The sequence below is a fragment of the Paenibacillus sp. FSL R5-0928 genome, assembly GCF_037970385.1.
GTDB lineage: Bacteria > Bacillota > Bacilli > Paenibacillales > Paenibacillaceae > Paenibacillus_AQ > Paenibacillus_AQ odorifer.
In genome coordinates, this window is the sequence record NZ_CP150225.1 from 7,082,635 (window position 1) to 7,140,305 (window position 57,671).

At 43.0% G+C, this 57,671-nt stretch carries 44 protein-coding genes and 1 pseudogene (1 of these 45 running past the window's edge); 5 read left to right on the top strand and 40 right to left on the bottom strand.

Features of this window, described 5'->3' with window-relative positions; translation table 11 throughout:
* Together MKZ16_RS32085 and MKZ16_RS32090 are read left to right on the top strand one after the other, a co-directional pair.
* Window positions 1-627 carry the 3' portion of an ABC transporter ATP-binding protein gene (locus MKZ16_RS32085; RefSeq protein WP_036682398.1) on the top strand. The gene continues 87 nt to the left of window position 1, outside the view, so only the last 627 of its 714 coding nucleotides appear in the window; the start codon falls outside the window, past its left edge; it ends in the stop codon at window positions 625-627.
* Window positions 628-634: 7 nt separating this feature from the next.
* A complete protein-coding gene (locus MKZ16_RS32090; RefSeq protein ID WP_081393399.1) occupies window positions 635-3,190 on the top strand; it encodes an FtsX-like permease family protein in 2,556 nt (851 codons plus the stop codon).
* A gap of 126 nt (window positions 3,191-3,316) precedes the next feature.
* On the opposite strand, the gene MKZ16_RS32095 is transcribed toward MKZ16_RS32090, so the two are convergent.
* The 4 genes from MKZ16_RS32095 to MKZ16_RS32110 form a co-directional block, all read right to left on the bottom strand.
* Window positions 3,317-3,850: a YceI family protein gene (locus MKZ16_RS32095; RefSeq protein WP_076105142.1), complete on the bottom strand. Its 534-nt coding sequence runs from the start codon at window positions 3,848-3,850 to the stop codon at window positions 3,317-3,319.
* 251 nt (window positions 3,851-4,101) lie between these two features.
* Complete coding sequence (locus tag MKZ16_RS32100; RefSeq protein ID WP_036682401.1) at window positions 4,102-4,536, bottom strand: MarR family winged helix-turn-helix transcriptional regulator; 435 nt, start codon at window positions 4,534-4,536, stop codon at window positions 4,102-4,104.
* Window position 4,537: 1 nt separating this feature from the next.
* Window positions 4,538-5,494 (bottom strand): zinc-binding alcohol dehydrogenase family protein, encoded by a 957-nt coding sequence (locus tag MKZ16_RS32105; protein ID WP_036682403.1) that lies wholly within the window; start codon window positions 5,492-5,494, stop codon window positions 4,538-4,540.
* 170 nt (window positions 5,495-5,664) lie between these two features.
* Window positions 5,665-8,556, bottom strand: coding sequence for an S-layer homology domain-containing protein (locus tag MKZ16_RS32110; protein ID WP_076105143.1), 2,892 nt, complete (start codon window positions 8,554-8,556; stop codon window positions 5,665-5,667).
* Window positions 8,557-8,873: 317 nt separating this feature from the next.
* Here MKZ16_RS32110 and MKZ16_RS32115 point away from each other — a divergent pair, with 317 nt between their 5' ends.
* Window positions 8,874-9,344: a pyridoxamine 5'-phosphate oxidase family protein gene (locus tag MKZ16_RS32115; RefSeq protein ID WP_076099768.1), complete on the top strand. Its 471-nt coding sequence runs from the start codon at window positions 8,874-8,876 to the stop codon at window positions 9,342-9,344.
* A 98-nt stretch (window positions 9,345-9,442) separates the two neighbouring features.
* Here MKZ16_RS32115 and MKZ16_RS32120 read toward each other — a convergent pair whose 3' ends face one another.
* The 15 genes and pseudogenes from MKZ16_RS32120 to MKZ16_RS32190 form a co-directional block, all read right to left on the bottom strand.
* On the bottom strand, window positions 9,443-9,769 hold the full coding sequence (locus MKZ16_RS32120) for a hypothetical protein (RefSeq protein WP_076105144.1): 327 nt from the start codon (window positions 9,767-9,769) through the stop codon (window positions 9,443-9,445).
* A gap of 327 nt (window positions 9,770-10,096) precedes the next feature.
* Window positions 10,097-10,765, bottom strand: coding sequence for a cyanophycinase (locus MKZ16_RS32125; RefSeq protein ID WP_076105145.1), 669 nt, complete (start codon window positions 10,763-10,765; stop codon window positions 10,097-10,099).
* Window positions 10,766-10,786: 21 nt separating this feature from the next.
* Window positions 10,787-11,680 (bottom strand): DUF2785 domain-containing protein, encoded by an 894-nt coding sequence (locus MKZ16_RS32130; RefSeq protein WP_076099770.1) that lies wholly within the window; start codon window positions 11,678-11,680, stop codon window positions 10,787-10,789.
* A gap of 94 nt (window positions 11,681-11,774) precedes the next feature.
* Entirely contained in the window at window positions 11,775-12,695 is a 921-nt protein-coding gene (locus MKZ16_RS32135; RefSeq protein ID WP_036682411.1) for a YafY family protein, read from the bottom strand.
* Window positions 12,696-12,746: 51 nt separating this feature from the next.
* Complete coding sequence (locus tag MKZ16_RS32140; protein ID WP_076105146.1) at window positions 12,747-15,338, bottom strand: FtsX-like permease family protein; 2,592 nt, start codon at window positions 15,336-15,338, stop codon at window positions 12,747-12,749.
* Window positions 15,335-16,018, bottom strand: a complete 684-nt coding sequence (locus MKZ16_RS32145; RefSeq protein ID WP_038573931.1) for an ABC transporter ATP-binding protein — start codon at window positions 16,016-16,018, stop codon at window positions 15,335-15,337. The genes MKZ16_RS32140 and MKZ16_RS32145 overlap by 4 nt, the downstream gene beginning before the upstream one ends.
* Window positions 16,019-16,042: 24 nt before the next feature.
* On the bottom strand, window positions 16,043-16,981 hold the full coding sequence (locus tag MKZ16_RS32150; RefSeq protein WP_038573933.1) for a VanZ family protein: 939 nt from the start codon (window positions 16,979-16,981) through the stop codon (window positions 16,043-16,045).
* A gap of 101 nt (window positions 16,982-17,082) precedes the next feature.
* Window positions 17,083-18,084 (bottom strand): HAMP domain-containing sensor histidine kinase, encoded by a 1,002-nt coding sequence (locus MKZ16_RS32155; protein WP_076105147.1) that lies wholly within the window; start codon window positions 18,082-18,084, stop codon window positions 17,083-17,085.
* Window positions 18,085-18,572: pseudogene (locus MKZ16_RS32160) on the bottom strand (response regulator transcription factor); the annotation flags it as partial.
* 35 nt (window positions 18,573-18,607) lie between these two features.
* Window positions 18,608-20,851 (bottom strand): U32 family peptidase, encoded by a 2,244-nt coding sequence (locus MKZ16_RS32165; protein WP_076105148.1) that lies wholly within the window; start codon window positions 20,849-20,851, stop codon window positions 18,608-18,610.
* Between the two features lie 797 nt (window positions 20,852-21,648).
* The gene (locus MKZ16_RS32170; protein WP_143759054.1) at window positions 21,649-26,007 is read right to left on the bottom strand and encodes an AAA family ATPase; all 4,359 of its coding nucleotides are present in this window, start codon (window positions 26,005-26,007) and stop codon (window positions 21,649-21,651) included.
* 330 nt (window positions 26,008-26,337) lie between these two features.
* The gene (locus MKZ16_RS32175; RefSeq protein ID WP_339815212.1) at window positions 26,338-29,829 is read right to left on the bottom strand and encodes a stalk domain-containing protein; all 3,492 of its coding nucleotides are present in this window, start codon (window positions 29,827-29,829) and stop codon (window positions 26,338-26,340) included.
* Between the two features lie 152 nt (window positions 29,830-29,981).
* The gene (locus MKZ16_RS32180; RefSeq protein ID WP_076105150.1) at window positions 29,982-30,530 is read right to left on the bottom strand and encodes a cupin domain-containing protein; all 549 of its coding nucleotides are present in this window, start codon (window positions 30,528-30,530) and stop codon (window positions 29,982-29,984) included.
* A gap of 541 nt (window positions 30,531-31,071) precedes the next feature.
* A complete protein-coding gene (locus MKZ16_RS32185; protein ID WP_076105151.1) occupies window positions 31,072-32,313 on the bottom strand; it encodes a PD-(D/E)XK nuclease family protein in 1,242 nt (413 codons plus the stop codon).
* A gap of 94 nt (window positions 32,314-32,407) precedes the next feature.
* Window positions 32,408-33,430 (bottom strand): ATP-binding protein, encoded by a 1,023-nt coding sequence (locus tag MKZ16_RS32190; protein ID WP_076105152.1) that lies wholly within the window; start codon window positions 33,428-33,430, stop codon window positions 32,408-32,410.
* Between the two features lie 264 nt (window positions 33,431-33,694).
* On the opposite strand from MKZ16_RS32190, the gene MKZ16_RS32195 reads away from it, so the two are divergent.
* Window positions 33,695-34,504: a hypothetical protein gene (locus tag MKZ16_RS32195; protein WP_076105153.1), complete on the top strand. Its 810-nt coding sequence runs from the start codon at window positions 33,695-33,697 to the stop codon at window positions 34,502-34,504.
* A gap of 92 nt (window positions 34,505-34,596) precedes the next feature.
* On the opposite strand, the gene MKZ16_RS32200 is transcribed toward MKZ16_RS32195, so the two are convergent.
* From MKZ16_RS32200 to MKZ16_RS32275, 16 genes are all read right to left on the bottom strand, one after another.
* Complete coding sequence (locus tag MKZ16_RS32200) at window positions 34,597-35,625, bottom strand: hypothetical protein (RefSeq protein WP_076105154.1); 1,029 nt, start codon at window positions 35,623-35,625, stop codon at window positions 34,597-34,599.
* Between the two features lie 235 nt (window positions 35,626-35,860).
* Window positions 35,861-37,528 carry a recombinase family protein gene (locus MKZ16_RS32205; RefSeq protein ID WP_076105155.1) on the bottom strand — a complete coding sequence of 556 codons (1,668 nt, stop codon included), beginning with the start codon at window positions 37,526-37,528 and terminating at the stop codon, window positions 35,861-35,863.
* Window positions 37,522-37,998, bottom strand: coding sequence for a recombinase family protein (locus MKZ16_RS32210; protein ID WP_076105156.1), 477 nt, complete (start codon window positions 37,996-37,998; stop codon window positions 37,522-37,524). Before MKZ16_RS32210 ends, MKZ16_RS32205 begins: the two co-directional genes overlap by 7 nt.
* Window positions 37,995-39,545, bottom strand: coding sequence for a recombinase family protein (locus tag MKZ16_RS32215; protein WP_339815216.1), 1,551 nt, complete (start codon window positions 39,543-39,545; stop codon window positions 37,995-37,997). Before MKZ16_RS32215 ends, MKZ16_RS32210 begins: the two co-directional genes overlap by 4 nt.
* An 18-nt stretch (window positions 39,546-39,563) precedes the next feature.
* Window positions 39,564-39,785 carry a hypothetical protein gene (locus MKZ16_RS32220; protein ID WP_076105158.1) on the bottom strand — a complete coding sequence of 74 codons (222 nt, stop codon included), beginning with the start codon at window positions 39,783-39,785 and terminating at the stop codon, window positions 39,564-39,566.
* Window positions 39,786-39,951: 166 nt separating this feature from the next.
* Window positions 39,952-40,272, bottom strand: a complete 321-nt coding sequence (locus MKZ16_RS32225) for a DUF960 family protein (RefSeq protein ID WP_081393402.1) — start codon at window positions 40,270-40,272, stop codon at window positions 39,952-39,954.
* Entirely contained in the window at window positions 40,273-40,740 is a 468-nt protein-coding gene (locus MKZ16_RS32230) for a JAB domain-containing protein (RefSeq protein WP_081393403.1), read from the bottom strand.
* Window positions 40,737-41,150 (bottom strand): hypothetical protein, encoded by a 414-nt coding sequence (locus tag MKZ16_RS32235; protein ID WP_076105159.1) that lies wholly within the window; start codon window positions 41,148-41,150, stop codon window positions 40,737-40,739. The genes MKZ16_RS32230 and MKZ16_RS32235 overlap by 4 nt, the downstream gene beginning before the upstream one ends.
* 196 nt (window positions 41,151-41,346) lie before the next feature.
* Window positions 41,347-43,908 carry a hypothetical protein gene (locus MKZ16_RS32240; RefSeq protein ID WP_076105160.1) on the bottom strand — a complete coding sequence of 854 codons (2,562 nt, stop codon included), beginning with the start codon at window positions 43,906-43,908 and terminating at the stop codon, window positions 41,347-41,349.
* A gap of 67 nt (window positions 43,909-43,975) precedes the next feature.
* Window positions 43,976-44,473, bottom strand: coding sequence for a hypothetical protein (locus MKZ16_RS32245; protein WP_076105161.1), 498 nt, complete (start codon window positions 44,471-44,473; stop codon window positions 43,976-43,978).
* Window positions 44,470-45,033, bottom strand: coding sequence for a hypothetical protein (locus tag MKZ16_RS32250; protein WP_076105162.1), 564 nt, complete (start codon window positions 45,031-45,033; stop codon window positions 44,470-44,472). Before MKZ16_RS32250 ends, MKZ16_RS32245 begins: the two co-directional genes overlap by 4 nt.
* Before the next feature lie 140 nt (window positions 45,034-45,173).
* The gene (locus tag MKZ16_RS32255) at window positions 45,174-45,632 is read right to left on the bottom strand and encodes a hypothetical protein (RefSeq protein ID WP_076105163.1); all 459 of its coding nucleotides are present in this window, start codon (window positions 45,630-45,632) and stop codon (window positions 45,174-45,176) included.
* An 88-nt stretch (window positions 45,633-45,720) separates the two neighbouring features.
* Window positions 45,721-46,509, bottom strand: coding sequence for a hypothetical protein (locus MKZ16_RS32260; protein WP_076105164.1), 789 nt, complete (start codon window positions 46,507-46,509; stop codon window positions 45,721-45,723).
* Between the two features lie 263 nt (window positions 46,510-46,772).
* The gene (locus tag MKZ16_RS32265; RefSeq protein WP_076105165.1) at window positions 46,773-47,303 is read right to left on the bottom strand and encodes a hypothetical protein; all 531 of its coding nucleotides are present in this window, start codon (window positions 47,301-47,303) and stop codon (window positions 46,773-46,775) included.
* A 223-nt stretch (window positions 47,304-47,526) separates the two neighbouring features.
* Window positions 47,527-47,946 carry a hypothetical protein gene (locus tag MKZ16_RS32270; RefSeq protein ID WP_143759055.1) on the bottom strand — a complete coding sequence of 140 codons (420 nt, stop codon included), beginning with the start codon at window positions 47,944-47,946 and terminating at the stop codon, window positions 47,527-47,529.
* A 111-nt stretch (window positions 47,947-48,057) separates the two neighbouring features.
* The gene (locus tag MKZ16_RS32275) at window positions 48,058-49,455 is read right to left on the bottom strand and encodes a stalk domain-containing protein (protein ID WP_076105167.1); all 1,398 of its coding nucleotides are present in this window, start codon (window positions 49,453-49,455) and stop codon (window positions 48,058-48,060) included.
* 217 nt (window positions 49,456-49,672) lie between these two features.
* Between MKZ16_RS32275 and MKZ16_RS32280 the strand changes: the two genes are divergently transcribed.
* Window positions 49,673-50,017 (top strand): helix-turn-helix transcriptional regulator, encoded by a 345-nt coding sequence (locus tag MKZ16_RS32280; protein ID WP_076105168.1) that lies wholly within the window; start codon window positions 49,673-49,675, stop codon window positions 50,015-50,017.
* A 265-nt stretch (window positions 50,018-50,282) separates the two neighbouring features.
* Here MKZ16_RS32280 and MKZ16_RS32285 read toward each other — a convergent pair whose 3' ends face one another.
* The 5 genes from MKZ16_RS32285 to rlmH form a co-directional block, all read right to left on the bottom strand.
* Window positions 50,283-50,666: a hypothetical protein gene (locus MKZ16_RS32285; protein ID WP_076105170.1), complete on the bottom strand. Its 384-nt coding sequence runs from the start codon at window positions 50,664-50,666 to the stop codon at window positions 50,283-50,285.
* A gap of 347 nt (window positions 50,667-51,013) precedes the next feature.
* Window positions 51,014-52,219 carry a GIY-YIG nuclease family protein gene (locus MKZ16_RS32290; RefSeq protein WP_076105171.1) on the bottom strand — a complete coding sequence of 402 codons (1,206 nt, stop codon included), beginning with the start codon at window positions 52,217-52,219 and terminating at the stop codon, window positions 51,014-51,016.
* Complete coding sequence (locus MKZ16_RS32295; RefSeq protein WP_076105172.1) at window positions 52,212-54,137, bottom strand: DEAD/DEAH box helicase; 1,926 nt, start codon at window positions 54,135-54,137, stop codon at window positions 52,212-52,214. The genes MKZ16_RS32290 and MKZ16_RS32295 overlap by 8 nt, the downstream gene beginning before the upstream one ends.
* 1 nt (window position 54,138) lies before the next feature.
* A complete protein-coding gene (locus MKZ16_RS32300) occupies window positions 54,139-56,796 on the bottom strand; it encodes a DNA methyltransferase (RefSeq protein WP_076105173.1) in 2,658 nt (885 codons plus the stop codon).
* Window positions 56,797-57,031: 235 nt separating this feature from the next.
* Window positions 57,032-57,511 (bottom strand): 23S rRNA (pseudouridine(1915)-N(3))-methyltransferase RlmH, encoded by a 480-nt coding sequence (gene rlmH, locus MKZ16_RS32305; RefSeq protein ID WP_036677839.1) that lies wholly within the window; start codon window positions 57,509-57,511, stop codon window positions 57,032-57,034.
* Window positions 57,512-57,671: the final 160 nt, after the last annotated feature.

Here is a 57,671-nt window from a genome sequence, read left to right on the forward strand (position 1 = left end):
ATAAATCTGAAGTTTTACAAAAGTGAGATTGTAAGCATTATGGGACCCAGCGGCAGCGGAAAATCAACCCTGCTTGGGATTATGGGATCCCTAGATAAGCCTAGTACAGGGAAAATCGCACTTGAGGGTAAGTCAATCGAATCTTTATCTGAAGAAAAACTTTCTGATTATCGCGCACAAAAAATTGGGTTTGTTTTTCAATCCTTCAATCTAATCTCTACAATGACCGCTCTTGAAAATGTAATGCTTCCCATGTTCTGCATCAAAGGCACCCGACATAGTGAAATACGTAAAAAAGCAGAAGAAATGTTGAAGCTTGTGGGGATGGGCGATCGGATGAAGCACCTGCCTAATCAACTATCCGGCGGACAACAGCAACGTGTCGCTATTGCAAGAGCTCTGATTAATAAGCCCTCTCTAGTCATTGCTGACGAGCCAACCGGCAATTTAGATCGTGATTCCGGACAGAAAGTTCTTGACCTTATCTTCCGCTTAAAACAGCAAATGAGAATGACCTTCATTATTGCTACCCATGATCCAGAGGTTGCTTCAAAATCCGACCGAGTGATTTACATTAGAGATGGAAGGGTTGAAACTGAGGATCCTTGTCTGAGTAAAGGAAGGTGAATATCTGATGATATGGCTGAGCTCTGCCGGGAGAAGTTTATTACGTAACAAATTAAGAACAATTTTCACTATATTGTCTCTCATTATTGGAAGTGCAAGTTTCTTTAGTATGTTCCTATTATCTGAATTGGCGCCACGTTCTATTGAGAATTCTGCCAAACTGCTATTAGGTGGGGATGTATTAGTCCAGTCCTACCTTAAGCCACTACAGAGCAATATAGTGAATGATATATTCCAAGACATGGGAGAAATCGACAGCCATTCATCTTCATATGTCGGACAGAGCATGGTGCAATCCAAAAATAAAACAACAAGCGTGATCTTGAAGGGAATTGATACGAAGACTTACCCTTATTATGGGGAAAATCAATATCCTGGCATCCGTTCACTTCAAGCAAATGAGGTCCTTCTTGCTGATAATGCAGCAGATCGCCTACAGGTAAAGGTTGGAGAAAAAATTTGGTTGCCGAGCGCGTCTGATGGAAGTCTGCATGAGTACAAGGTAAAAGGATTAGTACTTAATGTTCAAGAGTCTTACGGAGATGCGGATATTTTTGGAGCTGCTTATCTTCCGTTGAATGAAGCAGCTAATCTGCTAAACGCTCCAGCCGGAAGCACAAATGAAATTCTTATCCATTGGAAAGCGGGCACACCAAAGACTTCTTGGCAAGCAGAACTTGAGAAGCATCTGCCAAGTGCTACACTAACGGACACGAAAGAGCGGACAGACGAAAGCTTGGCTCAAGCCAAGACCCTTCTTTTACTTTTACAATTGTTCAGTCTGCTTGCACTGGGAATCAGCGCTTTGACAGTTTCAAATACAATGAAGCAGGCAATGAGCACTAGAATGCGCGATATTGCAGTTATGAAGGCAATAGGTGTACGCTCTCGCTCAGTTGCCGGTACCTTTTTAACAGAAGGTATTCTTATCGGGACGATAGGAACTATTACTGGAATAGTAACAGGTCTTCTAGTGAGTACTTGGTTAACTTCTTACGTAGGCAAAATGTTAGCTATACCGTTGTCTTGGGAGTTTTCATGGAAAGTCACAATTGTTACCTTCGCAGTAGGAATGCTAATGGCACTGATATCAACATGGATTCCTCTAAAAGGAATTCTCATCGTCTCTCCTATGCAGCTATTGCTTGAAGGAAACCATCAGATCCCTTCTTATCGGGTACGCTTTTGGAAAAGAGGACTCTTATTATTACTGATTTCGCTAGTTGTAGCATTCTACTTACAAAAAACACTTTTTCTGGGTTCAACCGAATCCATTAGTTCTAGAGTCGTTCTATCTTTTTTAGGGATTCTACTGATTATTATATTGGTAAGTATATTTGTGAAGGTATGTTCTTCTGCTTTCTCTTTCATTTTCAGAGTGGTTGGAAGCATGAGGAAACTCATCTCTCCTCGTTGGTTTATCCCTTTTCATAATTTATCATCTGGAAGAAAACGATACGGACTATTGGCTCTTATCTTGAGTGTTGGTGTTGCATCAGCAGTATCAAGCGAACTTTTCGCTGATAACTTAACTCAGTCTGTCAGTCAACAGTTAGAGACCGAGGCCAAAGGAAATCTACTCATCACAAGCTCCTTAGTAGAGTCTGAAGCAGTCAAGGAAGCTTTTCAATCTCTCGATATTAAAAAGTGGACAGAGGGTGTCCAGATGAACGGTCTTTTAAGTTCAATTAACGGAAGTGAAGCAACTTCTCTTTTTCAGCAAAAGTCAGACGGGAATAAGTTCTTCGCTTCCAATAAATTGAGCATTGAAGGTGTTGACCCTTCACTTGCATCAAGGTCCTATTCCATTATTGGTGGACGTGACCTTATAGAAGATGATTCATCGCACAAGACCGCATTATTATTGGAAGATTATCAACAGTTGGGAATTAAGACAGGCGATACAGTTGAAGTTACAATGGGAGAAAAGAAGATTCCTTTCAAAATTGTTGGCTTTTTTGAATCAGGGTTCGTAAAAACAGTAGGTATGAGAACAACTAAAGATATATTGTCTAAATATGGGGCGCCTAACCGGGTAATGTTTTCTATTGACGGAGGGACCCTGACTACGGGTTTACTCTCTGAATTAAACGGTGTACTTCCAGCATCCGCTATGGCGTATTCAGTATCAAGTACAGCCTCCGAAAGCTTAAATTCAATGATACGTATGATAAGTGTATTCTTCTCTATAGTGACTTTATTTGCCTTCATTACAGCGATACTTACCATCGGGAATCAAATTGTGATAAGCCTTTTAAGAAAACGCAGAGAAATTGCAATCATCAAAGCAGTGGGAGTATCCAATGGTAAGACATTACGGTCAATCTTGTTAGAGAACTTTGTTTTATCTTTAGTCTCAGGAACTGCTGGTACAGGGATAGCTTTGTTGTTAACGACTGTAGCTCTAAAACTTATGTTCAAGTTACCTGTCCTGGTTGATGTTAAATGGGTGATTTATGGGATTGGCCTATGTGTTATAACCACACTCTCAGTGGCTTGGATAGCGGCGAGGCCTGCTCTGCTTACTAAACCTACGCAGCTCTTACAGACCAACCAGTTATGATCTAATAAGGCTCTAATGAATTGGTACTTAAATAGTTACTGTCCCTCTCTATTACGCAGAGAGGGATTTTTTTATACCTTGTCATAACTACGTTTGGTGTAAAAATACATTAATTTGTGATACGGTTCACAGTATTTTAATTGCCTCAATACAAAGCTCGATCCTCACTTCATTTCCGACTATAATTCCACCCGTTTCCAGAGGCGAGTTGAATTTCAAACCAAATTCATTACGATCAATACTGGCTGTTGAATGAAATCCTACACGTTCCCGTCCGCGTGGGTCCTTGTTTAGTCCTTCAAATACAGTATGAAAAGTAACAGATTGGGTTACTCCATGCAGAGTTAGATTGCCTGTAAGTTCATATTGCCGCTCACCAGCAAAGACGCAGTTGGTGCTTTGAAACGCAATGGTTGGATACTTGGCAGCATGAAGGAAGTCGTCGCCCCTCAAATGTTCATCTCGCTGCGCTTGGCGAGTTGTGATACTATTTGCGTCTATGGAAGCCTGAATACCCATAGTTGTTAACTCGTTGGGATCAAAACTTAAGATAGCCTGGAAACGCTCAAATACTCCTTTGATTTTATTAATCATTAAATGCGTCACCGAAAACTCGACGGAGCTGTGGTCCGGATCCACTTCCCATTTGATATTACTCATGAATAAATTCCACCTCTATAATAAGATTATGAGCAAGGTCACCCTATCTCCAAAACACTGCGCTACTCGCTATACCCCTAATATACAAAAACGCTACTGACAACGTTGTGTCAGTAGCGTTTTAGCATTTTTGCGGCTTCCTCGTAAATCCGATTTCAGAATGGTTCCCCATTGAATCCGTAATTCCTTTTACCCGAATATCCACCATCGCAATAAACATTGAGCTGTGTGTGAACAGTCATAATCTGCAACTAGTCGAATCTTTGCAACGATTCAAATAAACGCCTTAAGTTATTCAATAAGCTGTTCTTTTCCTCTAGAGTCCAGTCATCCAAAGCTTCATGCAAAATGCGTTCACGGGTGAGGCTAATCATTGCATTGATTTCCTCCCCGCTTTTCGTCAATTCAGACACACGAATGCGGGAATCTGCACTTGATGGATACGTATGAACCAACCCCGCGTTTTCTAACTTATCAATTTGCCGGCTAACACTCGAATAGTTTTTTCCCATCATGGCGGCCAAATCACCAACACTAGTCGGTTGGAGATGCACGATGCCCACAAAGACACGAAAGGTTGCTGCTTCCAAATTTACGCCAGCATTAGCAATCATCTTCTTATCACGGTCTGGCCTATTGATAATGGAAACTAAATCGATCAGTGCTTTAAAAATATCGTTTTCCATTTTATTTCACCCTTACAACAGGACGAGGCATTAGCGGGGCATTCCAAGCCTCTTCAATATCTTCTAGAGCGAACTCTTTTGTGGTAATTTTTATCTTCCCCTCGGCAGCCATTTCAAAGACACCTCTAACAGCAGATAGCATATCAGCTTTAGAAACACTCTTATCTCCGCTACCTACGAGTTCGATTGTTGATGAGCGTAAAAGAGATGAAGGTAAATGAATGCTTTCTTGGCCAGATGAAGTTCCAATGCTTACAAAACGAGTTGAACGATCCGTTTTCGCCTTAACAAGAGCTGACATGATAGCGAGTGCGCTGTCGCCCCAAAGATAATCCAATATAACATCAACACCTTCAGCAATAACTGGCATTAGGGCGTTTTCAAACATTTTTTGACCGTTGTCGGCTGTCATATCAAATGCAATAGCCTCATCAGCTTCAAGTGCTTGCAACTTCGATTCGTTGCGTCCTGTTACAATGACCTTCTTGGCCCCCAGACCCTTAGCAATCTGAACTGCTAAACTACCGGATGCACCAGTAGCGCCATTAATCAATACAGTTTGACCGGATTTAAAACCAGCTCGAAATACCAATGCAGCCCATGACGACATAGCAGGGTTGGCGATAGCGGCAGCAGTGAGATCATCAATACCATCTGGTAAACGGACAGTCAGCTTTTCGTTGACGATTGTTTGCTCAGCCAAACTGCCATATGGTGCAGTAGGCAGCGCAAAGTAAACACGAGACCCATCTTTCAAAGTTCCTACACCGTCGATACCGGCTACAATTGGAAAGTTAACTTCAGAAGAGTAGTGCATACCCATTGAACGGAACTTGCTAACTCGACTCAAGGCTGTGGCCGTAACGTTAATTATAACTAGCCCCTCTGTCCCAACGGGGGAATCACAATGACCCATTACGGGAATCGTCCCCTTATCCTTTACGATTGCTGCCTTCATATTTACACCCTTCTTCCACCCCATATTATGTGCATATTGCACATAATAAAGTATAACACAAATTATGTGCAATATGCACATTTTATTTGGAATCCATATCCGAACGCAAGTCCATTCTTATTTCCAAAAGAAACGGCTGGTCAGGTTCCCCTGATCCAGCCGTTTTTTGATTACTTTAATATTACATTATCGATTAGTACTGCCGTATCGTAGATACTATCTCCTTGATCCCAAACATGGAACCGAAGGACAATGGAGCCCTTGCCGGCAAATTGGCTTACATCAAATTGTACATGCTTCCAATTCGTCATGTATGTTGTATGATCCCCGCCGTAGAAATCAATCGCTACTTTGTTCTCTTCAATCCAATAGGCCGTGGATTCATTAATCGATTCAGCCCCGATAATAACAGAATCATTGCCATAGACACTGGACGTCACTGTATTGCCGCCATTCATGTGAGAAGTAATGAGGGAAGCCGTATTAATGTATACACTGGAAGTTACCGTTGCTCTGAAGGTGTCATTGAATTTGCTTCCAACGAATTCCTTAGGCTCCTCAGAAATGAAATTGTAATCAAACGATAGGGTTGTTGCACCCGCTGGAACAATGAAACTTTGCTCGATATAACTATCTGAATTGTAGTCATATCCTCCTTGATCATTGTTTTCATACCCAAGGCCAGTGCTGATAATAGCCATGTAGTTCCCCTCTGTCGGTTTAAGCGGTCCCAGCTTGGAGATCACCCGAACATCGCCGTTTCCATTCCAGCCGGTCCAAGTTCCGTTTTCAAAGGTTCCGTTGATGACCCCTTCGGTCTTAGTGCCAATGCTGCTTCCTTTCATGAAGAATGCCGCCAACCCATCGTTTGCTCCATGGGCAGCCACTGCTGCTTGAAAGGCTTTTTCGGTTGTCATGTTCTCATCGTTTAAAGCGGTAAATACGGATTTAGCAATAGCTTGATCATATGCAAGCTTTACATAATCGGTATATCCATAATAAGTGCCAGCACCATTGTTGATGAAGGCATCTGCCATGGAATCGTTGTACGCGCTGCGGCAGCTGCCATTATATACGATGGTATCAGGAAGCATATCGTTGTACCGTGTAATAAAAGACGGTGTAATAGCATAATAACCGGATATAATAGCCAATCTTCCCTTTTTCAAGTCCAACTCATAGGTCTTTTTGCTCTCTGTCGTTGCCTTTTCTCCTGTCAGGAACATGACTTGCGGTCCAGCGTATTTGAAATCAATGCCGTATTTATTATGGAGCTTCTGTAGCACTATTTCATCATAATAAGTATCTCCGTGGGTATCCAAGACCACGACGCCATACTGATTCAGTCCTTTAAAGAAATTCACGCCCGCTGCGGTGTCCTTTACTCTTTCCACAAGGAAAGGGTAACTCGACTGGTCAAAGCTGTGATATACAGCGTCATAAACAGTCGAAGATGGAAGTGTGCCGGAGAACGGAGAAATTACAGCAACCCGCTGGCTTCCTATGGTGGCTACAGTTTGTTCCACATTTTGCGTTAGCGCCTCAGCCGCCAATGCAGTACTGGACGCAGCCTCTTCTACGGTGCTGCTTAACCCTTTTGTATTCTCAGGAGCTGCGGATATCCCCCCTAGAATCCCGTTGTCCAGCAAATACCAGATGCTTCCTCCTTCACCCGAAATTCCAGCATGCTCTACTTCTGCTTGGGTTTGGAGCCAAGCCACAGTTTCTTCCTTTGCTTTTTGCAAATTACCATATGAAGTAGCCAGTTGATCAAGCTTACTCTGTGTATTATTTTCAATGATTTCCGTTTGTGCAAGCTGTTCATCCGTAAGATGCTTCATTACAGATAATTTAAAAACTGTGCTGCTTGGCACATCTCCCACAAACGCCTGCAGATTTATGTAACCCTCCGTACTTTCAGTCAATACTGCTTTGCCACTGTACAGCCCGTCTGCCTCAAGACTGTCTCCATGGGCTTCCAAACCGTCATCGTACAACGAAATGATTTGGGAAATCACTTTGCCGCTGTCATCTACTTGATAGACACTAGCGATTACCGTTCCTGCCGCATTAATCGATGAGCGGAATATAACTTCTGTTGGCTCTTCCACATAAATGGCATCTGAACTCTCCCCCTTCACCACAACCTGGAGAGCATTTGCCGGTGCCGGGGTTGCCGGTGTCGGTGTCGATGTCGGTGTTGGTGTCACTGGTGTTGGTGTCACTGGTGCTGGGGTTGCCGGTGCTGGGGTTGCCGATGCTGGCGTTCCCGGACCTGAAGCTCCCGGCGCTGGTGCTGTCACAGATGTCCCGCGGTCAGTTGTTGCCGGGGTGGCAGTCGGTGTTACCTCAGGACTCTTGCCCTTATTAACCTCTTCAGCCAGAAGCTGTTTGGATTTCTCGACATATACTGACTTATTGGTTTTGAACTCATAAGCCAGACGAGCCAGAGCTTGGCGCTCCGCATGCTCTTTGGGTTTGAATTTCAGGGTGCCGTCACTGCCTTGGACCCCGTTGATGAAACCATTTTTAAAGGCAAGGGATACTTGCGCTTTTGCCCATTCGGACACCTCTGAGATATCTGACAGCTTGCTATCAACCGGAAGCTTCTTCGCTGTTTCATCCAATTCGAAAGCTCGGATGAAAAATACGACCAGCTCTTCACGGGTGACATTTGCATTAGGACTGAAGGTGGTCGCCGATGTCCCCTCCGTAATGCCTGCCTTTACCAATGCACCTACATAACCGCGATACCAACTGTTCGCGGCAACGTCTTTAAACGGTGCGGCTTGATCAGCATTTGCTTCTAGACCCAACGACAGGACTATGATTTTCGCCAGTTCGGCACGTGACATAGCCTTTTTCGGTTTAAAAGAGTTATCTTCATACCCTGAGATTATTCCTGCTTCAGTTAATGAATGAATCTCCTTTTGCGCATAAGAGCCTGTGATGTCTTTGAACTGTGCGGCCTCACCAAACACCATATGTGGCGTAAGAGTGCTTACTAATAGGGCAAACACAATCATCAGACTGAGTTTACGGCGTGCTGCTTGGAATAACATTGTTTCTTCCCCCTTCTTACTCTAAAAATATCAATGAGTCTGTCGTCCTAGTGAGTTCCAAGGATGGCATTTTACACCATTATTCGACAACTTCTTGATTCTACAATAGGACCAGGGTAATTGACAATGTCTATTACATAAAAAAAATAGATATATTTGTAGACTGGAGATTAAATGGCATAAAAAAAAAGACCATCGAGTATAAGCTTGGATTGATGGCGATTTAATCTTTTATCGTATTATTCTTCACATGCACCAATATTTTACAATGATAAGCTTAACAATGTATACCTTATGACATTTTAGGAGGTAGTATAATGAGCAAGTACGACGAAGCCATGAAGCTGCTGGAAGAACAAGTGGGTAACAAGGACGGCCTGATTACTCTGTCTACCATCGCGCTGGAACCCGGGGCCAATGGTATAAGCCGTCCCGCCGCCCGCATAGTGGACGCCTATTATGAGGACGGCGCGTTCTACACCGTCACTTATGCGACCTCAGGCAAAATGCGGCAGATCGCCCAGAACCCCGAAGTCGCCGTTTGTATCATCGTCGAAAACTTTACGGCCGATGGTATCGGTGAGAACCTGGGCTGGGTATGTGACGAGAATAACGCCGAGATGATGACTAAGTTGCGCACTATATTCGCCGATTGGTATAACGAAGCCAATAACGACGAAGACCCTAACACATGTCTGCTGCGCATTCGCCTGACAAAGGGCCTGTGGAATGACGCCCATAAAGGGATCAGAAATGAGATTGATTTTATCAATAAGACGGCAAATTAAGTGATCTATGTGATAGAACAGTCAGCAAAAAAGGTTCATCGCAGCAGTCCGCCGCGATGAACCTTTTCATAAGAACCAACTAAATGATAACAACTACATTAGAACTTTATAAAACCCGTAAGGCCTGGGAATTGACTTCCCGGAAATCCCGGAAAACCTGGAAATCCCGGATTTTCACCCTCTCCGCCTTCTCCGCTTCCTTCGTCAGGCAAGATAAGCTCATAAGTCACATTTTGTGCCGGTACTAAGTTCATAGCATACTCATCAATTTCCGGTGCCCCGTCTAACGCCTTCCATCCAATTCCAGTCACTCCTAATCCCCAGACAGATTTACTTGGAATCGTGAATTGTACGCCGAAATGATAGGTTTCCTCATTGATTAGCTTTTCTTCTTGTGTAAATGGATCAATGTAGATAAATTTCATTTTATACACATTTCTATAATAAATGAATTACATGAAAAAAAACGACTGACACCCTATTACAGTGTCCAGCCTCTTGTGCATCCAATTGTTATCTTCATTTATGTTAGCATAGCAACTTAACCCTCATCTGAAACTTAAAGAAAACTTTAACTTTAGCTTAAATAATGGGAAATAGAAATAGAGCGAAAATGATGTTCATATAAAAAAAATAGCGGCGGAAGAGAGTTTATCTCTTCGCCGCTTACCGGAATACTCTGGATACAGGTCCATATTGAGAGGTGACTAATTATTATTTGAGCGTTTCATTTTGGTAGCCCCTCTCCCTAGTTAGAGCGTCTCAACCAATTTTTGAATCTTTGAGCGGGAAATTAAATATAAAGGACCCATTGTTTCGATTTTGCCGTCCTTTACACGTATAGCGCTCTCCTGTTCTGCCGCATAAACATCGATCTCTTCAGACAAGGGGAACAGATAGCCTTGAACAAACGTGGCGTAGCCACGCTTAGAATGGGATTCATAGGCAAAATGATCAAAGCCAATCCCCTCATAAATCGTACTTGTTTCAACTTCATGACCAGTGTCATTCAAGCTTAACCATTGAGCAGACATGTTTAGCGCACCGGCGCTGGCACCCAGTATAACGGCATCGCTATTTTTAATAACATCCGATAATTCATAATCCGCCAAAAAATCCTTCTGCAAAACAGGATACCCGCCGCATAAAAAAATGACAGAAGCGTTCTGAATGAACCTCTGGGCATCCTCCTTCTGCATGCGGTAATCAATGAAATGATATTCATCAAAAATAATGTTAGCCTGATTCAGCCATGTCCATTCAGAGATATCATCAAAGTTAATTGGCTCTTCTGTGTAACCAGACGGGTCAGCGCTAATCATAACAAGCGATTTTCTGTCTTGTATATCCTCATGCAAACAATGGACCAGCTTCTCTGGAAAAAAATGATTAAACCAACTGAAATAGTAGTGAGTACTCAAACTTAATTACCTCCATATGTATTAATTAGCCTCTTTAAAGTGGTTCAATTTAGCTTCAGCCGTCAGCATGGCGCCGTTAAGAATAAGATTATTCCCGTCATTGTGGGCCCTCGTTCTAAAATATAGGCTGCGCACAAAATTTTTCCCGTTTACTCTGGCAATTCTCGGCGCGCGCGTATCCGGCCATTCCGTACACAGCGACAAGCTATGAATCCAGTCGGCAATCTCCTGCTGCGGAAGCAGTGCTTCGCTAATCATCGTCTCCACAATGCTGGCCATGCGCTCGTCTTCCTCCTCGTCAAATATCCGGACACCGTTATGCAGCATCCCTTTAATCGCCCCCAGCACCTCGCGCTGCACTGCATTATCGCTTTCCGGACAGCGGATCAGCTCCTCGAGGGCATCTGCCCCGTGAGCCGCGGCATGCGCCCAGCCTTCAACTGCCAGATAACCGCGCAGGTCCTTCTCCTCCTGGTAGTAGCGAAGCAGCGAATGCTTTAGATGCTGGAACTCATCCGGAGTCAAGAATGAATTATTCCTGTGCCGCTGTACAATAAGAACGATAGGCAGAACCGCAAACGCCCTGGTGAGTACGCTATGGTCATCTTCGCTTCCAATCTGATAGAACAGATGCCGGTCATCCATCAGGACAGCCAAAAGATGCTGCATTTCCGCACATGAGAACTTATTATCGCGCTTCAGCCATATGTGAAAAGTGGAATAGATCTGCTCACGGAGCTCCGATTCCGGATCGCCAATATGCCGCAGCATCAGATTGGTAAAGTCTTGTAACCTTTCTCCCTCACGCAGGATATAGCGTTCCTCCTCCAATCTTTGCAGCTTCCGTATCAGTTCTGTTCGTGTGTCCTCCGTACCCCATTCATTGAAATCATCGTCCAAAATACTGGCTTTCATTTAGTCGGTTCACTCCTAGCCTAGTTATAGCGGGCGTTATGGATTTCTCCCGCCGATATCCCTACTATAGAACACAATGACTGACACCAGGGCGTCAGTCATTGTAGGATAGAAGCATATTTTGCATATATTGCTGCAGCTCCGCCCGTAATTCACGAGGCTCCAGCAGCTCGCACTCCTTGCCGAAGCTTAGAATGAATTTCAGCAGGCCCTCCTCATAAGGAAATGTATCCGAAACGAGATAGAAACCATCTTCACCCCGGCTAATCTTCTCTTTCTGAAAATACTCGGGAAGCTGCGCACCAATTCGTGAAGTGAATCTGAGCACAACCTGTATGTCCCGCTGCGAATAGCTGTGCTCAATGACCTCGGCGATTCGGTCATCGGGCAGCTCTCTTTTTACAAAAGGCGGTCCCTGCTTCAGTTGCTTGATCCGCACGAGCTTGAATCTGCGGTAGTCCCCTCTGACCCGGCAAAAGCCTATCACATACCAATCTCCATGGCGAAAGTCAATCCAGCTTGGCTCTACCGTTCGCTCCAGGTATTCCATATCCCTGTTGATATAGTCGAACACCAGCAGCCTGTTATCCGTGATGGCCTTGCTTATGATCCCAATGTATTCTTTAATTTCCTGCTCCATGCTGAAATGGGACATATCCAGAGTCAGTTTGTGCTTCTCGGGCTCCCGCTTATAGGTATGCTCAACCTTTAGCATAATGTCATTAAAAGCTTCGTTCCTGCCAAACAAGCCGTGTAAATTCTTCATTACAGCTACAAACGTATGAGCTTCATCCCGGTTTAAAAAGAGGCCGCTTATATTATAGCTGTCCATAATATAGTATCCTCCGCCCTTGCCGCTGGACGAGGCAACCGGTATGCCGGCTTCTCCTAATTTTTCGATATCCCGGTAGATCGTCCGCAAGGATACCTCGAAATGCTCGGCAAGCTCCTTGCCCGTTACCGTACCTTTACCGGAGATGATCAGCAGCATGGAGAGCAATCGGTCAACTCGCATGATTGTGTGTGACGTCGGGTAACGTCTCCTCCTCTGGGTGAAGTAAGTGAATCATATATTCTCTTGCTTTAATGCATCAATAATATTCTCCTTTTTTACTTTAGCTCCGGAATAAACAACCGCAGAGCTGACAATGACAAATACACACACTATGACAGACAGAATGCTCATCCAGGGCAGGGTGAACCCATAGCTGAATTTGTTCGCAAATGCTTTATAGATCAGAACCATCACGGCGAAACTGACAGGAAGCCCATACAAGAGCGACTTGACCCCATAAAAAACACTCTCATAGTTCAGCATTTTTGCAAACCCCTTTGGCGTCGCGCCTACGGATTTCAGCATCGCGAATTCCCGTTTGCGAAGAGCCAGCCCTGTTGAGATCGTATTAAAGATGTTCGCAACAGAAATCGCAGAGATTAATACGATAAAACCGTAAGAAAAGACCTTCATCAGCAGAATCTGTTGTTCTTCTCTTATTCTGAATTGATATACATTGTAGACATTCAGATTGGTCTCATTCATCGCTTCAATTTCCTGCTGCGTTTTCACCGGTTCCGTGCTTTTCAAATGGAGGTACATCGAAGCGTTAGCCAGCTCCTCGCCGTCTGCCAGCCGATTCATGACGCGTTCCGACACGATCATATTTAACCCGCCTACGCCTACCGGGCTCATCCCCATCGGTGCCTTATCCGTCAATGCGGCAAATATCACTTTATTTGCCTTCGTTTCTTCCCCACTCGCTTTAATAAAACTCGTTAGCTCGATATGTTGTCCGATATTCGCATATATGGACTTCGTCTGAATATATTTCCCCGTATCTATATCTTTGTAATGAATCGTATCCATCACGATTGCGGCGGGATGATCCAGATCCGTAAGCTGTTCGTAATCTGCGCCAACCGCTCTGGCATAGGCTTGCAGGCTCGAATCATTCATTGCATATAGCTTAATTTCGTAAGGGTATTTCCCGTCTTGCAGCATACTCTTATCCTGCTTAACCTTCTCTTGCAACTCGTCGGCGATGCTTGCTGCATCGACCCAAGCGTTCCCGACTAACTCATGACTCACGTTGTATTCCGTGACGCCAACAAGAGATACAAGCGATTGCATCAACCGGTCATCTAGTCTTTCGCCATTACTGGACGACACTTCAATATCGTAATTGATGCCTTCCAGCGACAATGCCAGAGATTGTGTCAGGCCAGTCGTGAAAAACGATATCGTCAAAAACAAAACGATGCTGATGACAAGCGAAAAAAGAATAACATGATGTCTTCGTTTGTTCCTTTTTAAGTTTTTCAGCCCGATTTCTGCTTCGATTCCGAAGAGCTTACGAATGATCTTCGACGTCTTCACTGCTTTGGCCGTAAGCTTTACGTCAGTGGTTTGGCGAATCGCGTCCACGGGAGATACCCTGGATGCTTTAACCGCCGGGAGATACGCCGAAACGAAAATCGTCAGCATCGAAACAAGACAAGTAATCAAGAGCAATAACGGCGTGACGATAAGCCTCAGCTTTTCACTAGTCCATAATGCCCCTTCAATCATTGTGTTCATGAACGAAAAGGCGATTCCGATTCCGGCAAGACCGCATAAGATGCCAATGGGAATGCTGATCAAACCAATGACGATACCTTCAAAAAATACGGAATTTCGCTTCTGCCTTTTCGTCGCCCCCACGCTCGCGAGCATCCCTAAATGGCGGGAACGTTCCGAGACGGATATCGCAAAAGCGTTATAGATGAGTCCAACCGAGCCAATTATAATAATCCCTATAATGATTGCCGATAATGAGAACATCATGCTGGATGAGGCCCCGCTGCTGGACAAGCCATAATAACGAAGCAAATCGTCATTATATTGGACAGTGTCAATTTGGTTTTTCTCAGCCAGCTTCTCCGCATGTGCGAACAAGAACGGATTGACCCGCTGCAAGACCACCGACGCATCGACCCGATCGTCCCCCCCGATGATATGATCATCGACATAGCTAATGATCGTATAAGCCGGGGCCCAAGCCGTTTCCGACACCGGATGTTTAATGAAGCCTACCACCGTATAATCCCTAATTATGCTATGCTGTAATGTCTCGGTTAATGTGCCGTCTTTCCTGCGCAGCGGTTCCGTCTGATCCAGGGGATGATCGCCCCCTTGTTCGAATCGGTCGCCGACGCGAAGCGTTAGACGGTCGCCGATTTCGTACTTCACTTTGCCATTTGTTGCAACAGACTCGGAGATCACAACCTCCTTGTCCGTGTGCGGAAGGCGTCCCTTGCTTATTTCAATCTGAAATTGTGTGAACCCTTGCACATCATATTCCTTAATGAACAAGTACGGCTTATTGGAATTTTGTCCCCCTTCTAATGGGGCATACCCAAGGTCTCTTGTGATTGCAACCGTTTTGGTTGCATCATCGCCCTGTATCGCCGCAAGCTGTTTCTTGGTTATATCTTGATACTGAATATGCCACTCCCCTGTATCTGTGATAGTTTGTCTGATCATTAAATCCGCAAAGGAAAAAATAAGCGTAATGACAGCGGTCATCATGGATACCGAAATAATTACGCCAAAAATAGTCACAAGTGTTCGTCTCTTGTTCTGCTTCAGATGCCGGATGGTTAATGTATTGACAATATTCATCGCCTTATCACCTCGTTTTTGGCAATCCTCCCATCTTCAATCGAAATGATTCTGTCGGCTTGCAGGGCGATCCGTTCGTCATGCGTGATTACGATCAGTGTCTGATGATAGGTCTTATTCAGCATTTTCAATAAAACGACGATCTCAATGCTATTCCTGCTGTCCAGATTCCCGGTGGGTTCGTCGGCCAGCATGATCGCAGGATTGCCGATGATCGCCCTGCCAATCGAGACACGCTGCTGCTGTCCACCGGATAGCTGATTCGGCAGATGGTTTAATCGATGCTGCAAATTCAACGTATTCACAAGATCAGCCAATTGCTTTTGATCTACCTTTTGTTGATCCAGCAAGAGCGGCAGCGTAATATTCTCTTCCACCGTCAGGACGGGAATCAGATTGAAAAACTGGTAGATCAGCCCGATTTGCCTGCGTCTGAAGATGGCCAGCTGCGTTTCGTCCAAGGTATACGTATCCGTATCCTGAACATACACTTTCCCGCCAGTCGGTCGATCCACACCGCCCAGCATATGAAGGAGTGTCGATTTCCCCGATCCGGAAGGTCCGATAATTGCGACGAATTCACCTTTTTGGACCGAAAAGGAAACATCATCAAGCGCCTTCACCGCCGATTCGCCTGTGCCGTATATTTCGGACAAATTTTCAATTGTTAAAATCTCCATTGTCATCCCTCCTTCCCTAGATGCTCAATTCCAGGTATATACCATCTCTCTATATCCAACATCCCAAAGGGTTTCATTCCCCTCAATGGTTATCTTAAGCTCATTAGCCCCGGTGAGATAAAGGATCCTCATATCCGGCTCATGGAGCTGATCTTCTGCAGATACAGACAGGAGCTCATGCCCGTCAACGGTAACCTTAATGCTGCCCTGAAAATCCTTATGATCAGGAATTCCATAATTCAAGCTAAGATACAGATCTCCCTTATTACCTAGCGAATACGTATATGTTTCCTTCTTTTTACCTTCGATGCCATACACATTATATTGGGGTGTCACGTCTTGACCGCCAATCTTAAGACTGTTCTGTTTGGTTCCCGTTAATCGATTTCCGGTACTATCTTCCCATTCGTTTATCGCTACAAAAGGGGCCAACTCTTTGGTGAACACTTGATCAGCTACTCCTAAGACCCCCCACACGCCGAGCATTAAGACAGCACTGGCAATTCCCGTAGCAGTGATATTTCTCCAGTAGTTTTTTGTACGGAAGCCAATCTTGTACGCCCCGAATCCAATAGCAGCGCCCAATGAGTTCTTTATGACGTCGTTCGTGTCAAAGCTGCCGAGGAATGTTAGTGCCTGGATGGTCTCCACCACAAGAATGGACAGGATAAACCCTGTCATGAAGCGAACAAAGCTGGTGCGGTATAACAACGGAAACAGTATGCCAAAAGGTATGAAGGCTGCAATGTTTCCAATACCCACCAAGTCCATCAGTGTCGGATGTAGAAGATCGGAAAGACCCGGCACCCTAAAAAAATCGTCCGGCAAAAAAATAAAGGTGTACTGACTGGTTAGATCTACCTTATCCGCTCTGCCGAAAGCAAAAAACATAAAATAAAGAATAATCAGGGTGTAGCCTATGGTGATAAAAAAAGTAATCTTGCGCTGCTGCTTCATTTGCATGGTTGTACCTCCATCGTTCATCTGATGAATATCATTTTATCTGTCCAAAATGACTTTACAGTGACATTGGAGGTGACAGTTTAGTCACTTATGGAGTGCTGTTAAATCACATGCTTATAAAATTTGATCCGAAACTCTGTACCAGTCCCGCTGTCGCTCGTTACATCAATCACGCCGTTCTGGCTTGCAATGATGCTGTGAGCCATCGCAAGCCCTATACCGATGCTTCCTTCATTAGCATTCTTCCCTTTATAAAAACGTTTGAATATATAAGGCAAATCCTCTTTCGGAATGCCCTCTCCGTTGTCAGCAATAACGATTTCCGTAAATAGCACGTTGTCGGAAAATGTGATGGTAATCGCACCGCCCTCAGGTGTATGCTCCACTCCATTCTTCAAAATATTGATAACCGCTTCAGCAGTCCAATGGAAATCGCCGTCAAAAGAGACGTTGTCATCCCCTGTGATGGAAACGGTCTGTCCCTTAATATCCATCGGAATCATAACCGGATCCAGTGCATTTTGGATTAGGGTTTTCATGTGTATTCGATCTTTTTTGAACGGGATAGTTCCCGCATCCATTTTCGCTAGCTTTAATAAAGATGAAACAAGCCAATCGATCCGTTCAAGTTGAATGCGAATATGATGGGTGAACTTCGTTCTTTTGAGTGGAGGCAGATCAGGGGCGCTTAACAGATCTGCCATGACTGTCATAGAGGTGATCGGTGTTTTGAGTTGATGTGAAATATCGGAGATGGCATCGGTCAGTTGAAGCTTATCCTGCTGCAATAGAGAACGATGCTCGGAGAGCATGCGTGTCACCTTGTAAATATCATTCTTTAAGATGCTAAGCTCACCTTCTTGATTATCGCGAGGGTCAAGGGAGGCCTGGCCGCTGCTAATCTCCCGTAAATAGATGGACAGCTTCTCTAGCTCGTAATATCTCCGTTTTGTGAATAATAAAGCTGTGCCGGTAAGCAGCACGGATACAATAATAACCAGGGCTGCGGCGACAGACGAAATGAAAGCAGCAATGACGATCGCCGATAAGCTGATCGAGCCCATGACGAGCAATAATATTAGATTTTCCCGATTGCGCAGCATCTAATCACCAACCTTATAGCCTAAACCGCGTACCGTTTTGATCAGAGCCGGCTGCTCCGGATTATCCTCCAGCTTTTCCCTTAGCCTTTTGATATAGACCGTTAACGTGTTGTCATTCACGAAGTCGCCGGCCACGTCCCAGATTTGCTCCAAGAGCTGATTCCTGGTGAGGACCTGTCCAACGTGGTTGCCAAAGATCAGCAATAAGCGGTATTCCAAGGCGGTTAGCGAAATTTCGGGACCGTTTTTATATACTTTGCCTTCCAGCGTATGGATGCGCACATTGTCAATGTCGATGACCGCTCCGGCGTGGGACAGCTTCTGGTATCTCCGCAAGACGGATTTGATCCTGGAGAGAAGCGCGAACCCGAAAAGGTTTGGTAATGTAATCATCGGCTCCCATATCGAGCCCCATCACGATATTCCAGTCCCGACGCGATCGTCTTATCATCTTCAACTAATAATACTTTCATCTGAAGGTCATCCTTATGATTGATTTTAGAACATTTAATGAATTCAACGACTACACAATCTCTTTATTATAATGCCCTCTTGTGTCTGTTTCCTGATTAAAGACAGCATGATTCATTGAGCCATTTAATTTGCCTGACGCCATATGAATGACTTTCACAACCTGCTCTTTTGATTCAACTGTGAAGTTTAATCTGAGCGCCTCAATTCCTTGGATATCTTGTAGCTCATCTAAAAGATTAAGCGTCTTCCCGTTAAGGAGAGTCGTTGTACAATCATCATGGGAAAGGATAGGGAACGTTCCGTGCTCATCTTTTAACTCATAGCTCTTCGTTTTGCAAATTCTGCATTGATTCATTTTTTTCATCGGACAATATTTCGTAAACATCAAAGGAGCCCTGCCATATACAATCATTTCCAGTGCAGGATAGCCGTCATTTTCTTTAACATAGGCATTCATTAAATCTTCAATTTGGCCCTTATTCAATTCATAAGATAAAGTGACTCGCTTTGCACCTAATTTATATAATTCATAGCAACTAGTGGCATTAATAACATTTAGAGAATAGTCCGTAACAAACGGGTTTGTTTCTCTATAGTGATTAATCCCCCCATATCCTCCAATTAGTAGCTGTCCTTCTTGTTCCTTATAATCATTCTGATTTCTTCTAACCACATTTTCGTAATAGATTTCCTTAATTCCACAGCTCACGCAAGCATCGTACTGTTCCTTAGTCGTTACAGAGGCCGTAAGGTATGGTTTTCCAGGGGCAAAGCTTATTTTTTCTTTTGCTTCCAAAGCCTTGGTTCTTTTCTGCTGGCTGTTAAGCTTTAAGTCATACAAGCCCAGTACAATATCTCTTCTTGCTGCATTTAACAGTTTAGCTGGAATAAATGCATTGCATTCCTCATACTCGACATGATTAAGTTCGAATATCGTATCATTTAATCTTGAGAATTGCTTGATTACCTGGTCTTTTGTTGTTGGATTATTAATGGCTTCGCCCAGTATTTCCTCGCTTTCATAGGAATAATTAAAGCCTAAGCCTTCCGCATCTATGAAAAGCTTTGAATCTGGACATGCATATACTCTAATATCGAGGTCAAACCGCTTAAATTCTTTTTCCAGTGATGCTTCTAATTCTTTGTTATAGAAATAATCCTTCGTTTTATATACTAAATCTCCCTTAGACATCTTTTCTTTGATTTTGATATAGCAGACATCCTCTGCTTTGTTGATTAATTCGCCATCTTTATCGTACAGTTTGGCAACCGTTAAATTAACATCTTCATTGTTGTGACTGATTCGAATGGTATCGTTCTGATTTAAAGGACGTGTAAGTGTTATTTCATACATGTCTTTAACAATCCCGCTGATTGTTCCAATTTCATAACCAAAGTTATTAGGTTTTAAGATGTTTGTAATATTTCTCCTGTCTTCGTGAAACAAATACCCTTTAGTAAATGTTCTATTGAATGTTTTTTTCAGATTTTCTTTGTCTTCTTCGGTTATTTTATGATCTAAGGCCTTGCGGTATTTGGATACAACATTAGCAACATACGTAGGCGCCTTCATTCGGCCTTCTATTTTTAAAGAATCGATTTCTTTTAAATCATGGATATAATCGATGGTGTTTAAGTCCTTAGTAGATAGAATATAGCTTTTCCCTAAAGATGTATCTGTTGTCTTATCGATTAGTTCATACTCCTTACGGCATGAACCCACACATCTTCCGCGATTTGCGCATCGATTGCCGAGCAATCCTGACATTAGACAATTTCCCGAATAAGATACACATAAAGCACCGTGAACGAAAATTTCTAAAGGGATTTCAGCTATTCTTTTGATCTCTTTTACTTTTTCAATCTTGACCTCACGGGACAGAACAACTCTTTTAGCACCAAGTTCTTTAAATAATAAAGTTCCATCTAGATCGTCTATTCCCATTTGAGTTGAACAATGTGCTTCCATATCAACAAAGTTTTTAACGATATAATCAAAAGCAGTCAGGTCCTGGACGATAATGCCATCAACACCGATTTTATTTAATTCGTGTATCTGCTCTTTCATCTCTTCAACTTCGTTTTCGAAAACGATGGTATTCATTGCAACATAGATTTTAACGTTCCTCAGGTGCGCATACGTAACAGCCTCTTTTAACGTTTCTAAATCAAAATTAGATGAGTATGCACGTGCACCAAATTTTTGCATTCCTAAGTATATTGCATCACAACCATTAGAAATTGCAGCTTTTAAAGCTTCCATATTTCCTGCTGGAGCTAGTAATTCAGACATTTTTTCCTCCTATGACCCATAAATTGTACGCTAGTTAAAGCGAAATTCTTTATTAAAGATATTTTTTGTTACGCCTCAAACTTCAGACTATTTCCATTAATCATAAAATAAGAACTATACTTAAGCTGCAGCAAAACGCACAAGCCAATGGCTTGTACGCTTGTTTTAAATGACCTCATTTGCTCTGAGGGACGTATCTCATAATAATTCTTTAAGTACATTTTTCGCCACGCGTATCTTCTCATCATTAGCGTCACGAAGCATACCTACAATATCCTGAATATCGCTCTCAGCTGAGGTAACCATAAACTCTGCACTCCTCATGTATAGAGAATTATTTGGCTCCTGAAGCCAAAACTGAGCAGGAATTATGGGTGCCTATCATTGCCAAGTAGCTAACATTTAATTTTACATAAGTATGAGCGAGCATCTGGCGCATTGATTAGCAGCCTTAAAAGAGCCTCCACTAAAATCGAAGTGGAGGCTCTTTTTACATTTTTGTTATTTCAATTGTATTGGCTTTAACCGTTATGCTATGCAGTTCAAGTCATTTAAACTAATATTGAGTTCTGTTCTCCGCTTTACCACTATTTGTGATAAGGTTCACCGTAACACTCTAAAGCCGAAATTTTAAGGGCACGCGAAGTGGATCCTCTTCCTCGACGGCTGGCGGCCGGCTTCGCCAAAGGATTTACAGGGATCACTTCCATCTATCCAACTCTACTTCAAGATATTCCAGACCGTACACCTCAAAAAAACGAAAAGAAGAGCCCCTTAAAGGCTCGCTTCCTTGTTCGTCACTCTATCAATCGCAGCTCCCTGGCACGGACAACGGCTTGACCCCGCCGCTTCACGCCAAGCTTGCCGATGATTCTAGATACATGCGTCTTGACCGTCGTTTCGGCAATACCGAGCCGCTCGCCAATCTCTCGGTTCGATAGCCCTTCTGCAATATTTATTAAGATTTCGTACTCCCGGTCGGTCAGTGGATCACTCAGCTCCGTTTGATTGAAACTTGGGACAGGCCACGAAATATTTTCTACGGCACCCCCAACTTCGCCTTCCAGCAGCTCGACATAAATCATCCGCGTCGCGACAAGCTCTAACACCTTTACGTCCCGATCCGTAAACACACCTGTTAATTGCCGATTTTCCAAGTAGAGTAAATAGAAAGCTTGATCACCCGGAACCGCGATCGGCAGGCACAATATCGATCTGGGCTGCTGTGCTTCAATATAATGATCCTTCACCCAAAAACTCCGAATCGCATCATAGAGAAGTAGCGGCTTACCTGTCAACGCAGTATGACTCAAAACACTCTCTGCATACAATCCGGATACCGTCTGCTTATCCGACCGATCTGATCCGCCTGCTTCAATAGCAAACCTCTCACCTTGGCGGCTCAACAAGAGACCCCAATCGGCGCCAGACTGGCGAAGCGCTGCTTCCAGCAGACTTGTCATCCAGTTAGTCTGCTTCGGCTTGCTAACCCCCTCAATGAGTTGTCGCACAAGCTCATACTCACCTGTTCTCGCCTCCTCCTTTCCTTCCCCTGAAGTATTCAGCTGTGACATGTCCATACGCTTACGGTCGCTTTCCACTTCCTGCTCCAAGATCTGCTCCTCATGCTGCCTGGCAGCTGGGTAAACCAACAGATCGGCATATTTGCCTTTGATTTGGGCTACCTTGGAGGTGATACCCCATTCGGCGAAAGCGGCACAGGCATCCATCATGTTAATCATCGCACCGGACCCGCTAATTAAGTCATCTTTATAGCAGATTGCAAGCCGTTCGCTGGCGATCCCTTCTATTAAAGCGTATTTCTCAGCTCTCGCCTGCCCAATCGCAGCCATATATCCGTGTACCGCAGCCATCGGATTTCCAGCCATTCGTTCGTCCTCCGCTTTCATTAGCAGATATGCGGAAGACGTGTTGCCCAGAAATCCTCGCCAGCTTTTCATTTTTCGTAATTGACGACGTATAACTTGCCGTATCTTCTTGCGTTCTTCCTCGTTTTTCTCCAAAAATAAAGCGGTTAAGCTCAAACTCTCATAAAAGCGTTGCTTGCGAATTCTTGTCCAATCCAGTGACAACTCGTTCTGCCTTCCCCGCTTCGCCCAGTACAACGCTTCCTCATAATTGCCCGACAAGTAAGCCACTTCTAGCTTGCAGACACAACCATAATTATCCTCTTCCTGTTGCTTCGAAGCTCCGCTTGACGGAGCCTGCGAAATGGAAATGAAGTCTTCCCTCTTGGATTCGTCCTGCAGTGCTAACACGTAACTCTGTGCGATCCGTACTATTTCCTGTGTCTTGTCGCTGGCGAACTGTCGCATATTCTCCTCATAATACTGGAGTAACTCCTTTAAAGCATCCAGGTCACCGCTGTATGTCACGAGACAGGCAATCAGGGCCAGATTGGCGAAATTTCTTTCTCCGCTTTCTAACCCTTGGCGCATCGACTTATACAGCATGATGAAAGCATCCGATGGCTTGTCCATTTGCTTAAACATTCCACTCGCAAAATTAAATGAATGTTGGTTCCTGAACTTGGAGACATTAACCATTTCCGAAAATAACCGTTCGGTGATTAAAGGCGCTTGCACATAGTTTGGAAGCACCCTCTGTATGATCAGCTCGTATCCTCCGATCATGACGGCAAGTGATTCATTTAACCCTTTCTGAAGCCCGTAACGGATAAACCGAGCATAGAATTCCAGCAGCGCTCTGGCGTCATGCATAAAGAGAGGAAAAAATAGCTGCTCTAATAACAGGCATAACTCCGTATGCTCTTCATCAAGAGCGTCGGACAACAGATAAGTCTTATTGCGTTTTCGATACAACATAAGCCCTGTCCGTGTCACTTCCTTGGCGATGGACAACAAGGAGCTATTCTCCTGAAGCTTCCATCCATAAGCCTCCAGCGCTTCTTTTCCAATTGCAATTGCCGCCTCATTGTCCACAAACGCGTGAAATTGAATCAAGGGCACCCATATGCGCGAACGCTTCGATCGGCTCATCCCCTTAGTGTTCTTATTTAAATCCGACAATAGTACTCTCGCCCGGTCGGCTTGTCCGCCCATATACTCCGTCCAGGCTAATACCAACCGAAGTTGAACATTGAGCTCGCCCGATTCGAGCTCTTTATATTCCGTTAATAGGCGAATCCCATTCTCTGCATATTCTTTCCCTTTTACATAGCGGCCATCAGCTAATGCCTTCTTTCCCGCTTGATGATTACACTCAACCAACTGCCGAACCTCTTGCCCTGACAGAACCGATACAGCTAGATTCAAGTGATCGATTGCCGTCAGCGAAGTATTATCACTCCACTTAAGAAAGCTGCGTTGCAGCAGCTGCCCGATCCTACGGTGCCTGTTCGCGTTGCGTCCTGAATCGAAATCATATGCCATTCGGTGAATGAACTCATGGACGAACAAATAGATTCGATCCTGTCTGTCTCCCTGCTCATCCTCACGATAGATGATTCCTTCTGCCTCTACCTCTTGTAGCCCACGGAAAGCGGCATCCGGCACCATGTCGCATGCTTCGGCAAGAATCGACAACCGGAAGGCAGAACCAATCGCGGCAGCCATGGCTAGAAGCTGCTTTGTATCGTTCGATAGCTTAGTGAAGCTCGCCTCCATCAGACGGAGATTCGCTTCTAGATCTCCCATTTGCCGGATGACTTCCGGATCCCATGACCACTGATGCCTATTCTCGTCAAAGCTGAGTTTTTTCTCTTGCAGCCAGCCTTCTAGTATCAGACGTATCGCCCGAGGGTTACCACCGCTTTGATTATAGACAGATCTGGCTAGAAGACGAATACGAGCAGAATTTTCATGCAAGGCATCGGAGACATATTGGATCACCTCTTCGTATGTCAGTGGCAGGAGGGCCACTATTTCCTCCGAATTGGTACGCCATCTCTCAACTAACCAGGTAATCTCAGGGCAGTGATTCGAATTAGGTTCTCCCAGAGTGGGAGCTTGCTCAACTGCCGTCCGGCTCGTTGCAATTAGGAACAAACCGGGTACCGTATGCTTCACAAGTGATTGAAGTACCGCATGCGATCCATGGTCGGCCCATTCCAGGTTATCAATAAACAGGACAAGCGGGGGCTTGCATTCGGCCATGCATTGCATGAGATGTGGCAGATGATCTCTGGCACGATCCCAGCCATTCTCTTCGTCCGCGGCAGCCGATACCTCCTTCTCGGTTCCAAACAGCGAATGAATCTCGGGCAAAATAGAGGTGATTTCCCTCACATCTCGTCCAAACTCCGCCTGCAGCTTTATTTTAAACTGTAAAATGACATCTGCCGGCTCACTCCACAGCTGATCCACCCATTGTCGCAAAGCTTGAAGAATCGGTTCATACGGTGCAGTTTGCTGAAGAGGTTCTGCTCTCCCTTCAATAAACATGCCTCCACGCCGAGCGACCTTTAACTGTAATCTGCGAACGAATGTCGTTTTTCCAATTCCCTCCTGGCCGCTCACCCATGAAAATACGCTCATCCCTTGAGCCGCCTGCTCAAGTTTGGCCTCCACTTGCTCTACTACAGCGCTGCGCCCGTACCAATTATCGGATAGACCTAGCGAACCAATTTGGTCTAGGCGGCCTACTTCGAAGGGCGTCAGCGATCCTTGTTTATTCAGCATGTCCCGACACCACTTCAGATCCTCAAGTAACCCGTAAGCGCTCTGGTACCGATCCTCCGGAGATTTAGCAAGTAACTTCATTAAAATATTTTGCAGCGGCTCTTCTCCCTCCAACCGATTATGAGGCTGAGGCTTCCTGCTAATATGTACATTACTCCAATCTTCACCGTCTTCAGGAAGAAAAGGCAGTTGTCCGGTGAACAGCTCATAAAAAATAACGCCTACTGCGTATAGATCGCTGCGTTCATCCGGCACACGATTAATCCGTCCTGATTGCTCAGGAGACCGATAAGCAGCATTACCTACCCCGATCTTTATCATGCGCGCCGTCTTTTCATCCCATTGAATACTGATGTTAACGGGGCTCAAGCATCCGATCATTCCATTCTCTTGATGCTCACGGAGCACCAATTCCGTCAATGGGATGGAGAGCTCAATGAAGCCTTCAATCTCTATAGGAGGATCCGTTATGTAATCTTTTAGTTTCTTAATCATAGCCGACAATCGTACGCACCTACCTGTAATATAATTTAAATTTTGAGTTATAGATGGTTCGAAAGATCCTAATCTCTTCGGTTAGGAGTATAAGTTATATTAAATTGTATATTAAATTATATTTTAAATCTTAATCTATGATGCTTTTGGAGTCCATTAGTTTTACTTCATCCCCTGTAAGTTGATTCAAATAGGCTACTATGGGCGCACGAAAAAAAGACACCCAATCTGGGTGCCTTATAGTGTTCAGCTTAGCGAGACTATTGGCAAAAACACTTGCATTCGCCTGACTATTTGTGTTGAAGCAACCGTAATATAAGTACCGCCGCCTCAGCCCTCAAAGTAAATAGGAAGTGTCGTTACCGAATAATTGGCTAACGCAACGATCTCTTCATTACGATTAACCGCGACTACACGCAGATTATAAACCGTTTCTGGCTTAAGACCCCTAAGTGAAACATAACTGTTTGAGGTGGATTCGATCAGCTCATCATTCATATAAACCTGGTAGTTGATCTCCACTTCCCCATATTCATCCCAATAGAGTTCAATGAAATCAGACTGGACTTCAGCCCGCATATCCTGTATCTCCCCATAGTACGTGAACCGTAACGAGACTGCCGTCGATCCGCCCTTTCCATCATTGGCCGTAATATGAATTTCTGATGATCCGTTACCAGTTGGCGTAATCCGTAATTTAGCTCCATCCAAAGCTACTTCTGCAACTGCCATATTGCTCGAATCAGCTGTGAAACTTAACGTATCGCCATCTGAATCACGGAAAACCTCACTCACATCGATTTCAATAGGTTCATTAGAGCTTACCATTCTATCGGATATGGGTTTAACCACCTCAGGAGCAGTATTGGTTGGTGTTGGTGTTGGTGTTGGTGTTGGTGTTGGTGTTGGTGTCGGTGTCGGTGTCGGTGTCGGTGTCGGTGTCGGTGTCGGTGTTGGCATTGGTGTCGTTGACGGTGTCGGTGTCGGTGTTGGCATTGGTGTCGTTGACGGTGTCGGTGTCGGCGTCAGCACCTGCGGCTGCTGTGCCTGTTCCTGCTGCTGTCTTTGCTGCTCCAAGGCTTTTTTCTGCTCCTCGAATTTTTGCTTCGCAGCATCCGAAAGTTGTTGCTTCAACTTTTCCTCTGCTTGTTTACGAGCTTCTTCTAGTTTGTTCTTGTTCTCCTGCTCGATTCGTTCTTGTTCAGCTTTGATCCTATCTAATAAGGATTGGTTCTTTGCAGCGGCTAGTTCACGCAGCTTATTTTGCTCCTCCAGCAGCCTTTTTTGTTCTTCCTCCAATTGCTTCTGTTTTTCCTGCAGCTGCTTTTGCTCATCCGTTAATTGAAGTGGCAGGACATTATTTAGGTCGATCTTTGTATCGGAATGCTTATTGACCTGATCAATAAGTGACTGCAACTCTCCTTGATTCATTACTTTCTTTTCAAGCGCCTGCTTTAAAATATTACTGAGCAGATTATCCAAATTATTTTGATATTGCTCCAGGTCGCGCTGAGACAAGCCGCCCGAATTTTTACCAGGGATAGAGCCGAAAGCCTCATTCCTCATTCTCTCCAGTATCTCCGCATTTTCCTGATCTATTTTCTGCTTTTGATTCAATAGTGATTCGATGATAGCAGGTGAAAGTTGATCAACGAGACTGAATGGGTCAACCATAACAGGCTCACTTGGTGAATCTGATCCTGGAAAAAAGTTCAGTACCTGAGTAGGATACACTAAAATTGGATTCTGACTGGTTCCGTTGCCGCTTCCCTGAACCAGTCCGCTATTTACAACAAGCGTCGGCAGCGCCGTAACCGGATCGATACCCACCATGAAATTTGTGCCGCGAACATTGGTCACAGCCGTCGGCGTCAGGATTTTGAAGGTATCCTTGGCATTTATCAGCGAGGACACATTGGCCAAAACCAGCCCGCTCCATAGCATAAAGCTTGTTTGCTTTGTAAGGGTTGTATCACTTAAATTTGATATATACAGCTCCGAATTTTCGCTAATCGTAATTTCATCCTTACGGTCGACCGTCTTTAATATCGCACTCGTATTATTTTCCGTGAGAAGTTGATCGCCTTGATGAAGAGTCATGCCCTTATAGGCTTGGTAAGCCAAAGAACCGCCCGCCTGAGTGACCCAGACCGTTCCTGTAATCTGTTCAAGAACCGCAGTGCGCGACTTACGATCTGCTACAGGTAGCTCATCTACGGCTTCCTTGATTTCTCGCAAAATAACCGTCCTCGTGCTTCGATCCCATTGCACATCTGCTCCGAATGCCTCACTGAAAAATCGGATTGGAACATAGGAACGGCCATCTTTCGTATATGGCGCTGCCTCAATTTCTCGTTGCTCTTCTGCATCCGCCTTCGCATTGTTAATGGAAATCACTTTACTCCCCATTTGCAGCCTGATGCTTACGTCTCCCTTTGTCAATTCAATGGTACGCTGGTTATCCAACAATTCAACCTTATAGCCCAGCATTTCGCTTAAAGCTCTCACAGGCACCATCGTGCGTCCCTTCACAATTTCGGGCTGCACGTCAAGGCTGATCACGGTATCATCGATCACAACCTTCACCTGATCATTGTGGGGCAAATTGGTTGGAAGCTGGTAATACTCAAGCTCACGGATTTTATTGTTATAGCTGTCCGCAATGAGCAAGCCGCCATTTGGCAGAACCGCTACATCTGTCGGATTATGGAGCAGATTATGACCGTTAATGCCATCTACTTGACCAAACTGAGCAGGTACACCAGCAATTGTACTCACATACCCGTCAACAAGATAACGAATCGTGTGGTTCAAGCTATCGGCAATGACTAGTCCCCCATCCTTTGTCACAACGATTCCTCTAGGAGACTGAAAGCGTGCCTGTGTAGCGGCACCATCCGCATAACCACCTTCGACATACAGGCTACCATTCGCATACACAGGCTCCTCCCCCGCAGACAAACCCGCCGCGGTTGTCACTGTACGATTGACCAGATCAATATAGCGAATTACTTGATTGCCTGTATCACTTACATATAAGTTGCCTTTATGGTCGATTGCAATGCTGGTAGGATCATTAAACTTGGCGGTTGAAAGCTTACCATCTGCATAATCACCTGCAGGAACAGCATAGCCGCCAATCACCTCGACGACTCGATCAGATGCAGCGTTAAGCGTAGTCACTTGACCATCCGCTGTTATTTGCCGGATTAAATGATTTAACGAATCCGCAACATACAAGGTTCCATCTGCAGCGACAGCCACATCCTGGGGATGATAGAATCCCGCTTCATTACCTATACCGTCTTCATTGCCGATTATGCCATCACCGGCAACCGTTGTTACCATCCCATCCTTAGATATTTTTCGTATTCGATGATTTTCGGTATCTGCTATGTATATATTACCTTCCAAATCCGTATCCATGCCCGAAGGACCGTTGAACACGGCATCTTCTTTAGCACCATCGTGCCAAGCTCCCTCAGGAGTTCCGTTGTCTTCCGCGTCAAGCATTAAGCCCGCATAGGTAGAAACCTCTCCATTCTTCACTTGACGGATGAGATGATTCCGGGTGTCCGCCACAAGCACAGAACCATCCTTCAAGACAGCGATTCCCTGAGGCATACGAAAAGAAGCCTCTGATGCCGCTCCATCCCAATCGTCAAATTCACCACTTCCTGCAAATACCGTTACTTTTGATAGAGCTTCATGGCTGTCGTCCAGGGACGGCTCGCTTTGAATGCCGGCAGCCCCTGCGGCTGTGCCTCCAATTAATGTGAAACTCATAACAGCGACTAGTAAACGACGATATACTTTCCTCACATTGATCCCCCTTCACCCGATAAAATCCAAGCAACAAAAAAACGACTATAATTCGACTTCCTCTGGACATTATAGTGATAAATATAATAGTTTGTAGTCCTACGAAAGTAGTATTCTATAAGATTATGCGGTAAATAGACGCTTAATTTTCCTTACAGCACCTCTCCTGTATACTTTTTCAGAACTTCATAAACTCCCTTTTTACGGGCACGTTTGATAATGAATTTAAAGAGAGAACGTTGTATCCAGAATGGAATACCCACGACTAGAGTGTTTTGTAGTGTTAAAACGAAAGCGGTATGGGCAAGTGACTTGGGGTTGCCCTTCTCATCTGTTAATCCATCGTCCATGAGCCCGTAATGAATGCGAACCGATTGTTCGAACTTGCTTGGCGGCGTTAGCCGAACGCGGAATACAACTGGCTCTTCATGCTCGTTCGCAAAGGTATGTGACGTTTTAAGTGGGGCAATACGGCGGTTTCCCGCTTCTAACACATGCTTTGTTTTACCTAAAGTTACGGTGAGCTTACCTGTAATCACTTCAAATTGCTCTTCAAACTGATCATGAATATGCAAAGGTGGACCTTTGCCAAATGGAGGCAGTGCAACTTCGATTAATAAATACTCCCCGTTCGTATCCTTTGCCGTTTCTAGAAAAGTAATTTGTTCTCCTGTGACTTTATTCTTAACCGTTTGTTCCATTCATGTTCGCTCCTTGTTGATTATTTACCAAAACTAGATGCATAGACGCTTCATTATTAATTGTTTTCACGCAAAAAAAAGTCCTACGAAAGGAGTACACAGTAAAAAGGAGGGGGTGAACGACAAGCACCGCGCACAGTTCAAATCAAAAAATGGAAGAACTCACCAAGTTCTTCCACTCTGTAATAGTTTAAATCCTAAATCGCATAACGCTGGATTTCGGAGTTATTTTTGCAAGTATACAAGTTCGTCTGCACAGCGATCTTCCCCAGAGGTCGCCAATTTCATACCCCCCGGGCCTCGGGGATCGTTCGCCCTACTTATGATACGGTTCACCTTACACGTTATAACGGCTAAATTTCGTCTTCGTAGAAGTTCACCCCATACACTCCATCTGTCACTTCTATGTGTAGTGTCAGCTGTATGGTAGTGAGATCTGCATTCGATGGTCTAACGCTATCAGAAAGTTCAGAACACAAAAACCCCAGCTCAGTTAGCAGGGGAGTATTGTAGTTTAATTTTTTTGCTCTCTTTGTGGATTTTAGATTTTATCGTTCACTTGGCCTAGGTGAAATCCCTTTAGAATGCCCTCCAGTACATTGTTAACTTCGATAAACTGAAATTGATTCATCAGGGAATTCATTCGCTCAAATACATGATCAGCGTCGGACCAATCATCTATTTCGATATTTTTAGATCTTAATCTTGTAAACTTCACGTTCATATTCGTCAGCGCATTTGCCTTAATTCTAAATAAATTCCCAATATCATTTTGAACTATATGATTCATTAAATCTACTCTCAACTGGCCATCTTTTATCGGTCCAACTTCCAGGATCAGCAAGAGTCTTTTTTCTTCTGCAGCAAAGAAATATGAAAAAGGATACGGCGATTTCCATGAACCAACTATTTGTGGCATATTAACTTTTAATGAAGTGGGAATAAACCAAAACTCCTTATCACTCAAGTGAAAATCCGGATGATTAGAATGGTCTGTAATGGCTATGTTTATTTTGAGCATATCTGTTGCTTGGTTCAGCGTTGAGGTGGACACCACTCCATATTTAATAATTGCATCAATGGCTTCTCTATGATGTTTGTATAATTCTCGACATAGGCTAATTAACTGCTCATCCTGCATAGTTAACACCTCCAGCGTCTTAGTATAATAGGAGATAAAATCGAATATTTTCTCGTTCATCTTATCTTGATTCAATTCAAGAATGGCTCTTAGAATGGCTAATATATCTGTGTGGCTGAAGCTGTAGTATTCTGAATGGGGAGCTTCCTCACCACTCAATGTCAAGAACACTGGTATGACGTGTTGTATTGAAGGATATGACTCTCTGATGATGTTAAGATACTTTTGTAATTGATGATCTGCTAGCCCAGCATAGACCTTATTCTCAATGAAAAGAACCAGGTTATTCTTCTTGGAGATAACAACAATGTCTATGTTTCTCCATTCACGAAGAACATCAGCATCGTGAAAGCTTCCTAAAAGAACGTCAGTTATTTGCAAACCGTGATTTTTAATGATTACATCTCCACAGAGTATTTCTGCGAATATTTTTTTTAAGACCATATCTCCTAAATAATGATTTTCTTTAGGGTTAAGAAGCCACGCTAATATATTGGAATGTCTTATCTCGAACTGGTCCGCTTTCATCACTTTGATTGGGTTGAATTCATTAAGCGTAGAATCAAGTCGATCAAGAAGTTGATTATTTGCGACAAATCTTGTTATTTTCTGATATAATTCCTGAGGATTTTTATCAATCATAACCTAATCCTTCTTTCTCAATAGCAACTAATTTTATCTTTAGGAGCTCAACGAATTCACTGTGAGATTTAATAAAACTCAAATGTGGGAAGAACTAGTCATCGTTATCATCATTTATTATGTTGCTAGACCTCAGCGCTTCTATGACTTTAACAAATGGTATCTGGATAGTCTCTTTGAAACTAATGAAGTTCTCTGCGTATATCTCATAACTGATTTCGATATTCCCCCAATTGTTTTGATTTTTAATTAAATCTAAAATCCCAATTGGATATATATGAAAATGATAAATAGCAACTTCTAAAAGCGAATTCTGATGTATTACCTCATCTTTTGTACCTGCGAAAAGCACTCCATTCTTCAAAAGTTCATTGGTCTGTTTAACTTTTTTTATATTCCAGTTATAATTTCCATCCACTCCATAATCACTTAAGATAAAGCGTTTATCCATATCAATTAAAATGGAAGGGAATTTGGCTAGATATCTCCCAGTGTTTTTAATACCCATTACAAGTTCTAAGAACAGTCCATTATTTCCAGTTGTTCCACCGGATTGAAAATTATAATATAGTTCAACGTTTGGCTTTTGTCTTCGACCAAAGGCATCCGCCAGCATATAATGCTCCATAATAACGAAACTATCGCCAGCCCGAACATAGTATTTGTTTTCTTTGCACATTGCTCGATGAGGAGGAAGTTGACTTTCGGGGACATAAGTTACAATAAATCCGGTGTCATCTTCATCTGGCTTCATTATAAGGATATTCTGCACTCCTGGGTTAACCGGCACTAGAGCATCACTAATTAAGCTATTTAAATCAGTGAGAAATCTTTTCAATGAGGAGATTGGCTTTATATCATCCGCAGCGTCTGGTTCATTTCCTACTCTTTTGGTACTTATACCCCAAACTATTACTCCACCAGACGAATTGGAGTATCCTGAAAGTGCCTTAGCGAAATTCTTTCTATCATCATCGGAAAGCCCTACTCTTGAGGCCTCCTTTTTTTCTTTAAAGTCAAGAAATAGATGTTCTTCTTGCTTAGTCTCGATCATCTGGTTAATAAGGTCGTAACCTTCTTCTTCTAGTCTTCTAAAAAGAAACTCGGAGTTTTCCATCACACTTCCCCCTCTAGGCAGTTTACTGTTTGGTGCATATGTATTCATTTCCCATTATGATTCATTAAGCAGCAAGAAGAAAGATAATATAAATTAAATGATTACGATATTGCATCTTGTATTCCATAGATCAGTTTCCTGACTGAGAACCAATCCAACCACCTCACAACTCTCCATTGAAATGTCCATTATCCCACATGGGAAGGAAATATCTGTTACCTCGTCGAATGTAATTCAATCATACAAAACTTGCGAGGTGTCAAAATGCCTTCTTACATATGCCCAACGTGTAAAGAAATAAACGAGGAACATAGGAACTACTGTAAAGCTTGTGGAAACTGGTTGCTCAGTACGAATTACCCTGCTGTCGCCACTAAAGAAAAGGCAACTTCAATTCCAAAATGGTTCATGATAGTTCTAACTTCACTTTCCGGATTGTTCTTTCTTATTGCTCTTATAACCCTTACGGCAACGAAATCGATTGGTAACGGATTTTATAGTGTTATGATTTTCTTTGGGCTGAGTGGACTCGTTACGGTTTTTGTTTGTTTTTTCATCGCTCTCTTTATCAAACATGTACGCAGATTAAAAAAACAGTTTTTCCTTTCAACGTTGGCCTTTATAGTCCTGCTAATATTCGGCGCATCAATGTTCAGTAATACCCAGTCCCAGCCTTCATCCTTGGCATCAGTTGCAAAAGTAGACTCCATTCCAACACTAGCAGAATATAAAGCACATTCAACCCAGCCAAATCCCAGAGATTTGGCCAGGTCAGCGGATGATTCCTATAAGGGTAAGCAGGTTCAACTTAAAGGAACAATAGTTCAAGTAATTGGTAAGGAAGAGAATCAGCTTAGAGTCAATCTAAATGAGGATTTGGAACTTGGAACTTTTAAAGAGCCAATAACTATTTTTGTTACTCGTAAAGACGACTCAGGTAAGCTCCTTAATGGAGATGAAGTTGAGATTTTCGGTACTGTTCTGGGTTATCAAAGCTACAAAGCTTGGACCGGAGTGGAACAAACTATACCCTCCGTTGAATCCCATTATATTAATTTGATAGAGAAAAAATAGTCTCTCTGTGCCAATAAAGACTACCTGCGTGTTCTGTCGCTACTGACGCTTTTTTAGGATGTAATATGGCTCAGAGCTACCGGCTGCCTCCATCAACCCGTTTTCACGTATTTCGGATTGATACTGACCTTCTCATCAAGGTATTTCTTCCAGCACGTATTATCCCTGGATGAATCGTTAGCCTGCTCTGTGAAGTACAGACCCAAGTTTCCATTCTCAAACGTGAAGTAATCTCTTCCCCTCTGATTTCCGAACAGAGCAACCAGCGCGTAGTTGTAGCTGGAGCTAACCGCAATTCCTGTCTTTTGCATCGGTATTCTTTTCTGGATCTCTTCTATTGTATAGGTGACCCCATCGCCAGTTCCATCTGCATCGAGTGATTGGAGTAGTAGAGCAAAGAGCAGATCGGCATTGGATCGTAATGTGATCTTTCCTATGTCGAAGACCTCTGATGAGAATGAGCTCCAGTCATGCTTTTTGGAAACTGCTGGGGCCACTTTGGAACGGGACACTGGAATACCCTTCACCTTATGCTTCCCAAACATCATGAGGAATTTATCCAGCTCCCGCTTATTTCCCTTAGCCTCTTTGACCGCTGGAAGCAGGGATCGTAAGAATGTTGAAAAATCCGTAATGTCCTCTTGGCTTACAGGCTTCCTCTTCCACATCCAATCCGGCCTTACAGTGGACATCAAATAGTTCATTGCCCGAAAATTATGCTGATCTATTAGCTCCACTTTCTTTGAGCATATTAGATTTGACAAGAATGCTATTGTAATGAAGGATTGGTGTCCTGCCAGTTTTTCTTCCCAGAAAGCAAATATGTCTTCAAGCTCCTGCTTGCCTGTATCAGCAAACTCAGGCCAATACTTTTGTAACTTGGCAATAATAACTTTATGAGCGGGGACGTAATTTGGCTTTCCCCAATGGCCGTATTTCCACTCGAATGCTTGACTTATTTCATCATGTTCAACGTTCTTAGGGTCAGAAAAATCTTCCTTCCATTTTAAATACGGCTCTTCTGGATATTTCGTTAACTCGTACTTGGATGTGTATTCTACAAAATGTTCTGAAATGGTTTTGGCTATTGACTCAATTTCCTTCTTCGTCAATTCAAGCATTTACCATCCCTCCATATTCTCTTAGATTCAGTTTCCCACAAGCCTTTTGGAATGTCATCCTTTATGTCCTCTAAACACCCCCTACCACCCACTGAATTGCATTCGCTGCCCGCTCCCTCTCTTGACCTGCATTTAGTGTCAGTGTTGTAAGAAGTAACCGCAGCAGCTTAAAATGAACTTTTGAACCAACTGACGCATTTTTTAAGCAGACTGTGAGTTACGATCACGCGAACAATCAAATTGAAATAGAGATGCTTCGACCTTGGATCTCTCGCTTCATCTGAACAGCAAAAGACCCTTCTGCATGGGTCACAGAAGGGTCAGCGTTTAAAAAATGGTGTACCGTATTCTCATCGAAGTTCATATCGATCTGGTCGATGGTTTTTGAATCCTTGATTGTAATTTGCTTGATGACCAAATGCATGAGCGTCTTTCGTTGGTCTAAGGATGACGAGTCCAGCAGCTTATCGAACTTATTCAGAAGAGCACGGACAACTTCGTAGGAGACAGGATCAGCATGGTCGTCTTTCATTTCAGCAGCCAGCTCCGCCTTTTTGACATGTAATCCTTCCAGTTCTTCACCAATGTCATCAAGCCGTTTGGAGAACATCGTCTTATCTAAACCGTTCATTTCGTACATGTCAAAGTACTTTCGCCGCTTCCCCTCCAGCTCTGTTATCTTAACCAGAAGGTGCTCAAGTTCCTGCTGGAGGGGTTTTACACGCTTCGTTTTCCTTTCATTGATGTTTTTCACGATAGCCTTGAGAATTTGAGGCTTTGCTAATACTTCTTTAAGCCGTTCGATTACATAATTCTCTGCCTCCAGCTTCCGAATGCTGTTGGCGCTGCATACCTTGCTCCCCTTGTTACGGAAGTTGCTGCAAGAGTAGTATAAGCGCATGACCTTACTGCCGTCCTTCTTACGATTCTGAGTCCGATTAGCTACCATCGGTGCTCCACACTTTGGACAGCGGATCAGCCACGTTAGCAGGAACTCTCCATCGAACCGCTTTAGGGAGACCACTGATTTTTTCTTACGTAAATACTGCACTTTGTTCCATAGTTCTTCAGAAACAATAGCGGGATGAATCCCATCAAAAGTCTCCAGTTTGGCGTTAAGGCCCTTACGCCTTTTCTCACTCCAGTTTTCATACCTTCCGTAGCGTATCCTTCCAAAAAAGAATGGATTGTCAAGAATCTCCTTCACACCGCTGATGGAGAAGGCTCCCCCCGATCGAGTAACATACCCCTCATGGTTGAGTTCGTTCGCAATCGACTTAAATCCTCGTCCGGTAGCAAATCGTTCAAATATCTTGAGAATAATGACTTCTTCCTCAGGAACAATCTCTACCTTTGATTCCCGACTCCGAACGCCATTCACGATGTCCTCTACACTTCGATACCCTAGCGGTAGCTTACCATTGTGCTTCCCTGTCCTAGCACGTTGTTTGTGACCCATCTTAACATTATCAACTATGGTATCGCGTTCAAGCTGTCCTACAGCCCCCATGATATGCAACATGAATTTCCCATGGGATGTTGAGGTGTCGAACTGTTCAGTCATGGACATAAAAGCGACGTTACTCTTATTCAGTATATTAACGATTTGTGAAAGATGCTCTGCATTTCTCGCCAATCTATTAAACTTCCACACCAAGACGGTATCGAATAAATTATTTTTTGCATCCTGAAGCATCTGCTGCAGCTCAAAGCGATTATCCATGCTCTTGCCACTGATGCCTCTATCCACATACTCACGGTAGATTTCATGGTTATAGAGCTTACAGTAGTCTGTCAGCGTTTTGAGCTGTGCATCAATGGAATAACCATGCTCAGCTTGCTCTTCCGTGCTTACACGAACGTATAAAGCAACACGACGCACCTTGTCAGCGGTAGTTAACATGAGGAGGCTCGCTCTAGTTCCTTAGCCTCAAAAGTGCTATCCAATTCAAATCTCTGGAATACAGCTAACATCTGGATCATGCACTTACCTAAGGCAGTTTTGGAATCGAAACGATCATTCAATGTCTTGAGAGCTACATTTCGATTTTCCAAGAGATCCATAACCATTAACAAACCATTCATATCTCTGGATATCCGAGTCAAATCCATCGTTAGTACCTCGTCAAATCCACTTTCTTTAGCTTCTTCAAGTAGCCGTATAAGCGAGGGGCGATTGTCAGTATTCTTTCCGCTGAATCCTTTATCCACATAGGTAGCTACAACGGTCTTACCTTCATCAATGCAAAAGGTATGTAACTTGTCCAATTGCTCTTTAATGCCTTTTTCATTTGAAACATTACCGATTTGATTAGTACGTACATAAAGAACAACTCGGCCTTGATTTAAACTGATTTGTTGTTGGTTTTTCATTGTAATTCCTCCATGTCATTTGTGAGTAGTATATGATTTAACGATGCACTCCCATGTAAGACAGCCTTTGATATATCCCTGTCAGCAGGAAGCGTGATTTTATCGAATAAGCTCTTGAACATCTTCTTTTGTTGTTCATGCGGAGAGGTTTGGACCATCGCCCACAAATTCTTCAATGCGGTAAGAATCTTATTACTATCTACCAATTGTATCTGTTGATTAGCTAGTTTTTCTTCAACACCTCGCAGGGCCTCTTGCTTAACAGCCTTCTGCTCTTCGAGTTCCTTAAGCCGCGTAACTAGAACCTCCTGAGGAATATGCTCCTCTTCAAATAACTCAAAGCATCTCTGCTGCCGCTGATCAAATGCAGCCAACTCCTTAGTCAGACCTCTCTTTTCATCCTCAAGAGGTTTACGGCTTAGATCCCGCTTATCGTTCACTGCCGCGATGATTTGATTCAGCAAAGGGGGTTTAGTCACAAGTTCCTGCATTTGTTGAGAGAACCAGCAATCCATATCATCTGCACGAATCGCGTTTAAGCTACACGCAGCGGAGCCCTTACTCCTATAGATCGAGCACACATAGTAGTAGTTCTTCCGAATTGTCCCGTTTTTGTTATAGCTCTTCGTGTGTGCCGCAACCATGCTGCACCCGCACCCAGGACATTTGAGCAATCCTGACAATGGAAAATGCCGTTTGATCGTCTTCGATGGCGGGTTCGATCGACTGCGTAGCTTGGCTTGGACTTGTTCCCACAATTCCAAAGCAATGATTGGTTCTTGTTCGCCCTCCATCAGTTGTACCTCAATACCTGTATGGCGCTGGCTTGTACCAATTCGTATTTTGCCGATGTAGTTGGGATTAGTCAGGATGCCTCTCACCGCTGCGATGCCAAAAGCCAGGCCTTTCTTGGTTCGATAGCCTGCAGCATTTAGTCGATTGGTGATTGCCTTGTACCATAATCCATCTGCATACATGGTAAAAATAGTTCGGACTAGCTCAGCCTCAGGTTCCACAACTTCAAGCTGTTGCTGTCCAGGGTCAGGATTCTTATGCCACCGGTAACCGAGCACCATATTCCCGCTATTCCAGCACCCCTGCCGATTGCGCTCTTGCACAGCTAAACGGACATTGTCACAAATCTGTTCCCGTTCTAACTCAGCAATAGCACTCAGCACCTGTACGACAAAGCTGCCCATCGTTGTATCGGTATTAATATCTTCTGTCACGCTCTTTATTCCGACATTGCTCTTATTAAAAATTTTTACCATTTGCAGCAAGTCACTATGGTTGCGTGAAAGCCGATTTAGCTTCCAGACTAAGACGTTTTGAAAACATCCCTGCTGCGCATCCACAAGTAACTGCTGCAAAAGGGGTCTGCCCTGAATCGACTTCGCTGATTTTCCTGCATCTATATAGGATTTGTATATCGTTAGATTGTGCTGTCGGCAGTATGCCTTTAGCATATCCATCTGACCATCTATGCTGTAACCATCCACCTGCTCATCTGTGGAGACCCGAATGTAGAGGGCTACTGTTGATTCCATTAGGTTGACCTCCTATTCTCAGGCGACCATTTGGTAGTCTGCTGTCTCAAGAAGTTGTGAGGTCAGTTCATGGTTGGCCAGTTCTTCCATTTCCAGTAATTCGATCGGTTCCAGCCAGAGCATAACTTCTGTACGGTATGACGCCCTTCTCTCTTGCATGGAAATGTAGTTGATAACCATATCTGAGAGCAAATCAATAGCGGATTCAAATTCGTACTGTACATTAAAGCCCTCTCTCATAGCAGCTCCCCCTTTGAAGTATGTCGTCGAAACAAGAGCCTACCACCCTTAGAAACAGACTTGTTCTCTCTATTTATGATTTCTACTGCTTTTAATGATTTCGATTGTTATTTGAAGCGCTACGATAATGAGTTTTATAACCCTTGGGTTCATCTGTCCCACCCTCTCAATATTCTGATGGCAAGAGCATCGTCACGTACTCACCGCTATCAATTATCCACACGGTAATGTCATGCAGGGGCGTATTAACACCCGGATAACTATAGGTCTTTGTACGTTCCGGTTGCTCTTGAGAGTGGAGGATCTGTTGAACCATATGACTTCCCTCGCTCTCAGTAGTCAATTCAAATACTTGAAGGTAGTCCATCTGTACGTTGCTTTGGATTTGTTCATCCAGTAACGCCCATAGAATCAGTTGCAGTTCAGGGTTGAGCTCATTATTTACGCCTCGCGTTACGTAACGCTGGGACTCAAATGTATAAGACATCTACATCAATCTCCTTTCCTTCATGCTTGTAAATTGGATGCCTTCTCCAAGAATAAGGTGGTCAAGTAGATCAATGCCAAGCAGACAGCCGCTATCCCGCAGTCGCTCTGTAATCTCAACGTCCTCAGGGCTGGGATCTGGCTGGCCTGACGGATGATTATGGCAGGCAATAATGGAAGCAGAGTTGGCAAGAATCGCAAGCTTGAACGTCTCCCTGGGATGAACAATTGAGGCATTCAGCGACCCGTAGGATACTTGATGTATAGCGGTCGGTTCATTTTTAGTGTTGAGGCAAAGGATACAGAAAGATTCCCGATCACAATCACCGATGAATTGGCGGAACAAGTCAACCGCATCTTGAGGTGAGCGAATCACCCGATTGGGATAGAGCAATGATGTTTTTTCCCGTACCATTCGCAGAGAAATAACCTCAATACGTTTAGCTGGTTTAGGCTTAGAATTAATCATTTGAGATCCTCCTTAGCCAAGCATTCAGATTGCTCCGCAAACCACTGTTCCAGTTCTGGTCTTAAAGCGCCTCTGAGCGCGTATATCAGCAGAAAGCACTCGTTGTCGGGCATCAGGCAGGCTCGGTACATATAAACTCCATCTGGCAGCTCCACCAGCTCCACGTATTCTGGTTCCGTCTCAAGTAAATTCACCGTATCGTTACCACCTGTTAGAATATAAGTATCCTCTGACTGAATTAGCAGTATACGGTATCCATGTTCCACTAGGGAGAACGGTCTTTCATCGTCATGATGAAGTGATTCTTGTATCTCCTTAAACTCTTCTACAAGGTAGGTCATACCATCTTGAGATAGTGTACCTTTCTTGAATTGACTTACAATGGAATCTTGACTTGTAATGTTAAACAAATAGTTCATCTCCTTAGAATCTTCTTGAGTAATCACACATTCTAAGGAATAATATCTATTTATAGGTTGGAGCTTCAGCGGCATCGACCAAGGGTCGGCCCTTTCCAACCGCTCTATGTGTCAGTACCGAACATGGCGGCAGGGAAATCCTGTGCTTTTGTCCGTACTGACGCAATTTGCGGGAGAAGGTGGACCGTTATTCAGAATCGTCGAACATCTCTTGCATCTCGGGGCTGGTTTTTAGCGAAGGACGAGGCCTTGGAAGCCTATGATTGGTCCCCTCTACCCCCTGGATTTCTCCGCCTTCCTTCACGATCGAGATCATCTTGGCGTCTCCACCATGGCGAATATCAAACCTAATACCGATCTGTTGCAGATTGGACTTCACTTCGTTCAGCCTGCGCGTCAAGGCATGAGCAGCTTTGGGCCAGGATGGAACCAAAGTGTTGATTTTTTCTGTAATCGCCACGCTCTCCAGTCGTTCAAGCAACTCAGAAATAGAGCTATGCCAACTGCCTTTCCTTTTCATGAGTGCAATGACCGCTGCAGCCACAGGATGTGCACCAACCGCCTCATCATTGGCCTTGTTCTGATTATTTCTGTAGGCTTCCAGAAATCTCTCCCCTCCATATCCGAGGGCCTCTGCAATGGCATAGCCAAATTGGGTAAAGTCAGCCATTCTTGAAAGTGATTCTAGCTTAACGTCTGGGTAAATAGCCATTGCTTTGGATAGTGCCGTTAGCGCACCACCCAATATAGCAGGCTTATCCTGCTCAAAAGCGTTCCACACATCTTTCTCCGCTTTTCGTTCGGTTGGTTCAATTCTTTCAAGTTCGACAATAAGAGAACGATCTAATAGGTCTGCCCTAGTAGCCACAATATTGATGCCATTGAGGACAATACAGCGTAGAAGTTGAAAGATGGTTTCATCCTCATCTGTGAAGAGCGTACGCTTACTAACACCCCCTCCAGTGGAGGCAATACAAAGAAGGTCGCTTTTTTCAGCAGAGAGTACATCCAAGTTATCGAACGCTGGCATGTAGTTATTGGAGAGTACAATTGCCAAGTCCTGTTTGGAGTTCGGCATGGATAGGATGTCGCAAGCCGCTGGGTCTACGATTGACCTTATCATCCGCATTGTGGTGGACTTGGAAGCCCCTTTCTCTCCGCTAAGAACAAGTACAGGGTGCGGAATACTCGGAATAAAGCATGAAACGGTGTACACCAAGAATAGAATTTGATCATCATCATTTCGGATGTTGACATGATTAAGCAACAATTTTAGATCCCCTGGAAAAATAGGATTGACCTGTGCCTTCATGTTATTGGTACGTACAAACACGGTAGGCGCATTGGAAATGATTTCACACCTATTCGGCATAACCTTTACCACTTGTCGGTTCTCATTTGCAAGGTCATAGTAGTAGACGTTATCTACACTGGCGACCCGCCGCTCTAATGCGTACTCATCACCTTCAAATGTAGCCTTCATCTCCATAATACTGAGAGCCTGCTTCATCGCATCATCCGATGGTGCCTTACCAGTTAACTCATAAAATGTCTTTGTTAGTAACAGCCGGTGCCTTTTACTTTTCACTTTCAAGCACTCAAAGTGATCACCGATCGGCACCTTTGCATAGGCTTCTCCAATCTCGTTTCGGAAATATTCACTGTCTTCGCCTAATCGAATGAGTAGTTGAGCCTGATTCACTTTTTCATCCACTTGATTCTCGGAAGCATTTGCAGCACTCAAAGGTTCGTATAGAGATCGTAACTCGCGCCACCCTTTACCTTGGCAACTATTGTGATGGCAACCAGCGGCTATAGCACCATTATCAAATTGGAGGATGTAGGCGCTACGATTTGTGTGTTCCTCATTCCACGGACACGTTTTGAGCACGTATTTGTCAGCTTTGTTTTGCCAGCGTCCTTTTACGGCTATCCCAAGTTCGTATTGATTGACCCAAGCTTCTAGATCAATCGGTGTGGCGTCGACGTTTTTTTCTTTTTTTGGTGCTTCAGCGTTAGGTTGCTGCAGCTTCTCAATAATAGCTTCAATCTGCGCGGCGGAGACGATTCCGATTGTTTCAGGTTGTTCCAATAGTCCTGAGAAGCGGTGCGGACGCTCATCTGTGTCATCCCCCTTGCACGATTTTGTACCGTAGACTTTACAAATACGCGCAGCATTGTATACGCTGGTGTCGATGCACACTTTAGCATCGCTATAGTGCCAGTCCAGTGTTCCAAGGAGTTGTTTGATGATATCCCGACTATAATCGTCATTTGGCATGTCGATAGGATATAACAAGTGTGCACCGTTACTGCTATCAAACAAGAATGGATCGGTCCAGCCTGCCTTCCTGAGCATCTTCTGCACCCTTCTTGCTCTCGCTATCGCGCCCTCATGCTCAACATCTAATGAAGAAATGCCGGAGGCTCGTACAGGGTCAAAGTCGATCATGATCCACATTCGACGCTCAATATCTGCATCACTTGTTGTATGTTTGGCCCCTTCTTCCATGCGGTTGTTCGCTCTCGCCAGCAGATCGCTTTTTACCGGATTCAGTGTTGAATATATCCCTTCTACGTCTCCATCGTATAGAAGGGCTGCATCTGCCAAAGCCTCCATATTGTCGAAGTAGCCGCTAACCGTACCTTTCTTTGTATTCAGAATGCGAAGTTCCACGACTTCGCCATTTTCTCTCAACAGGTTTTGAGCTGCAATAATAATTTCAAATGGATCTTTTACCTCTAGCATGTAGTTACTCCTCTCGGTTGGAAGTACAGTGCCCTGAAAAGGATCGCAGGGGACATACTTTGTTGTCTTACTCAGCTTCGTCCTCATCGAATAGCCGCTCTACCGATTCCCTTTCTTCGGCCGATTGCTCACGTACAAAGAAATCCACTTCGACTTCTTCTTCTGATTCATCGCGCACCATCTTGTCGATGTTGCAATAGACGATGCCGTCTTTCTCATTGTGCTTAATTTCGACAATGACTGGCAGACCTCGGAATGCTTTCAGGTCCAGCTTGTCGTTAGCTTTTGGCACGACGCCAAAACTGGCTAGCGTTTGAGCGAACTTACTTTTAGGATGCTGACTCAGTGTCGGTGCAAAGAACAATTCAACAGCATCACCATCTGGTGTGAAAACGGCAACCTTGAAGTTGATGGCAGAGCGCTGTCCATTACCAAAGGAAGTTTTAAAATCCTTTCTAACAGCATCAAGGATTTGGCCTTTTTCTTTGCCTTCATCCACATAGGCTCGTACTATCTCGGGAATTTGAATGATCGTATCATCATTTGTATAAGGGTTTTGACTCATGAATGTATCTCTCCTTTTTGATTTTGAATTTTATCTTTCGCAAGAAGCATCATTAAGGTTGTAGCGTAATTCACTGTTGACTGTACTGACGCTATTTGCGGTTGTACATTAGGGGAATTCACCTGAACAATTTGACATGTTATTGGTATGTCAGCAAGGCCCAGCGGACGCAGAACTGTGCGGGACCAGAAAGCGGATTTTTCAATTGTCGCTTTAAGTGCTTGGAAGCTATCGACGTATAAATTCCCCTTGCAAGCATTAAAGAACTGAACCGCATCTTTATCTGGCATGATACTTAGATCTTTTCCAAAGACATCTACAAGGTTTTTGTCGTAATAATCAAGCAATCTATGGGTATCCTGCCAACTCAGTTGGAAGGAATAGCAAGGAAGCATTAGAACTTGGTTGCCTTCCTTAATACGATCCAAACTAAGATTAAAAAATTCGACTTTACAGCCTTCTTCCTCTAGGATGGCATTGAGCTCCTTTACAATCTTTTTTTCATCCTTCAGTTTCAATAACCATTGGGTTAACGACATTTCCAGTAAGTGATGTTTCATGGTTTCATTCTCCTTTTTATGGTAATGTAAATTGAATGTTGCTCTTGCGTTGATCATCCTTACAAGTTTGATTCTAGCGTGTACCGTTATATCCAGCCTCCCGATTACACGCTGAATCTTTTCCTTGACAAGCTGTTTTCTTATTTCTTAAGCGGTACAAAGGCAACTTCAGTATCTTCCACGCTAAGGTAGGACACATCGTAAAATGAGATGCTGCTTCTTTCACTAAAATCGAGTTCGAAAAGCGCTGTAATTTCATCTACCAGCTCAGTGGAGTAAACCACACCTTTTCTTCCAATCTTCCGCAAGGTGAAGTAGGTATCGTTATCAGGAAGTTCCCCTCCAATAGCAATTCCTTCATCATTCACGGCAATTTGTATAGCTGTAGAAGAGCCGGTTTTCTCGATCAAATTACCTGATAAGGTAATGCGCTTGCCGCTGCTCTTCGTATTCACGACTGTCAACACACATGGCTCCCCAGAAGCCCTGGTACCATGTTGTTTGCTCTGTACCGGTCTGAAATTCTGCTTACCGTAGGGGCTCTCTTCAAGAACCTCATTGAGTATTGAGTCTGCAGTCGCATTTTCTACATTGTTCATTTTGTTAGTCCTCCTCGTGTAATCTTGATTTGATAGTTGCTACATTTACGGTACTTACGCTACTTGAGGCTCAATGCCGAATGGAATATTAAATCCATCGATTGACCGTGAAAATGACCTTATAATCGGTCAGACCGATTGCTGCCATTCTGCTATCTATTTCCGGACCGAATTTGTCAGAGGCGACTGAGATAATACTCCCTATGGTGTAAACACACGGTCCTTCTCCGTGAATGCCTTCAATGGTAAACCGTAGCTCATCGTTGCCCTCCAGACATTTAACAACATTAAAGTTACTTTGAACGGCTTGACAGATAGATTCCTTATTCTCGACCAAATCCCCAGAAACTTTAAAGACAAGTTCGAAGAAAAGCATAATCAGCTCTGTATTTCCGCCCATCTCGCTATCATAATCAATTTTGAAAGCATATCTTTGGTTCGCCATCTTATCACTAATCATGCGAGCTGCTCCTTTGATCCCTTCCTCGCGGATTGCGACGTACAATGGCTTGTAAAGTTCTAATTCCTCACGTTGCTCATTAGACTTATCTTTATCACGGGCAAGCGTTATCTCAAAAAAACTACCGTCGATACAGTTGCCTTCAACTTTGTTGGTCAGTTCAGCGATTAGGCATGCCTTTCCATCTTGGTGGGCATTTAGGAGCTCCATCTCAGTGAGATAGTCAATTACCTGGTTTTCGGAATCAATCAAATGAGGTGCAAGATATTTTTTCTCTCGAACCTTTTCGCTGTAACCCTTAAGGAAACAGCAACCTATCGCTTGGACATTGCCCAACTCGATTTGCTTCCTAAAGAAGGCTTTCTCATAAGGGCTTTGGGGATCGCGGTCCTGAATGTTGATTTCTGTCGTTGGCATTTTGTTTTTCCTCCTCGTGTGATCTTGCTTTGATGTTTGTTACACTTACGATTCTAGCCTGTTGCAATAGCCTCAGCCTCCCAAACACAATCTGAAAATTTTCCTTGACAGGTACTTTTGTGCTTGCTTTGTATTGGGTTGCTTTCTGAATTTATCGTAACATCCTGGTGTTTGGTCCAAGACCCAGATGTCAATGCCAACTTTTCCTTGACAACGAAAAAAAGCCGTGCGTATTCGCAGCGGCTTCGAGCACCTTGCATATTCTATTTGTTATCAATTCGTTTCTTTAGCTCTTCCTTCCATTGTCCCATGGCGGGGTTGAGCCTTTCGAGTAGTTCGATTCGGTCTTTGGCAGGGATTTGTTGGTATAAGTCTACCAACTCCTTTACATTCTCCAGCGTCTTCTCGAACAGAGCCTGGGATTGCTCCAAGGCAAGCTCATTGGCAATAGCTTTGAACTTTGACTTCGCAGGCTCTTCGATTGTATCGATGTAGGAAAGAAGCTCATTTTGAAATTCAAGTGATTCCTCTACCGTAATGTTACCAGACTGTTTGAGCGTCTTTTGTAAGAACGGACTATCGATATGGCGAATCGTCCAGACTATGAATTCAGCCAGTTCCTTATCGAACCATACCTGTCCTCGACTGTCTCTTAGGTCCTCTTCTTGTTCACCAAGTAGGCTAAGAATCTTGCTGAATATGCTGCGTACTGTTTTTTCCTCGAAGCCCTCGACTTGTTTCACTACCCATGGCAGATTGAATCGTTCCACTTTTGTCTCTTCTTTTTTAGTCATATATGAAGCCTCCAATGCTCTTGTTGATAACCTGATTATAGCTTTATGTAAGGGTTGGGACAACAAGCTGAAGCGTCTTATCCATTAAAGTTCTTATCCAAAAATACCCCGTAGAATACGGTTATTTCACAAAGGGTGCACAAGTATATATACATATTAAAATTGTTATCTGAGGGAAGAGAAAACCCCGACCTAAAGAATTCGGGGTTTTCTGAAAAAGGATTTACTTGTTCATCCTTAATTTGATTTTGGGGTTTGCATCGCTCATCTCGATGTCTGTATCTATGCTGTAATTCTTTAACATTGCCACAACAAGAACAACCGTCAGCGCTACAATAGCTGTGATGATGACCGTTTCCGTGATACCTAGGAAACCTGCTTGTAGCTGAACGGAAGGTGTCTTCTCCAGCAACTCCAGCTTGTTTTTAACCTTGTAGGCTCTGCCCACGTTTTCTGCCAGCTCTCCTACAACGATGATGGTACCGTATCTCTTACTTACAGCATCCTCCAGCTCCGCCTTAGTGCTGATCGTGACTTGCCGATCTGAGAACGTCTGATCCTGACGAAATCGCTTGTTGTCTTGTTTCTCTGCTCTTTTCACCGCTGCTTCCGCTTTTGTCATGTCTATCTTGTTTCTCAGCATGTCAAAAAAAAGAATTGCCAAGTGATACGCCTCCATTCTACTATCTATTATTTATTGATTCCCCATGTCCTCTTAGAAGCGACATGGGGATTTGTAATTTAAAAAGATTCGTTACTTCGTAGCTGCTTCCAGAAGTGTTAGGATGTCAGCATATCCTTTGTCCTTTGCCGTACTTAGGGCAAAGTCATTTGGAACTGCACCTGCTTGAAGCAGCAGCTTCACTGTTGAAACTTTTCCGCTGTATGCTGCTGAACTGAGTGGTGATGTAATGGAATATCCTAAATTTGGGTCGGCTCCCTGGGACAGCAGATACGTGATGATTTCATCGTTCCCTTTAATTGCTGCTGCCATCAGCGGTGTCCGGTTTTGGGGTAGGGCGTTAGCATCGACATGGTTTGTCCCGACTAGACGCTGTACTTCGCTAAGCATACCGTCCTCAGCAGCCTGCACAAGCCCCATCTCGCCTGTGTAACTCGTCACTGTTCCTTTATCCAGACGCGCCTGTGCCTCATCGTCGAACTCGATGGCCTCACCTTTGCCGCGTTCTGCCTGCAACTGATACTCTTCTAGCGCAGTAAAGATGTTACCAGCTACAAAAACTGTCACAGGGGCATCGTACTGAACGCCTAGACCATTGACCACACTGACTTGCGACTTGCCTGCGGAGATCCCGACCATTTCGATGACATCTTCTTTAGCCAGCTTCTTAGAACCTGCGTAGAAAATCTGGAAGAACAGGCCACCGCTTTCACTCTCTCCATAGGCCATAGTCGTGATCTGTCCATTTTTTGCGGTCAATTCCTGTACGTCAAAGATTCGGATTCGACTAACCTCAGTAATTGTGGAGCTGTACTGGGCTGGATTTTTTGATAGTTCAGCAGTACTTACCTGTTTAGCTTTGTCGTAGAGAGAGAATTTGTCCCGATTAGTCGCGAAGAACACGTCACTGTTACTCTCCAGAACCTTATAGGTAGCGTCTGGCATCTTGAGACCTGTAGACGTTTCGCTCTTTATTGCATCCCGCATGACAGTGGCATATCCTTTATACACGCCGCTATCCGCTTTCGGAAGCTGGGATTTGTCAGTTGAAATGAGGACGGAACGAGAAGTGCTATCCCATTCGACCTTCTCACCAAGGGCTTCACCGATGAAGCGTAGCGGCACCATTGTACTGCCATTTATGATTTGTGGAGCAGCGTCCAATGCCACTTTGGTTTCCCCGATCCAAGCTCCTTTCCAACCAATCTGCAAGCGGATGACTTTGTCACCTTTTGTAGCGTCGATGATTTGCTGCTTGCCATCCCACTTGACCGTTGCACCTAGTGCCTCGAAAATGGCCCGCATAGGAACCAATGTTGATCCGTCCTTGATGATTGCCGATTGTTCGAAGGTTTGTAGTTTTCCTTTCAGATACACGTTGATTGTGCTGTCTGCAAGAGCGGTTCCAGCTTGTGTGAGTAGCATTGTAGCGACGGTAAGAGTGATGATGATTCGGTTTTTCATTTGCATTGATAGATTCCTCCGTTAGGTCTGATAAAGTAGTATAAAATAATATAAAACATGATCCGGTAATACTTTAAAATATAGTTAGGGCAATGTACCCACACTAAAAGATGTAATTTGTACCATATTTATTATCTATGGATGTTATATTTAAGTCAAATAACATTTATAGTGTGTTAAGTCTAAGAAGCCCCTCAGGTAAGATTTTCTTGAGGTGGTATTTGTGTCTGATGTGGTGAAGAGAGTCGGAGATAGGATACGTTGGCTGCGAAAGGATAAGGGTTTATCCCAGGAGCAGTTAGCCGAGTTATCCGGTTTACATACGAATTATGTGGGTCAGGTGGAGCGCGGGGAGAAGAATCTAACGATCGAGACGTTGCAGAAGATTGTTGGTGGGTTAGGTGTCTCGTTAGAAGAGTTCTTTCGATACCTTGATCCGATGGAGGGTAAGGACGCTTTGAGCCAGGTTGTGGAGATGCTGTTGGAGCGCTCTGCGGAAGATCAGTCGATGGCTCTAGGTCTGTTGAGATCAGTCTTTGAATGGGAGCAGAAGAAGTACAATCTGTAGCGAGTGGAGTTCAGGAGGGTTTACAGTCTAAGTATCGGGCTGTGAGCCTTTTTTCTATTCGAACAAGTAGCAGCTCGCGTTCCAACTTGACTTGGATTTCGTGCATGGCGACAACGACTTCATGGACGGTCAGGAGATGAATCGGACCGTCCTTTTTGAAGAGCATCTGTAGCACAGCGTCTATGGTCTCTGAGCAGGTCTCGATACGGTTAACCAGCATATCCTCACTCTCTTACGAGTGATTCGTAATTCGTACTTTTCTGCATTAGATTTCACCCCCTTCCTTTTGTGCTGCTTTATGTGCTTCTGTAGAAACATAGAATGGTACATTCAATTGAGAGACCCAGCCTAGCGCTAGTTCAATCGGGCTCCCCTCCATTATTGGAGGTCCATCTGCCCACTCTTCCTCTCGGGTGAATTGAATTTCGGTCGGGTTCAATAAGACATACATATCGGTTCCGTCAAAATATGGGTTAATAGATTGATCTTCTTGGTAGGTTAAAGCTACCCTTAATTTGATAATAGTAGATTGAGAATGCTCTACTCTTTCCTGTTCTATTGCAGCTACTGCTAAAAGGTGATTAGTACCCTCAGGATCAAAAGATGTTTTGAGGAAATTAATTACCTTTTGCTGATATTGCTTTTCCATAGTAAGCCTCCATTTTATATAATTGAAATTTGGAAAGGGGGGGAATACCAAATAACCCTATTCACAAATAGGAATAGGGCATAACGTAGTATTTGAGGTTTAGATGTAATTTAATTCAACATTTCTCTGCCATGTGTAACTAAGATATTAGAGTATTATCGAAGCTTAGATAGTTCGATTCAATTGTAGCCACTCCTCCTTCTCAACTGTAGTCAAATTACCAGAGTAATCAAAATAATGATATATGTTTATTTTTTTCATAAGAACATTTATTAAAACATTTTCATTCTAATGAATTAGCAATAGGGCTAATCAAATGATTAACCCTTAGTTCCAAAAGTGATATTCTATTTTCTTCTGACTATCATTTGTGTAACAAAGTCATATTTGTACTTTACAATTCCTCCACTAAGAATAAGTTCAATTGCTTCCTCAATAATCGAAAGTGGAGCAATAAACCATTCTCTTGGTGTATGTCTGTTCCCCTTTTTATCAAAAACATCAATATTTAAACAGCAACTACCAAAAAAATTATGCAAAAGTTGCTCTAACTTTTGAGGATTCATATTGTAACATTGATAAACTGAAACAATTGATACTGGTGCCATAAGATATGTCGGTTCTTGCTCAGCGTTTTTTACTCTTTCTTCCACTTTTATCTTTGAATAACCAATTTTATACAGATTATCAATCAATATAATTTCAGAGTTATCACTTTCGGATTTTAGGATATAAATATACCCGGTCTCTTCATCTTCTTCTGAAACATTATGAAAAGCATTAAGAAGTTTATCGTCATGTGTTGTAACGCGCCTACCGTGTTTATACAACTCAGCAGATAATGATCGTAGTAACATATCCGATTCAGTTCCATTTTCAAAAATGCAATGGAGGCGAGCATTAACTTTACCCTTTTCCATCTGTTTCTTGCCAACATCGGCTACATACAGAAGCACACCTTTGAGCACATAATAAGAGCCTTTTTCTATTTGTTGTTCATTTTTAAAAGGCAATAGCTTTCGCTTGCCTGATGCCATCTCTAATTGGCATTGATTAAACAAATGTTCATATTGATCAAAATTTTTACAAGGCTTTCTGCTGGCAACATAATCGGGCATTGTTGTTTCCTTGGGGACATGTTCCAAATTGAAAATCCCCTCAGCTCCGTAATTTAAAATCCCAAAAGTATCATCATTTAAAACATCAATTACAGATTTTATTTCTTTTACTATTTGAACTGGATTTTGGAACTCAACTACTGAATCTTGTTCTTTTATTATTTCCAAAAGATTAAAAGCATCATGCTCAGTTAATGTATTTCGTTTTGTTTCATTTTCGCGGATACCACTTAACCTGTAGTAAAGCGATGCTTCTTTTATACTGCTTCCTAAAGTAGGTTCTCGATTGTTCTGTTTATAGAAATCTAAAACTTCCTGAAAAGAAGCTACTAAGCGATCATCCTCATTTATAACCGTCGCCTTTGCCTTCACATCAAGTAAACCAAAATCATCATCTTCAAAAATATCAAGCAGCTTTTTTTTGTTTTCATCCATTTTGCTTCATTTTCCTTTTCTGCTCTTTTAGAAAGATTATGGCTTCAGCCATTCTTTTTTCTAATGCATCTGAAGAATGAATATTGGGTTGAACGCCTTTTGTCTCAACGTACTCTTTAATTTTGGGCCAAAGCAATATTGCCTCTTCCTCCGTCATTTGAATTCGTGTAGCCTCGATGGTTTCTTGTATTACTTTTAATACCTGCACTGTTACAGATTTTGATAGTATCTCAAAGGCTTTTTGAAATGGGTTTACACGATCAATTAAATCAATGTGCAAGTCGTCAATATTTACAAATTGACCTGCCATTCTAATAAATCGCTTGTCTCCTGTTTCTTTGATTTCTCCATTCTTAACAACTGAATCTACAACGACATGTTGACGTACCTCTTCTACTTCTGACTCAGATAACTCTGGATATTTAATTTGGATTATTTTAGGAATTAGCACCTTATTGATTACTTCTGGGTCAACATTGCCAGGCATCGCTTTAAGCATGGTGTCATCCTGAAGAATCGTCGCCTTAAGGTCGTTAAGGTCTGATTCAATGATTTCTTTAACTCGCTTTGAACTTGGCTCTTTTAATCCACGTATTTTTATTTCTCCTGGTTTAGCTTTATCGTCATCCGATAATTTAGTTTTAAACTTGAAGTTTGGTGCAAGCACTTGCTCCATTAATAGAGATGCCGTAATAGCCTTCAGCATATTATTGACTGAAAGCTTTACCAAATCATCAGCAGCATCCGGTTGAGCTATTAAGTTAGTAAACTGAGCATGTATTTTATTGCTACTATCTCTAGTACACCTTCCTATAATCTGAATGATCTCTGTTAAAGACCCTCTGTAACCTACAGTCAAGGCATGCTCACAGAATGGCCAATCAAACCCTTCCTTTGCCATACCCAATGCAATAATTAAGTCCAATTCATCAGGTGACTTTATGTTTCTCAAATAACCCACTATGCGATCTCTTTCTTTAGGACGATCATCGACTAGATCTGCAATTTTAAGTATCTTTCCATCAATACGACGCTTAACAAACAACACCCCTGTATCCTCATCCTGATGAGTGACATCCCCTATAGCATCTAAAATGAAATCAACCTCTTGGTGTTTATCCTTAGTAGACTCACCAGAATTTACGCTAGGAATATGAAGAATAGTTTTTTTATCCGTGTCCAGCACCTCTACTATGGCAGAGGTATAACGCCCCTGATAAAAGTGGTATCCTATTCCCAAGGATTTTAGATAAGTATATCCATTTAACTGTTCATAATAGTTGTAGGTAACCTTGGTGAATCTCGCCTCATCTTCCGGGACTAGAACAGGTGCACTGTCACCCCGAAAATAGGAGCCCGTCATAGCAACAATATGTACATTTGACTTTTGCATAACAGAACGAAGTAGTTCGCCTAATTTATTATCCCCTTCAGCAGAAACGTGGTGAAATTCGTCAATAGCCAAAAGTACATTGTCAAATTTCGTCTCATCTAATTCTTCAAATGCAAAGCGAAGAGTTGCGTGAGTACATATTATAATCTGCTCTTCGTTATCTAAAAAGTTTTTGAATACCTGCACTTTACCTCTTTCTCCACCAGGTATGCAAAGATTGTAACTTGGATTAGGTTCCCAATCAGCATAAAAACCAAATTTCTTGAGATTAGTTTGACTGAATGAACCTCCAATAGACTTTTCAGGAACAGCAACAATAACCTTTTTTAGCCCTTGGTTAATGAGCTTATCTAACGCTATAAACATTAAAGCACGGGATTTCCCTGATGCGGGTGGTGCTTTAAGAAGTAAGTATTGGGCATATCTGTGCCCGTAAGCACGCTCCTGCATATCCCGCATGCCCAAGTTATTGATTTTTGAACTTTTTCCAGTTTGGGCATAAGCAACCTCTACTATATTAGGCAATTTAATTCCTCTTTTCCGCTTTAATCATTTTTTCATACAATTCAAACAAATAATCTGAGCGCTCTTCATCGGATTCAAATGGCTTGGAACGATAGTAACGCTCTAAGGTTGAATCTAACTGATGATGAGCTTCAAGCAATCCTTTTGGCATTTTTTCAGGATCATATAATTGCCCAATTGTCTTTTCAGAGTGCTTCTCTCTTTCTTCGAGAATTCTAAATACTGCAGAACGAATATGTTCTTTTTGTGAATCTGTAAGTGTCGGCATAGGAAAGGTATTGTAGCATAATGCGTTAGAATAACGGTAATCAGACTTCAACCTTCCAGCAACGGCTCTAATCCACACCATATGTAACGTTGATGAAATCACACCGAAAATATAGGGATCACTATCATAGATGACTTGCGCTGAATTCAACGATATATAGTTTGAATCAAAGAAGCCGCATTGCATAAAATTTCTTCTTTCAGAGGTTGTACATGGTACTAAGATAAAATGCTCTTTAGCTTCCTTTCTATATCTGAATTGATGAGAACGTGAAACTAAAGTTCGAGCTACTTCCCCACCATCTTTTCTAAAATCTTCTACTCCATTAATCCTATCTCTGATCTCATTAATTTTTAATGCTTCAACTAGTTGATTGTTTTCAATCCATAAACAGTATCTGGAAATATCTTTAAGAAATTCTTCCCCTCCTATAAGAGGTCTAATAAATGATTCTACCTCTTTTGAATCATTCATTATTTTATTTTTTTCGTCGGGTGAAAGTTTTAAAAAACCACCTTCTAATGGCATATTTCCATATTCCATCTCAGGGATTGATGAAATAGGGCGAGTTCTTTTATATACTATAATTGTAGGGCCGTTATTCAAGTATGGACCAATATTTGTAGCTTCTTGTTTAAATTCAGAAAATAGATATTTTGTTTTTGACTGAATATTCCTTAATGAAACTATCACGCATATTACCGCAGCTTTACCTTTAGCATTGTTTGACCATTTGAAGGATTTATAAGCGAATCCTATTTCCACCTGGTTTTTGAAGATATGAGGCCAGAGTAATGCGATTTGGTCACCTTGGGTAATTGAATTCGTCGAAACAAAAGCTAATTCTGCATTTGTACCTTTTATATATTTGGAACCAATATAGAACCAACAAGCAATATAATCTAAATTCTTATAATCTTTAATACCTTCAAAAACATAAGCCATATCCGCCTTCTGTATATTATCCTGTCTTTTAGCTCCTAAATACGGTGGATTCCCCAAAATATAAATCTCACTGCCTTCTTCTTTAGGACATACATCCTCCCAATTAAGACGGGTAGCGTTCCCATGTATAATTTTTCCGGATTTTTGTAGAGGTAAAGTAGGTTTTGTTCGACCAAATTCTTTAAAGAATTCAACGTTCATCTGGTGGTCGGCTAACCACAGAGAAAGAATTGCTATTTCATGAGCAAAATCATCCAATTCAATCCCGAAAATTTGTGAAAGGCTAATCTCTGGATAGTAAAAGGCTTGTTGAATTGTGATTTTATTCAACTGTTTAAATATTTCCATCTCCAATTTACGGAGTTCCTTAAAAGCAATAATTAGAAAATTACCAGAACCACATGCAGGATCGAACATTTTAATTTTAGTTAAACGTTTTTGCAAATTTTTAAGTTTAGAAGAGCTCTCTTTAATTCTATAAAACTCCTCATAAAGGTTATCTAAAAATAAAGGCTTAATGATTTTCTGTATATTTGGCACGGAAGTATAATGCATACCCAAACCACTTCGGTGTTCTGGAGTAATTACAGCCTGTATCATTGAACCAAAAATATCTGGATTTATTGCGGACCAGTCCAACTCGCCACTCTCAATAATAGCTTGACGTGAACGTCTAGAGAAAACTAAATCTTCATATTTATCACTAAATAATCCACCATTTACATATGGAAAATCATTTAAATAGCCAGGATGATTACTTCTTTCTTTTTCATTAGTGTTTAGAACATTGAATAAATTATTAAGGTAGGAGTTGAAATCACTACCATCAGTCTGGGTATGTGATGCTATTGATTTGGTAAAAAGTCCATCTTTAAAAATTCCAGTGTCCTCTGCAAAAAAGCAAAATAATAAGCGAGCTAAGAAAACATTCAGATTATGAATTTCTTTATCCGTCTTCATCGGGTTGTCTTTTTTTATTTCATCATACAACTTGGCCATACGCTCTGCTGCTTTTACATCAGCAGGATTTTCATTTTGTTGTTGGGCTTTTTCCATTCCTGCCCATGGCAAAAAAAAGTCGAAATGCTTAATAACGTCTTTGATTTCAATATCAAGTGTGTCCTTTGTTTTGGTATCAACAGCTAACAAAGTCTTGTAATCTGTCACTATAACAAATCTAGGGTCATGATTTAGTGCCTTAGAATCATTTCTTAAAGTATCGATGATTTCATGTAGGTCTTCATGATTACTGATTACCTTAAACAAAAGTTTCTTTTTCCAAGCTATTTCTCGTGCTTTTTTAGAAAGATTCAAATTGCCTTTTTGAAGTCTAGTTATAGAAGCTTTTGGAACACCGTAGCAAAGGAGTAAGTCATAAATAAATGATTCCTCGGTATAAGAATTAATCATTTCTTGAATGTTATTTTCTATTTGGGCAATATTCATTTTTCCTACCTCTTTTTCCAAAGTTATATCTGACCTATTTTTCCAGCTATGAGCAAGCAGAAAAAGTTGTTTTTTTACTTGAGAAGTTTGTATATTAACTATCTAGAGCCTTCTATATTAACTATAGATTATGAGTACTATTATATCATAGGCCCATCGAGATAGGCGTACGGTGACTGTTTTTAAAAATAACCCTTTATGTGCACCGCGCTCCTCCCGCACGTAAATTTAGCCGTCATTTATGATACGGTTCCCCCCGATTGATCTTCACCGCGCGATACACCTGCTCCACCAGCACCAGGCGCATGAGCTGATGAGGCAGCGTCATGCGCCCGAAGCTCATGCGCTGCTGCGCGCGGCGCATGACCTCGTCGGAGAGCCCGTGGCTCCCTCCGATGACGAACACGACATGGCTCGTCCCGTAGGTGCCGAGCCGGTCAATTTCTGCGGCAAGCTCTTCCGAGCTCCACAGCTTGCCGTCGATCGCGAGCGCAATGACATGCGCCTCGCTCTTAATCTGCGCGAGGATGCGTTCGCCCTCGCGTCCCTTTACCTGCACGACCTCTGCTTCGCTTAGAGAATCGGGTGCTTTTTCATCTGCCACCTCAATGACCTGAAACTTCAGGTATGGTGTCAGCCGTTTTGCATACTCCGCGATGCCATCGATCAAGTACTTTTCCTTCAATTTTCCTACGCCAATAATTTGAATAAGCATAAGTGCCTCCTGTCATAATCCTCTATAGAAATAGCAAAAGGACGCGCACTGGGCGTCCCTCGTAGTTTTAGTAAGTACCTTCTGTTCTATCACATATTTGGTGGAAAAGAAACGACAATTAAAACGGCCTACTCTTGCGCAGTCCCTAAATGTCCTATTT

Coding starts and splice junctions, on each gene's coding strand:
- MKZ16_RS32090 (WP_081393399.1), top strand. CDS start 635: ATGATATGGCTGAGCTCTGCCGGGAGAAGTTTATTACGTAACAAATTA.
- MKZ16_RS32095 (WP_076105142.1), bottom strand. CDS start 3,850: ATGAGTAATATCAAATGGGAAGTGGATCCGGACCACAGCTCCGTCGAG.
- MKZ16_RS32100 (WP_036682401.1), bottom strand. CDS start 4,536: ATGGAAAACGATATTTTTAAAGCACTGATCGATTTAGTTTCCATTATC.
- MKZ16_RS32105 (WP_036682403.1), bottom strand. CDS start 5,494: ATGAAGGCAGCAATCGTAAAGGATAAGGGGACGATTCCCGTAATGGGT.
- MKZ16_RS32110 (WP_076105143.1), bottom strand. CDS start 8,556: ATGTTATTCCAAGCAGCACGCCGTAAACTCAGTCTGATGATTGTGTTT.
- MKZ16_RS32115 (WP_076099768.1), top strand. CDS start 8,874: ATGAGCAAGTACGACGAAGCCATGAAGCTGCTGGAAGAACAAGTGGGT.
- MKZ16_RS32120 (WP_076105144.1), bottom strand. CDS start 9,769: ATGAAATTTATCTACATTGATCCATTTACACAAGAAGAAAAGCTAATC.
- MKZ16_RS32130 (WP_076099770.1), bottom strand. CDS start 11,680: ATGAAAGCCAGTATTTTGGACGATGATTTCAATGAATGGGGTACGGAG.
- MKZ16_RS32135 (WP_036682411.1), bottom strand. CDS start 12,695: ATGCGAGTTGACCGATTGCTCTCCATGCTGCTGATCATCTCCGGTAAA.
- MKZ16_RS32140 (WP_076105146.1), bottom strand. CDS start 15,338: ATGAATATTGTCAATACATTAACCATCCGGCATCTGAAGCAGAACAAG.
- MKZ16_RS32145 (WP_038573931.1), bottom strand. CDS start 16,018: ATGGAGATTTTAACAATTGAAAATTTGTCCGAAATATACGGCACAGGC.
- MKZ16_RS32150 (WP_038573933.1), bottom strand. CDS start 16,981: ATGCAAATGAAGCAGCAGCGCAAGATTACTTTTTTTATCACCATAGGC.
- MKZ16_RS32155 (WP_076105147.1), bottom strand. CDS start 18,084: ATGCTGCGCAATCGGGAAAATCTAATATTATTGCTCGTCATGGGCTCG.
- MKZ16_RS32165 (WP_076105148.1), bottom strand. CDS start 20,851: ATGTCTGAATTACTAGCTCCAGCAGGAAATATGGAAGCTTTAAAAGCT.
- MKZ16_RS32170 (WP_143759054.1), bottom strand. CDS start 26,007: ATGATTAAGAAACTAAAAGATTACATAACGGATCCTCCTATAGAGATT.
- MKZ16_RS32180 (WP_076105150.1), bottom strand. CDS start 30,530: ATGGAACAAACGGTTAAGAATAAAGTCACAGGAGAACAAATTACTTTT.
- MKZ16_RS32185 (WP_076105151.1), bottom strand. CDS start 32,313: ATGATTGATAAAAATCCTCAGGAATTATATCAGAAAATAACAAGATTT.
- MKZ16_RS32190 (WP_076105152.1), bottom strand. CDS start 33,430: ATGGAAAACTCCGAGTTTCTTTTTAGAAGACTAGAAGAAGAAGGTTAC.
- MKZ16_RS32195 (WP_076105153.1), top strand. CDS start 33,695: ATGCCTTCTTACATATGCCCAACGTGTAAAGAAATAAACGAGGAACAT.
- MKZ16_RS32200 (WP_076105154.1), bottom strand. CDS start 35,625: ATGCTTGAATTGACGAAGAAGGAAATTGAGTCAATAGCCAAAACCATT.
- MKZ16_RS32205 (WP_076105155.1), bottom strand. CDS start 37,528: ATGTTAACTACCGCTGACAAGGTGCGTCGTGTTGCTTTATACGTTCGT.
- MKZ16_RS32210 (WP_076105156.1), bottom strand. CDS start 37,998: ATGAAAAACCAACAACAAATCAGTTTAAATCAAGGCCGAGTTGTTCTT.
- MKZ16_RS32215 (WP_339815216.1), bottom strand. CDS start 39,545: ATGGAATCAACAGTAGCCCTCTACATTCGGGTCTCCACAGATGAGCAG.
- MKZ16_RS32220 (WP_076105158.1), bottom strand. CDS start 39,785: ATGAGAGAGGGCTTTAATGTACAGTACGAATTTGAATCCGCTATTGAT.
- MKZ16_RS32225 (WP_081393402.1), bottom strand. CDS start 40,272: ATGTCTTATACATTTGAGTCCCAGCGTTACGTAACGCGAGGCGTAAAT.
- MKZ16_RS32230 (WP_081393403.1), bottom strand. CDS start 40,740: ATGATTAATTCTAAGCCTAAACCAGCTAAACGTATTGAGGTTATTTCT.
- MKZ16_RS32240 (WP_076105160.1), bottom strand. CDS start 43,908: ATGCTAGAGGTAAAAGATCCATTTGAAATTATTATTGCAGCTCAAAAC.
- MKZ16_RS32245 (WP_076105161.1), bottom strand. CDS start 44,473: ATGAGTCAAAACCCTTATACAAATGATGATACGATCATTCAAATTCCC.
- MKZ16_RS32250 (WP_076105162.1), bottom strand. CDS start 45,033: ATGAAACATCACTTACTGGAAATGTCGTTAACCCAATGGTTATTGAAA.
- MKZ16_RS32255 (WP_076105163.1), bottom strand. CDS start 45,632: ATGAACAATGTAGAAAATGCGACTGCAGACTCAATACTCAATGAGGTT.
- MKZ16_RS32260 (WP_076105164.1), bottom strand. CDS start 46,509: ATGCCAACGACAGAAATCAACATTCAGGACCGCGATCCCCAAAGCCCT.
- MKZ16_RS32265 (WP_076105165.1), bottom strand. CDS start 47,303: ATGACTAAAAAAGAAGAGACAAAAGTGGAACGATTCAATCTGCCATGG.
- MKZ16_RS32270 (WP_143759055.1), bottom strand. CDS start 47,946: ATGCTGAGAAACAAGATAGACATGACAAAAGCGGAAGCAGCGGTGAAA.
- MKZ16_RS32275 (WP_076105167.1), bottom strand. CDS start 49,455: ATGCAAATGAAAAACCGAATCATCATCACTCTTACCGTCGCTACAATG.
- MKZ16_RS32285 (WP_076105170.1), bottom strand. CDS start 50,666: ATGGAAAAGCAATATCAGCAAAAGGTAATTAATTTCCTCAAAACATCT.
- MKZ16_RS32290 (WP_076105171.1), bottom strand. CDS start 52,219: ATGGATGAAAACAAAAAAAAGCTGCTTGATATTTTTGAAGATGATGAT.
- MKZ16_RS32300 (WP_076105173.1), bottom strand. CDS start 56,796: ATGAATATTGCCCAAATAGAAAATAACATTCAAGAAATGATTAATTCT.
- rlmH (WP_036677839.1), bottom strand. CDS start 57,511: ATGCTTATTCAAATTATTGGCGTAGGAAAATTGAAGGAAAAGTACTTG.